Here is a 53,299-nt window from a genome sequence, read left to right as displayed (position 1 = left end):
TCAGCTAAGGCACTTAAGGCATTGGCACGATAATTCTCATCCTGAATTGTCCTGGCAGCAGCAAGGGCTTCTGGCAAAACTTCTGGCAGTTTCTCAGCTAAGGCACTTAAGGCATTGGCACGATAATTCTCATCCTGAATTGTCCTGGCAGCAGCAAGGGCTTCTGGCAAAACTTCTGGCAGTTTCTCTGCTAAGGCACTCAAGGCATTGGCACGATAATTCTCATCCTGAATTGCCCTGGCAGCAGCAAGGGCTTCTGGCAAAACTTCTGGCAGTTTCTCTGCTAAGGCACTCAAGGCATTGGCACGATAATTCTCATCCTGAATTGCCCTGGCAGCAGCAAGGGCTTCTGGCAATAACTCTGGTGGCAGTTTCTCAGCTAAGGCACTCAAGGCATTGGCACGATAATACTTATCCTGAATTGCCGTGGCAGCAGCAAGGGCTTCTGGCAAAACTTCTGGCAGTTTCTCAGCTAAGGCACTCAAGGCATCGGCACGAGAATACTCAGACTGAATCGTCCTGGCAGCAGCAAGAGCTTTTTGCAGTGCTAATTCTTGAAGATTTGGTGGCAAATAGTTAACTAGTTGTGTCAGCGAGTTGACTTTCTCCTGTGGCTTTGGATTTTGCAGGGCGTAAGCTAGTCCTTGTTCGGGAGTCCACTTCTTGCTTTTGACCAAGGCAAGCAATAAATTTACTGGTACATTAGCTGCCAAACTATTCAGAGATGCACTAATCAAAGCATAGCGACACTGCAAACCTACAACTTGGGGCAAAGTTGATTCAGTCCAATTCGCCTCAGCTAATTCCCAAGCACGAGAAATATCTGTTATGTAACCCCCAGCTTGTCTTAATTTTTCTCGCGCTTCAAACCAGCCATTGCTTCCTGTCTGCGACTCTTCCCGCAATAACTGGTGAATTTCTTCTACTTGTTCAGCTTTCTCTAAATGCCAAACTAAATTTTGATGAATGTAACCATCATTAGGCAGGGTATGCCAAAAGTTTTTTTGAGTCTTTTGCCGATATTTTTCTAACAAAGCGACGTGAGCCTTGACAAGGGAAATACTTAGTCCTGGTAAATCACCCCGGCGCGGCTGTGGGGGAGCAGTTAACAAGTTTCGTGCTAAGTCGTGGAATAAGTCATGTAAGCGATAGGTACGCGTACCATCAGCAAGAGGAACACCAGGTAATAATAGGGCTTTACTTTGTAAATCTTTCAATGAATCAGAGGCATCGCGCTCATCTGCAATATCCCAAAGTGTTGCCGTCATTTTGGGATTAATAGTTACATCTTCAGGTAAGACCCCTAACCAAGTAAAGTATTTTTTGTCCTCTTGTGCCAATCGCTTGATGCTCAAATTCAAAGATGCAGTTAAGCTGAGGCGTTTTAAACTTGCTTCATCAGTAATATCATTTGCTCCTGGTCTATCCAAGGTTTTTAACCGAGCAATTTCTTGTTTAATATCTCCTAACAACACTGTCCAAGTTGTACCATCTGCAATTGTTGCTGCTGCAAGTTCCAATGCTAGGGGGAGATAACCAACGCCTTTAGCTAAATTTTCTGCTGACTCATGTTCTTTACCTGTAATCTCCCGTCCTAACTTGTTTGTCAGCAATTCCATTGCTTGAGATGCTGTCATTATATCCAGACTGTAGGTGCTGGCTCCTAATGCGTCAGCGATCGCTCCTTCACGAGTAGTTACTAAAACCTGACACCGCACCCCGCCAATATTAAACGCTTGTGCATGTTTTGTATCCCACGCGTCATCCACCACCAGCAACACAGCTTTGTCATAAAGCATAGTCCGCAGATGGCAAGAAGTTGCTTCTACACTCGTAGGTTTAAAGCTATAGTCTCCTAGTGCTTGCACCCAGCCACTAATTAAAGAAAGCACATTGGGGTCTTGACCTAATGTTGCCCAAAGAATGCCATTACAAAAACGAGATTGTACTTCTGCATCATGGGCTAAAGCCGTCGCTAAAGTCGATTTGCCCACAGAACCCAAGCCGTGAATCGCAGTAATTACCAAAGTGCGACTATCAGACGATGAACCGTTGAGGAGACGAGTCTTTAAATCATCGCTGTACTCTGGGCGTTCTACAAAGTGTGTAGGTAAAGGTGGCGCTTGAAATATGTTTGCGTGACCTAACCCCCTAACCCCCTTCCCTACGAGGGAAGGGGGAAAATTCAAAGCCTCTCTCCCTGTGGGGAAGAGGTTTGGAGAGGGGTTTTCTGCTTTCGATTTTTTTGGTCTGTTATTTTCCCATCCCTCATCAAACCGTTTGAGGTTTTTTTCTCTATCCCTTGACCATAGCTTGAGTGTAAAGTGCCAGTCTTCAGAACCTTGAGTGTGGATACGGCAATCTTCCAGAATCTTCAAGAAATCCTTCAGCAAATTCAGCGCTTCTCGAATTTGCTCTTTAGTTAACTTGCCAGAATGTTTGTCTTTTTGCGTCAGCAACTCCAACGTGACTAACGTAGTCTGCACAGTCAGCTTAGGGTTAGCGCTTTCTTCTTCTTTCCAGTCGTACTCAATTTTAAAGTTACCGTCCTCAAATTCCCCATCAGCAAAACAAAGCAACGCCTCTAGCACACGCTTGACTCGCTTTTTCGGTTCAGGGCCATAAGTTTGTCGTGGCATTGCATTTAAAAAATTGAGTAAGAAGTTTAGGGCTACCCCAAATTGAAACTACCACCCCAAACTCATGTAATCCAGATTCTAAAGCATTTTCAGCAAGATTAGGGTATTTGCATAGGGACACAACCCCAAAGAGAACCTGTATCTATACAAACAACTCTTTGGGAGATAAATAAATGCAAGGCAAGCGTCAAAATATTCTCAGTAAAACCATTGCTTTATTGCTGGCAATGCAACTATTCTTAATTGGTCTACAAGCTAAAAGCCGAATTGACCAAGGTAACTCAACCCTTGAGGCGTTAACCTGGATGATTCAACAATATATTCCAGTGCTGGTTAAAATTCGCAGCTTGCAGGATAAAAGAGAGAAGAACGATTCTTCAAAGCTTAAAAGTAAAAAATGAAATGGTAGGGTGTGTTAGGCGAAACGCTGTAACGCACCGCAATAGATATTCAAATGGTGCGTTGCGCTTTGCGACAATGCACCCTACGTTGGATATTTTTTTAATTAAAATCTCTTATTGTTCAATACAGTTCTGTTAAGAATAATCATAGAGTAGTGTATGCCATCCACACTAAAACTGCTGTATGAGTCGTCCCCCAATTATTCAACCTGGTCAAAGCTATACATTCAGCAAATATTTTGAACTTCCGTTTTCCCCAGAAGATATTCTTGCTGAACTTGGCTGTTCTTATAAACGCGAACGATTGCAATTACCAAAAACAGAATTTCCTCTTGAGATAATTGCAGAATTACATCGAGTCATTGAACGTAATCTCCGACGTGTTAAGCTACTTAGTGAGGATGCACGCAAGCAAGCAATTATTGCACCGATATTACTAGAAGTTTGCGAAATTGCCCAAACCCAATTGAATATTGAATATCCCATTAATGTAAGTGACCAGCTAAAAGGCAGCTTAGATTACTATATTGATAAAGGTAAGGGATTGTTAGTAATTGAAGCTAAACAAGCTGATTTAAGTAGAGGATTTACACAATTAGCAGTTGAGTTGATTGCACTCGATCAGTGGATAAATTCAGAATTGCCAAGTCTTTATGGTGCAGTAACTACTGGTGAAGATTGGCGATTTGCAATATACAACCGTCAGGAAAAACAGATAACGGAAGACCTAAAATTATATCGGGTTCCTGAAGAATTAACTGAATTAACTCATATTTTAGTTGGGATATTGAGCAATTAGACTTCACATCATGTCTGGGTAATTAGTTATGATTTCCATAGTCATTGCACCCCACACGCCAGATGCTCCACTTGGGGAGACCCCAAGACCGCACTGGCTCCCCTTAATCCCCTCCCCGCTCTTCGGGAGGGGAGATAAAGCGTAGCTTTGGCGGGGTGGGGTTCTGCGGGTTTAGTAAGTAATCAAGCGGACACGACATCTTGCACCGGGCGAATTCTATTCGCTCAATACTACACAAACATTTTCTACTACTCCATCTCAGCCAATTCTAACCAGCGTTCAGTCGCCACATCGATCGCGTGCTTGAGCTTTTCCACATGATCGTAGAGTTTTTGCACTTGGCTATAATTCCCCGGTGAGACATTCGCTAGTGTTTTCTCGGTTTCTGCCTTCTCAGCCTCTAACTGGGCAATTTTACCTTCCAACTGCTGAAATTCTTTTTTTTCCCAATTGGATAACCTCCGTCGCTTTGTATTCTCTACATCTTTGGGTGAAGATGCACCATTTTGGGCTTCAGTATTTTTGCCCTTCTCCTTAGTATTAGCAGCTTGTTGCTGTGCCTCTTCAGCCTTCTTAAAGTCCAGATAAATCGAGTAATTACCTGGATATTGCCGGAGATTACCGCCTTCCTCAAAGGAAAATACTGTGTCGATGGTGCGATCGAGAAAGTAGCGATCGTGAGAAACTACGATTACACACCCGACAAAATCCTCTAAATAATCTTCTAGTACCGCCAAGGTTTGTACATCTAAATCATTTGTCGGTTCATCTAAAATCAAGACATTGGGCGCACTCATCAAAACCCGCAACAGAAATAAACGGCGTTTTTCACCACCCGAAAGTTTATTAATTGGGGCATACTGCTGATTACCAGGAAACAAAAACCGCTCCAACATTTGGGAAGCAGTAATTTGAGTCCCATCGGTAATTTTGATAAATTCACCTTCTTCTTTGATGTAGTCAATCACGCGCTGATTTTCGTTTAAGGCTGTGAGCAATTCTTCAGAATGCTGGTCAAAATAACCGATGTGAATTGTAGTACCAATTTCTGCAATCCCAGAATCTGGCTTAATCTGACCAGTAATAATATCCATTAAGGTGGATTTCCCAGCACCGTTAGCGCCGATGATGCCAATGCGGTCTTCTGGACTAAATTCGTAGGTGAAATTATTAATCAGGGTACGTCCATCATAAGCTTTAGAAATGTTATCTAATTCAATAACTTTTTTGCCAATGCGACGACCAACTGTAGAAATATCAACTTTACCCTGAACTTGTTTAAACTCAGTATCCCGCAGAGCATGAGCGCGGTCAATTCTAGCTTTTTGTTTTGTACTTCTGGCTTTCGGCCCTTTTTTGAGCCATTCCAACTCGCGCCGCAACAAGCCTTGATGTTTACGTTGACTACTTACGGCAGATTCTTCAGCTAAGGCTTTCTTTTCCAGGTAATATGAATAGTTACCTGTGTAGGTGTAAATGTCGCCTCGGTCAATTTCAATGATTCTATTAGTAACGCGATCCAAAAAGTAGCGATCGTGGGTGATGAGAAAAAGTGCGCCGCGATAGCGATTTAAATAACTTTGTAACCATTCTACAGAAAGAGCATCAAGATGGTTTGTCGGCTCATCCATGAGCAAAACATCGGGTTCTGCTAGCAATGCTGATGCTAAAGCAATGCGCTTGCGATAGCCTCCAGACAAAGTGCCTATCTTGGCATCAAAGTCAGAAATTCCTAATTTTGTGAGGATGATTTTAGCATTAGTTTCTAGTTCCCAAGCACCATTTGTATCCATCCGTTGCATCACCACAGAAAGGCGAGACATCAGTTGGCTATCATCTGGATAGTGAGCTAATTTATCGGAAAGTTCTTCATACTCCCGCACCAAAGCCATATGTTCGCCACTGTCAGCGAAAACTTGCTCTAAAACTGTGTGATTTTCATCTAAATCTGGCTGCTGGGATAAGTAGATAATTTTAGAACCAGAGTTGACTAAAATCTGACCGCTATCAATCGATTCTAACCCGGCAATCATTTTTAATAGGGTTGATTTCCCTGAACCGTTAGTACCAATTAAGCCAACTTTATCGGTAGCATCGAGGCTAAAGCTAGCATCTTTTAAAACTTCTTTGATGCCAAAGTCTTTTTTAACTGACTGTAGTGTAATAATACTCATAATATCTAGTAATTTTTCATTGCTCATTAGTTAGTAGGTAAGGCACATACCCTACCTACATTGTCCGAATTCTATACAAATAAATCCAAGGGGAGATGTCCATACATTTCGTTGATTCCGTCTTCGTGGTAAGACTGGCAAGACACTAATACACCACGGTGATGTCCAGCATAAGAATCGAGATAACACAAGCCATTTTTACCATTTAATTTGATATAAACTGGCCCTTCAGGTGTAAGTAAATTGTCTGGTGGTTCATAACCCAAAGCCAGAGAATAGGTCATCATGGCCAGTATTCCTTCTTCTGCTGTATCAGCACAAATTCCTAGAATTTGATAATCAGCAAGCTTGGTGAGCAAAATTAAGGCATTACGAATTACTGCTTTTTCTGATGGCTTGAGGATAGGCGCAATGTCTAAACAGTTGAATTTATTCAGTAATTTTTTCGCTTCTTCAGCGGTGAGATTGTGAGAATTGGGGGTTGACATAAACTTTGATGATGATCTTGTTGATTTTTCTGTTGTGTTTGAGTTGGGACTAGCCCAACTTATACTATTTTGGATTTTCAATTTGGGATTTTCGATTTTTTTTATATTGGGGATTGGGTATTTGGAATTGGATTAGTAATTGGTAATTGAAAGTTTACCCAGTCCCCAATCCCTTTTACGGTTGATTTTGAACATTCCCAAGGTTGAATATGAAGGGGACACCGCTTTTTGAGTCACCACCCATAACGAGGACTTTAGGCATCTGAGCGCCGCCACTCTTCCAAGCTTCAATTGCTTCTTTTTGTAGAACCAGCTGTCCTCCTTGGGCTTTGAGTGTCTCTGCTAAGAGTCTTTGAGATTCTGCCTTACCTTTGGCGCGATTCACATCTGCTTGTGCTTCTTGTTCAGCTTCCCGTGCTACATAAACGGCTCTTTGCGCCCGCTGTTCAGCAATTTGTTTTTCTTCCACTGCTTTGGCAAATTCTGGTGAGAACGCTAAATCAACTACGCTAGTATCTAACACAATTATCCCATATTTGTCTAAGCGATCGCCTAGTGCTTGATCAAAGTCTTCTTTTAATTCACTTCTTTTAGTAATTGCCTCTTCTACTGTTCTTCTGGCTGCGGCAATTTTAAATGCTTCTTGTGTCTGAGGTGCAATAATTTTCGATACAATATTTTCTAAGGTTCCTTGTTTCCTTCTAACTTCAACTACCTTCACGGCATCGAGGCGAAAGTTGATTGCAAATCTCGCAGATAAATTTTGCAAATCCTTAGTAGAACTTTCCGCTGGCACTTCAAATTTTTGCACTGTCAAATCATACACATCTATCACTGAGATAAAAGGCGGTTTCACGTGAATCCCTTCCAATAAAGCGCCATCTCTCGCTTTACCCAAGATGCTGATAACTCCTGCTTGTCCTGGGTTAATAATGATAAAGGAATTTAATCCGAAAATCACTAGTATTACTAACACAATTCCTAAAACTGTGGTTTGCCAATTTCCCAATTGCTGATTTTTCAAATTCCTCTCTCCATGTTGAGTGCTGTTAGCGGATTGCTATGGTTTAGCCCGTGCTGTTAGCGGATAGCTATGTTTAGCCCGTGCTGAGTAAAATAATACGGATAAATCTGAAAGTAGTAAATAGTCAAAAGTTTTACTCTGATTTGAGTAAACTCAGTTACTACTTTAAGTTTCTCATTAGTATGTCTGAATCAAATTTTTAATCTAAATAACGCAGCACTAGCGGTTTTGTGTCCATCCTTAGTGATGATATTAACCAATTAGAGCGGTTTCTGGATGGGGGAGCGAATGATATTATCCAAGTTTCCACAACTGTTTTAATTTATTGTTGGAAACATATATGCAAGTTACAGATGTAGTTGTCATTGGTAGCGGTATTGGCGGTTTGAGTTGTGCTGCTCTTTTGGCACGATATGGCTTTGATGTGATAGTCTGCGAAAGCCACTCCATTGCTGGAGGCGCTGCTCATGCTTTTGAGCGCAATGGTTTCAAATTTGACTCGGGCCCGTCTCTCTACTCTGGACTGTCTTATAGCCCCTCTGCTAACCCCCTGCGACAAGTGTTAGATGCAATTGGTTCTGAATTACCATGCGTAACCTACGATACTTGGGGTTGTTGTCTACCAGAAGGCGATTTTGACACGGCGGTTGGTGCCGAGCAATTTTGTGAAGTGCTGATGAAATTCCGTGGTGATGATGCTGTAGCCGAATGGCAAGAACTCCAGCGCGTTATGGAACCATTTGCTAAGGCAGCAACTTCTATACCACCAGCGGCATTACGCTTTGATTTTGGTGCAGCTAGAACTGTGGGCCCGTTTCTCCCATCTCTGACAAAAAATGTGGCGAATATAATCAAGCTAACGGGCCCCTTCAGCCGGATTATGGATGGGGTTGTCAAAGACCCGTTTACCCGAAATTGGCTCAATTTGCTTTGCTTTCTACTTTCTGGATTGCCCGCAGATGGCACTAGCGCCGCAGAGGTAGCATTTATGTTTGCGGATTGGTATCGGCCAGACGCAGTACTTGAATATCCGATTGGTGGTAGTGGTGCTTTAGTTGACACCCTTGTACAAGGATTGGAGCGTCACGGTGGGAAGCTGATACTGGGCGCTCATGTGGAGCAAGTACTTGTAGAAGGTAATCGGGCGGTGGGTGTGCGTCTGCGCGATCGCCAAGAAATTCGGGCCCGGCGGGCAGTGATTTCTAATGCATCGGTTTGGGACACACTGAAGTTGCTACCAGAAAAGGCAATACCTAAACAGTACCGCAGCAAACGACAGGCGACGCCAGAATGTGATAGTTTTATGCATCTCCATCTAGGCATTGATGCTCAAGGATTACAGTCAGATTTGCGGTGTCATTACATCGTAGTTAATGACTGGGAATTGGGTATAACAGCACCTCAGAATGTTGTGGTGATCTCCATCCCTTCAATTCTCGATCCATCCTTAGCACCAGCAGGTAAGCACGTGATTCATGTGTATACACCTGGTAATGAGCCGTATGCTATCTGGCAGGGAATGGATCGAAGGAACCAAGAATACGCCGAACAAAAGCGATCGCGTGCAGAAGTAATGTGGCAAGCGCTACAGCGGATCATTCCAGATATTCGCTCTCGTTGCGAAGTCACACTCGTTGGTACACCTTTAACGCACGAGCGTTTTCTCCGCCGTCACCAAGGTTCCTACGGCCCAGCAATTCCGGCTGGAGATGGTATGTTTCCTGGGCCCAGCACACCTCTACCAGGACTGATGTGCTGTGGCGACTCAACATTTCCCGGCATTGGTTTACCAGCAGTCGCCGCCAGTGGGCTGATTGCCGCGAATACCCTTGCACCTGTTAATAAGCATTTAGCTATGCTTCAGGATATCAAGTGCATTTAATTTTATAAAATCTCGTTGCCAAGAGAGCCGCACCCGCTGCCAAAACTGCTAGTACACTGTCAGGTTCGGGTACGGCAACAACTTGAGCATCAATTCGTGCAGTTCCAGCAAACAAACCTGTCAAGTCAGGTTTTTGCAGTATATTTGCAAACTCTGGAGAAACCAGCAATTTAACATCAGGGATGGTTAAATTTTCACCATCAAAAGCCACAGGTTCTGGAATACTCAAATCAAACAAAATTGTATTTAGAGAATATGTGTCTCTTAAAACAAATCCGCTGGCATCTTTAACGGTACGTCCTGGAACAAAACCAATTGAAAAGTCACCGACAGTAATATTATCATTGAAGGTAACAGTACCAGTATGCTCGATTGTACCTGAGAGTGGAGTAAAACCGCCCTCGTCACTGAATGTAAAGTTGGTGGCTGAGTCGATGTTGAAGCCAACTAAATAATTACTGGGAATTGGTGCGACTGTATTATTACTGCCTGTCAAGTTTAGCCCGATACTTTTAAGAATATCCTCGTGGTCACGATCAATGCTGGTAACTCCAGATGTCACTTTAAAAGTTGCAGCTTCTACTTGTATGGGTGCAATTGATATAAAAGCTGCTGTTGTACAACCAAGAATCCCTGCAAACTGAAAAAAGCGCATAGATACTCCTAATCTTTGTAGTTCATTTTATCTAAAAAAGGCTCTTGATTAATCTAAAAACTTAGGCATTACCGCTAAAAGCCTACTTTCAAAAGATAAAAAAATACTTTTTTAAAGTTTACACAAAGTAACCATCAAGCTAATATCAAAATTTTAGTCATACAGTTACAAATGCAAAGTTAATTAGGTGGGTATAAATAAATATCATTGCTCAAAATGGAGCGTAAAGGATGATGAATAAGGGATTATAGATAGAAAATGAAAAAAATATAGTTACGTTTAATTATGCCTAATGCCAATTATTTAGCCTTAAACCTAACAATTATGTGGTCAAACATAAGCTTGACTTCTAATTATTGATAAGTTTAGATTAAGAGTTGAAGTACTGTCTTATCCCATTTCACTTTCATAATGATACAAATACGTTGCTAGGAGCATAGCAATGCTTATGCGTGTCAATTTAAGCTAAAACACGAGATAAAATTCTCGTTTCCAGCCAGAGGCTGGAAATGCATTAAAAGCTGCTCTGCCGCAAATTCAGGAGGCGGCAGCCCTCACAATAGGCATTCCCAGCCAGAGTCTGGGAACGAGAGAAAGCTGATTTATTCTCACCGACTTACTTCTTAGTTCACAGACTTGTTCTAATCCACCAGCTTATTTTCTCCAAATTAAGATCTATTTCTTGCCAAAAGCTTGCTGAAGAGTCTGCTTCTCTTGTTGCTGCAAATATTTTATCTATACTGTCGAAGTTTTTTTGAATCAACTGCTTATCGAGTTTAGGAATATCTAATTTCAGATATTTCAGACGGTTGGGTAACTCTACTTTCTCTTTAGTCGGCAAGTGGGGAATCTGATCAACTTGTTCTAAAATTTTGTCTACCGATGCAATTACTTCTTTCAGGCTCGGCTTTTTAGTTTGTAATTGTAAATCTTTTTCTTCAAAGTTTGCTTCTTGATTACCTAACTTTACTATCACTATTTTGACGAAGAAAATATTGTAATCAACCTGACTAACTTCACCCACTTGCTTGTGGTAGTTTCCACTTTTATTTATAAGTACTATGTCACCTTTCTCAATTCTGTCGTTCATAATTTATATAGCCTCTGAATGAAATTGCTAAATAATCTCCTCTACGGAAAATACTACTCTAAAGCCACAAATCCTCAGTCCACCGTCTGACTCATTCCAGCTACGACTAGCGCTGCGACAAAGTTCTGCACTGAAACTCCACGAACCACCACGTAGCACCCGGCGGTGTATATCACCGCCAACTTCCCAAGCTGTTCCATCTAAGGGTGCGCCGTTGTAATTGTTGTGCCACGAATCAGCACACCATTCCCAAACTAGCCCGTGCATATCGTACAATCCAAAGGCGTTGGCGACTTCAAAACTACCGACGTTTGTTGTTTCTTTACGGAATTTGCTTTTTGGTTCCACAGTGTAGCTGACTAACTCAGAGGTAATTGTTTCGCCAAAGTGGAAGGAGGTTGTAGTTCCAGCCCGACAAGCATATTCCCATTCAGCTTCACTCGGTAAACGATAGTCGCGTCCAGTTTTTTCTGATAGCCTGAGACAAAATTCTACAGCCTCATACCAAGATACATTTTCCACTGGTCTATCTAGACCTTTGAATTTTGATGGATGGGGATTTAAAGCTTGTTTGACTTTGGGTAAAGCTGCTACTACTCTCCACTGTGCTTGAGTTACGGGAAATTTTCCCATAAAAAATGGTTCGACGGTAACTTGATGTCGAGGACGTTCGTCAGCATCCCCTTCAAACTCTGGTGAACCCATCATGTAAGTTCCACCAGGAATCGATACCATTTCTAATGTGATAGACTTACCTAATTCTTCGGCAAAAAAGGTTGCATTGCAGCTCATGCGGTTTACTTCTCTACCACCTGTGTCTACTGTCACTACGTCAAATTCAAAGGTTTCTAAGGAGAGTAATGGTATTATTACTTTTTGCGGTAGCGGCGGTAATATGGGTTGGGGCATCGAAACAATTTTTAGGGCAACAGGTTCAATGTTCGATGTTGTAAACTTCAAATCGTTGATAACTTCTACTGCTGTTTGATACCTTTCACTCGGTAAGTGTTTTAGTAATTTATCTAAAATTTTCCCTAAGTCATCGCTGAGAGTAATACCTTTTTTCTGTAACCGTTCGCGCCACAACCACTTCGCATTCATGGCATCATAAATAGGATCATTAATCTGTCCAGAAGCATCCTGCAAAGGCAAACATTGAGTTAAAAGACGCACACAAGTTACACCCAAAGCATACAAATCACTGCCGTGACAAGCAAATCCAGCCATTTGTTCAGTTGGGGCATAACCAAGGGTATAAATTACTGTAGCTTGTCTTCCTAAACTGGTTTGTGTTACCTGTTTAGCACCGCCAAAGTCAATTAATACGGGTTTTTCATCACTTGCACGCCGGATAATATTTTCTGGTTTGATATCCCGATGAATGACATTATGAGTATGAATGAATTCTAGAACTGGCAATAAATCAGCTAAAAGTTCCCAGATTTGTGATTCGCCATAGATTTGTTGCTGAACTTCTTGTAAGAGAGTTTTTCCTTGAATAAATTCTTGAACAAGATACAAGCTAGTACCTTGTTCAAAATAAGCTAGTAATCTGGGAATTTGGGTATGATTTTCTCCCAGTTCATACAACCGAAAAGCCTCTTCTTTGAAAAATTCGGCTGCTTTAGTGCGTTGTCCTGTTCCCTGAAATTGTGGGAAAAATTGCTTGATGACGCAAGGGGCGTTTAGTCTGTCTACATCTTCTGTAGCATAGGTTCTGCTAAACCCACCTTCACCTAAAAGTCTCAATACGCGGTAACGGTTTCTTAGAAGTTTGCCAAAGTTGCTTTGTCCGCAACTCACGCAAAATTTATTGCTATCAGAGTTGAATGGATTTGAGCAATTGGGATTTTGGCAGATTTGCATAATCAGGAGGAAATAGCATCTTCTCCAAAGTTAGCCCCAATATTATCTAATTGAAAACAGTTATGTAGAGAAGCGAACACGGAAATTTTTATATGTGCTTAAAAATTATAAAAATATTTTAGGAGAGACGCGATTAATCGCGTCTGTACAATTTGGTTGGGTAACATGGTGCATTAGGATAAGGGGATAACGCACCCTACTTGTGAATTATGAATTATGACTTCTTCAAGATAGCTGTTGTTACTCACCGAAAAAAGTTCACGGAGAACCAAATCACCCATAATTTTTATTGCCAATTACAAGTATTATTTGAAAGTTTTATTCTCTCCAGAAGCGCGAATTAATTCAGCTACAAGAGCAACGATCGCAGATACTGAAATTAACATCACACTGAGAGCATTAATATCAGGTTTAACTCCTGTTCTAATGCGGCTAAAAATTTCCATTGGCAGGGTGTTAGTACCGCTACCAGCAGTAAAACTGGAAATGAGAAAATCATCTAAGCTGAGAACAAAAGCCAAGAGACAACCAGCTAGAATCCCAGGCATTAATTGAGGTAGCAATACTTTGATGAAAGCTTGCGTTGGTGTAGCGCCTAAGTCTAGTGCTGCTTCTTCTAAGTGAGGATCTAAATTAGTCAATCGTGAAGCAACCACAAGTCCGACGTAGGCGAGACAAAACACCACATGGGCTGCAACTATCGTCCACAAACTTAAAGGGATTGCAAACGCCGCTAGACATACTAGGGTAGCTACTGCGATCGCAATATCGGGAATAATTAACGGTAGGTAAGCAATACCGCGATACAATTTCTTACCAGGAAATTCGTAACGCGCCAACCCAACCGCCATCAAGGTTCCTAGCACTGCTGAAATCCCGACAGCAAAACCAGCAACGATCATGCTGTTTTGGAAAGCTGATAAGATGCGATCGTCACTGAACAACTTGCGATACCAATCGAGAGTGAATCCTTGCCAAGTTGCACTGTAGGGCGACTGATTGAAGCTATAAAAGCCAAGTACCAGTATAGGCAGGTACATGAATACAAATATCAACAGTGAGAAAACCGCCTGCCATGAGACACGCGGTTTTTTGAGAGATGAAGAGATATTCACGTTTATATGTGATTTTTATTGATAGAAATACAAAATATCATATTTTGTGTAATAAGTCAATATTTCGAGCAATCAAAAATCTACGCGATGCTGGGGTTTTTTACTCACGTCGAACTCACGTTAATTCAGCCACATTCTTCAAACAGAGAATCGTCCCAATAATCTCCTCCGGGCAACCAAAGTCTTGCTTCAGCACTTCCTGGAGCTACGCTTTTATTCCCTACATAAGATTCGAGATAAAATTCCTGCCTTTCTGTTTCAGACAAACCAATATTGAGAAGTAATTCAGCAAAGCGCGTTGCTCCCGATGGTGTTCCGAAGCCACGTATAACAGAACGATTCTTCCAGTCTTCCTCAGTTATACAACAGTCGTCTTCATCTGTTAACAATAGTTCTGGCAGATCCCAATCAGAGACTTGCAAGTTATGAAGAGGATGAAGACGGTGTTGAACTTCTGGCCAATATTTAAAAGCAAAAGGTTTTGCATAAAATCCTCCTGTAAGTGTGTCAATGTCAAGATTCTGGGACTCCACAATAATCTTCTTTATATCGCTCTTTTCGTGAGTGAGTAGGAGTTCAACCTTACCTACATTTGAAGAAAATATACATCCTAGAATCAAAAGACTCAACTGGCGATAGGTTTCTTTATGAGCAAAAAACAAAAGTTGATCAATCTGGTACCAAGAGCCATACTGACTCACGCCTTTTTTGACGACTAATCTACCAGTAGATATAAGTTGCTGTGGACAAGGTAAAGAGTTCTCCGTGACAATGAACGGTTCACTATCTGACGTGGCAGGCAAGATAGCTTCTAGCTGGCCAAAAAATTTCTGTAGTTTGTCCATTCACCATACTTCCTAACTTATCGAACAGAATTCTGTTCGATAAAAATTGCTACTCTGATTTCAAACTACCCTATTTTACTAAAATCGACCCTTTAGGCGGCTACAGGTTATCCTTTAGAGTAGGGAAAGCCGCCCAAAGAGTGTCTACGCACTTTATTCTTTAATTAACATTTTAAAATCAGATGATTGACAGGCACAAATAGAGCTTTTGCGCTCATTATCGCCATTTAACGGTAGTTTTTGACGATTTTATAAAGTTCCTATTTATAAAAAAATCTCTATTTAAAATTTCCCTAAATCACACAAAAATTAATAAATTAGAATGTATTTACCTCTTTAGGAGTGGGTGATTTCCGTACTAAGATAGACGAAAAATATATAATTAACAGCATAAGATTTAAAGGTAATTGTGAATAAGTTTAGTATCTGAAGTAACTTTCTAATGCAAAGTGAATCAATTACAAACACTAAAACAACAGAAAGAAAAAACTTCTAATTCAAGTTTTATTTTTTAGGAGGTTTGTGATGAAAATTGCTCAAGTAGCTCCATTGTGGGAGAGAGTTCCACCTCCAGCTTATGGTGGTATAGAGTTAGTAGTTGGGTTACTGACCGATGAATTAGTCCGACGCGGACATGAAGTAACTTTATTTGCATCGGGAGATTCTATTAGTCTGGCAAAACTAACGTCAGTTCATCCCCGTGCTCTCAGACTCGATGCTACTATCAAAGATTTCGGCATTTACGAATTGCTAAATCTAGCCTCGGTGTATGAACGCGCAGATGAGTTTGATATTATTCACTCCCATATCGGGCATGGGGCACTAGCTTACGCCAATCTTGTCACAACCCCTACAGTTCATACGTTACACGGTATTTTTACCCCTGATAACGAAAAGATGTTTAGTTTTGCTAAAAAACAACCCTACGTCAATATTTCCAATTCACAACGAGAACCACGGTTAGGGTTGAACTGTATAGCGACGGTCTACAACGGGATTGATGTCAGCAGTTATAATTTTCACTCCCAACCAGAAGATCCGCCCTACCTAGCGTTTTTGGGTCGGATGTCTCCAGAGAAGGGGGCGCACTTAGCCATAGAAATTGCCAAAAAAGCTGGTTGGCATTTGAAAATGGCAGGTAAGGTGGATACCGTTGATGTAGAATACTTTGAAAAGGAAATCAAACCGCAGGTTGACGGGGAGCAAATTGAGTATTTGGGTGAAGCCAACCATGCTCAAAAAAATGTTCTGATGGGAGGTGCAGTAGCAACTCTGTTCCCGATTACTTGGCGGGAACCCTTTGGATTGGTGATGATTGAGTCAATGGCTTCGGGTACGCCAGTGATTGCGATGAAATTGGGGTCTACTGAGGAGGTAATTGCCGACGGTAAGACGGGTTTCCTCTGCAATAATATTCAAGAGTGCATTAGTGCGATTGATCGCGTCATAGAGTTAGACCGCTATGCCTGTCGCCAGTATGTCGAAAACCTTTTCAGCGTTGAGCATATGACTGATGGGTATGAGGCGGTTTATCAACAAATAATCGCAGAAAGATTTTCTCACAATGGGCATTTCCACAGTTTGGTTGATTTAGCTAGCGATCGCGTTTAAATACCGCATTTGTGTAATCTTACATTCTTTTTAACTAAGTAGAATACAAACCATCGTAGGGACGCACAGCTAGCTGTACGCCCCTATTACCAAATCAGGCGATCGCGCCATTTTTCCAATGTCTTCGCCTTAACTCCTGGAACTCGTTCTAAGTCTTGTAAAGATGTAAATTTTTGTTGTTGACGGCTAAGAATTATCCGCTGTGCTAACTTCTTACCCACGCCAGGGAGAGTTGCTAATTCTTCTAGACTTGCGGTGTTGATATTTACTTTTTTAATTGCTTGTAGCTCAGTTGATGAAGAAGTTTTTATCTGGGGACAGCGTGTTTGTTCTAATTTGATTTTTTCTTGAATACCTGGTGGTAAGCCGGGTTTAATTTTGGTATAAAGACGAGCAAATTCTCGCACATAATGGGCAGCAACTATGGGACTTTCAACCACTACAAGCGTCTCGTCGTTACCACTATTAGCAGCATCTGACCAATTATGAGAACCTGTAATTACTGTTTGACTATCAATAACACCAAATTTGTGATGCAATAAATCACCTTTGGGTAAAACAGGTACACCTACAGTAGTAATTGGATTTTGCCAAGGATGGTTATCAACTTCATATTTACATTTGTTACTGAGAGCAACCCCCATCATATCCAATGCTTCGCTATAAGGACGATAGGCGAATTGTGGTTCAATTAAAGCGCGAATTTGCACACTTTGTTCATGGCGGGTTTCTAAAATATTCGCAAGACGCTGTTCGGAAAAAACAAATAACGCCATATCAATAGATTTGGTTGCTGAATCTAAAGTTTTACCAATTAAACCATTACTACTGTTAATCCAAGGTTGAGTGGGAGAAGTAGGCGAAAATTGCACAGTAATTTGGGTGTTACCTAAAGTTATTTGTTTAGGCAAACGCATTCGCTTTTTTAAACCAAATTGACTATCTGGCTGACCTCCCGGCCCATCCCCCCACATGATGTTAAACTCTTCTGTAAATAAAGATGCTAATTCCGGGCTGTCAATCTGCAATAAATTATTGGCATTACCTAAACTGCTGGAATTTGTAAAATCACCAGATGTATCACTTAAAGTAAAATTGGCGGAAGTGATAATTACAATGCGATTATCCACAATCACAAATTTGTGATGCATCAAACTGCTACCGGCTGAACCATCTGCTTGATCATCTATCCAGGGAATTTTGGCATTCTGCAACATTATCAAAGCATCTCTTTGATTAATCTCTGCTGGACTGAGTTGATTATCTTGGTTAATATCGATAAATTGGCGAAATTCGTTGTAGCGTTCCTGTTCTCTTTTATCTAACTTACCTACTTCAGTAGATGTTAAACTACTCCAAGGTCGGCTATAGGTATTTTCTAAAATTATCCTGACTTTTACCCCAGCTTTTTGTCTATTAACCAATGCTTGGGCAACTTTAGGTAAACGTAATTCTTGCACCGCCACATCTACTGTAGATTTAGCGTGCGAAATAGCATTGACAATCTGTTTTTCTAAATCATCCCCAAGGCGAGTTTGCTGACGGTAAGGTTCCTTGTATTCTGAAGATTCAGAATGGTTAAAGTAAACTTGAACTAACGGGTCTTGTGGTAAGGGGGCTGGACGCTGATTGGAGGATTGGACTCGTTGACAACCAGCGAGGGAAAATATCAGTAAAAAGATATATAAAAAATATCTTTGTCTAGAGATAAATTGCACTGTAATCTGTTAAAAGTGGATTGGGAGTGAACATATTTATCATTCCCAAAATCTTGTATTTTGAATTAAGTAGAGAAATAGCTTTCCAAGCCAAGGGAAAAATCTACTGCTTGACGCAGAATTACAGAGATTTTTTTCAGGATTTGTTGACAATATCAGCAGCCTACTATCAACGTGTGTTCTCACCATTATCGGTTATATGCAAATTTATCTAGATTACAGTGCCACTACTCCAACTCGAAAAGAAGCGATCGCAGTTATGCAAACAGTCCTCACTCAACAGTGGGGCAATCCTTCCAGCTTACATGAGTGGGGACAACGGGCTGCAACGGTTGTGGAACAAGCCAGAGTCCAAGTTGCTGGTTTAATTAACGCCGCCAGTCCTGAATCGATCATTTTTACCTCTGGTGGCACTGAGGCTGATAATTTGGCAATTATGGGTGTAGCTCGGTTGTATGCTGTTCCTCAACATCTAATTATCTCCAGCGTTGAGCATTCCGCAATTTCCGAGACAGTGCGATCGCTAGAAATGTGGGGTTGGGAAGTTACGCGCTTGTCTGTAGATGTTAAAGGTAGAGTCAATCCCTTGGATTTAAAGGCGGCGTTGCGAAATAACACAGTCTTAGTTTCTATAATTTATGGTCAAAGTGAAGTAGGGACAGTGCAACCGATCGCAGAATTGGGTAAGATTGTGCGATCGCATGGGGCTTTGTTCCATACAGATGCAGTACAAGCTGCGGGACGCTTACCTATAGATGTGCAACAACTGCCCGTAGACTTACTTAGCCTTTCCAGTCATAAAATATATGGCCCTCAAGGTGCAGGGGCGTTGTACGTGCGTTCTGGTGTGGATTTGATGCCCTTGCTGGGTGGTGGTGGGCAAGAAATGGGACTGCGTTCTGGTACGCAAGCAGTACCGATAATTGCGGGGTTTGGTATAGCAGCAGAGTTAGCAGCACAAGAATTGGCTACAGAAACACCACGGTTAATTGAGTTACGCGATCGCGCTTTTGCCCAATTAGCTGAGATTCCGGGTTTAATTCCTACAGGGGATGGCTGCGATCGTTTACCTCACCACGTCAGTATGTGCCTAGAAAATGCCGATGGAGAAAAATTGAGCGGTAAAGCCTTGGTACGACAGCTAAACCTTGCAGGTATCGGTATCAGTGCTGGTGCTGCCTGTCACAGTGGTAAACTTAGCCCTAGTCCGATATTGTTAGCGATGGGCTATTCCGAAAAAGCTGCCTTGGGCGGAATTCGCATCACATTGGGGCATGATACGACTGAAGCTGATATAGATTGGACAGTGATGGTGTTGAAGCAAGTTTTGCAAAGGCTAACACCTGATTTATCTTTAGTTAAGCGTTAAATCAAGTTATGATAAATCACCTATCTGGGGGGATAGGAAATATTGTGTATTGAGCGTGTTTCTACTTAATTTTAGTGTCTATCACTATGAAAATATCCCAAAACAGGATAAAGTAACAGATACTCAAGTTTGAGAGCTATGTAACCAATAAATGAGTCTATCTAACCCAGAACCGAGTTCCCCCAACATCTTAAAACGCAAGGCTACCAGCACAGTTGGTCGTGGTAAAGTAGTCAATCTCAACACCAACTTAAATTTTTCTGTGTGGAATGATGAAAGCGTTGCTCTATATCTAGGCGATAGTCTCGAACACTATAACAATTGGGAGCAGCCTACGGTCATCGTTTCAGATGGAGCTTACGGTGTTCTTGGTTTTGAAGGAGATACTTCAGATCATATTGATTTACCTAATTGGTATAAACCTCATATTGAAGCATGGTCAAAAGCAGCCATACCATGCACAACACTTTGGTTTTGGAATTCAGAAATTGGCTGGGCTGTTGTACATCCACTTTTAGAAAAGTCCGGTTGGCGTTATGTTAATTGTAATATTTGGAACAAAGGAAAAGGTCATATCGCAGGGAATGTTAATACAGAAAAAATTCGTAGATTCCCTGTAGTTACAGAAGTGTGTGTTCAATATGTAAGAGAAGTTAAAGTCAACGAACTGACGTTGAAAGTATGGTTGCTAGAAGAGTGGAAACGTTCTGGATTACAACTACGACGAGCAAACGATGCTTGTGGTGTAGCTAATGCTGCAACTAGGAAGTATTTCGATCAAGGACACTTATGGTATTTCCCTCCTCCAGAGATGTTTGAGAGGTTAGTGAACTATGCAAATGAGCATGGTAGTCCAGAAGGAAGACCTTATTTTTGTTTGGATGGGAAGCAATCTTTAACAGGGCAAGAATGGAGTAAGATGCGCTCCAAATTCAGATGCCCTCATGGTTTTACAAATGTTTGGGATCGGCAAGCTCTACGGGGCGATGAGAGAGTTAAGATTCCTTCGGGAAAAGCACTACATCTTAATCAGAAGCCTCTGGATTTAATGAGCGTTATTATTGAAGCATCAAGTGATAAAAACGATGTTATATGGGAACCTTTCGGTGGACTGTTCAGTGCATCTCTAGCAGCGCGTAAACTAAGACGAAAAGCTTACTCTTGCGAAATTGATCCAGATTATTTTTATTATGGAGTGCAGAGATTTAATCAAGAAGTTCATCAATACTCTCTTCTCTAATCTCTAGATAATCTTGTAGACATTTCTTGATGCTGTCTTCTCGACGGCTTGATAGAAGGCTATTCCATTGACCAACTTTAATACCAGAAACTTCAATGTTATAGACACGCTGCTTAAATTTTTCAATACCTGGATGTCCGATTCTGTCCATCTTTGCAAAATTAGTATCCAGTCTGTATTTGTACCGGATCAACAGTTGACGCAGAAGGCGCTGATATTCTCTAGTTGGTTTATAGATTTTTCCTTCAACACCCCATGAGTCAACTATTTTTTGAGCTTCTAAGAGTTCTTCGGCAGATCCTTGAAATTTATAACCGCTAGTGTTTGTCTGCTGTAAATTTGCTGTTCTTTGAGTTGTATCTTCTGGCTCCAAAACAAGATAATCTGGCGGATTATGATAATGGGTATCTCTAGCTAAAGCTACAGATAAACCAGAGACAACACATACATCAAGAATACGAGGCTTGCCATAGATAATTTTCTCAGGCAACCATGCCAGCATAGCAACATAGGTCTGATCATACTGAAAGTGATTTTGGCTGTCTTTAAAGCGTGCTGTTATTTCCGTTGCTAATGGAAACCATGCTTTAATCTCTAATCCTGGTGTTGGCTGAACTCTTCCCACGAAAATAGTATCTGGAAAGCCTGGATCTTGCCTCTGCCACTTTCCAAACTCAGAAAATTCATTTTGTTTATTCAAAAATTCAACTGTGTTAAATTCGATTAAATTTCCGAGTAAGGGTGAAAGCTTTGAGATAATTTTAGCCAAGTTTAGCGCTGCGTCTACAGTTACAGGCTTAGATATATCTAAAACGTCAAAAATATGACCCGATAAATTATCTAGATACTGAGATGCCAGCCCGATTACATCCTGTGTATTCATACCTCCTCCTCACAAGATGCTTCAGATATTCCTTGCTCAACTCTTCTGAGAAGATCGCAAGGATCTACGCCGATTACGCGAGTAACTAACAGAAACTCAATTACATCTAACCGCCGTTCACCGTTTTCATATTTGGCTACAAAAGATTGTGGCTTTTTCAAGGATTTAGCAAGCGTCTCTTGAGTTAGTTTTGCCTCCTTACGAGCTGCAATCATACAGCGACGGAATATTTCATAGTCGTGGCTGAAAACAAATTTCATTGTGCCTTGGCTTTAGCACTATGTATACGTTAAACACAATAAACCCATTTTCGGATAATCCCAAAATAGGATACTTATATCTTAGCTGTAATGGTGTTGAAACAAGTTTTGCAGAGGCTGACACCGGATTTATCTTTAGTTAAGCGTTGATCGCTCATACTAAAATTTAGATACAGCATTTGTCGGAGTGTTTTCTATGTCCCTGCAAGAGCTTAAAGAGCAAGCCTTTACCATATTGATCCTTTCGTCACCATCATATTCATCGGCAGGACTGCTAGGATTTCCATAGATTCGGTTTAACAATGAGCTACTCAAGCAAATTTCAGAGTTGCATTTATCAAATTTCGTGCTTACCAGACCAGAAATATTAGCTAATTTCAGGACAATAACACCATGAATACTGCCAAACTCACCACTGATGGCACTCACCAAATCGTTATTTTGCCCGAAGACTTTCAACTCACTGGTACTGAAGTTTATATCAAAAAAATTGGTAACGCCATTGTCCTCATTGCCAAAGATAACCCCTGGCAATCCCTGATCGATAGTCTAAACAATTTCTCCGATGACTTCATGAATTCTAGAGATCAGCCACTCCTTGACACGAGAGAGAACTTCTAAATGCGATACCTGCTTGATACCAATATTTGCATTTAGCTCATCAAGCAAAAACCCCAAAAAGTACTGGATAAATTCCAAACCCTTAATATTTCTGATGTCGGTATCTCCTCCATCACCATTGCCGAACTTGAATATGGAGTCGCCAAAAGCCAACAGCAACAGAAAAACCGCACCGCCCTGCTGCAATTTCTGCTACCTTTAGAAATTATCGAATTCAATCAAGCATCTGCGACAATTTACGGCAGTATCAGAAGCAATTTAGAAAGTAGAGGACTGATCATTGGTGCAATGGATATGCTCATTGCTTCTCAGGCGCTGAGTTTAGGAGTTACCCTCGTCACCAATAATGTGCGAGAGTTTTCTCGTATTCCTACGCTTCCATTAGAAAACTGGATTGAGTAGTTGTGAATAGGCTATGTATGAGCATTTACGTTTTCACCACAATGATTTTGCGTCTCTACAACAAGATTCATACATCTAATCAGCGACGCTGCCGAAAGGGTTAAACAAGTCTTTTCCCAAAAGGTAATATTTTGAGTCATAAAGGAGTTCAACCATGACTTATTTTCATTACTTTTGATTAAGGCTTTTCTTGAATGAGTAAAACCATCATTGGAATTGGGATGTTTATTGGCTCTACGATTGGCAGCTACCTTCCTGCATTGTGGGGTGGAAGTTTGCTATCGTTCACCTCGATCATCTTGGGCGTCATTGGTGGCCTTGTGGGGATTTGGCTTGGGTATCGCGTATCAAAATATCTCGGTTTTATCTGATTCGCGCTCTATGTCACTGTCGCTGAAAGCCTTAAACGAGCTTTTTACCTATTGGTAAAATTTTGAGAGTGTCTTCTATGCGATCGCACTTCTAAAATTGGGATGTGAAGCACCTTTGTGTTTACTCCTATAAACTTTCTTCCTCAACTTCAACAGCAGATCGAAAAATGGGCAAGCAGTCAGGGAATCTTGACTGAGCAGTTTGTTTTGCCAAGGTTCTCTGCTACCCTCTAGAAACACTGCCCAGAAATAAACCCACCAATCTTTTCCCAAAGAAAAGCCAATCGAACCAAAATATAATATGAATAGCTACTATTACCCAAAATTCAACTTGGTATGAAACCTTGCTACTTTTGTGGCGTAATCTTCGTTGGGCGATGAATCCCCCCAACCATCCACCCATGAATTCACACAAATGTAATGTCTTTTCTTGTACTCTCCAACGCCCCTGCTTTGCACGAGATTTATCATCCGCGTACAGTGCAAAGGTAAGAAAACTCATTACAGGATAGAGAATCAGAGGAATTGGGTTGAAAGTCGTCAATGCAAAATGCATTGCTCCTAAACCTGGTAATAAAGATAAGAGCAATACCTCGAACATTAAAGAAGATTTTGCTTTAGGCTGGAATGTTTCTTTCTCGATTGCAGAACAAGAGGTTATCGGCATAGGTTGGGATACAACTCCCTCAATGAAGGGGTTGCAAGCATGAATTCTTCCGTCTTTACCAACCGTTAGCTGATAGCAAATCACATCACCAACTTGTGGACGATGATTTGTTTCTTTGAGTGCAGTGATATGAAGAAAAACGTCTTGACTGCCATCACTGGAACGAATGAAGCCAAAACCCTTGTCATCCTTCCATGTTGTTAATTTTCCTTTACGCAAAACAGGTTTCATCAAAGACCTTGATCTCAATACTTTATTTTTAAGGTTCCCATATCAAGACCAAATTATTCATATTAAAATTTCGCAACGCCAAAATCAGAGCTAATACTGAAACAATGGAAGTAATGCTAGAGTGACATATAAACTATGAGTGAACTTCCAAATACTCTTGAAGATGCGATCGCCCAATCTCGTGTAGCCGTCCAAGCCGCCCTTGCAGATGGTTGTACTCGCTTACAAGTTGAGTTCCTGTTCCCAGAACTCAAGTTTATGCCCGTGGCGGAACAATTTCTGCCCGTGTTTACAGAATATGATTCCCGTTTGAAGATTTTCTTTGCTGACGCTGGTGCTGCGGCCCTCGCCCGTCGCAATTGGGCTGATGCACCATTTCAAATTTTGGATATCGGGACGGGTAGGGCTGCTTCCTTGCAGACAAAAATTCAGCCAGAGGATGAAATTTTCTTATTCATTGCCCCCACTTCCGTAGAAGTACCGCAGTTGGAAAAGTTATGTGAAGAAATAGGCGATCGCCCTGTAGTCTTCTTAAATCCCCGCTTAGAAGATTCCGGGGTTGTGGGCATTGGTTATGCAGCAAGGAAAACTCGCGAGCGTTTCACCAATACCATTGAATCCGCCTATTACCTGCGCCCCATAGACGATGAAAGCGCCCTATGTCGCTGCTACCCAGGACAGTGGGAAGTTTGGCTAGAAACCGGCGGTGAATATCAAAGAATTGCCGAATTACCCACAAAACCATCGGGTGATGAGTTGGATCTCATCCTTTTAAAAGGACAACCGCAAACAACAACAGATGCAGCACCACAGAAAAAGCCCAGTGTGTTTAAGAGTTTGCAACGGTTCTTAAAGGCGTTGAGTAGTTAGGAGAAAGCAGAGGTAGCAGCAGGAAACTTGATCAGCTGCTACCTCATTTTGAGTTTTTTATTTCTAAAACAGAAATTTGATGCTGAAAACCCTATACATTGTGCGACATTGCCAAGCAGTTGGACAAGAACCTAATGCACCTCTTACATCAGAGGGACATTTCCAAGCGATCGCTCTGACTGATTTGTTATTCGGTTTTGGGATCGAGCGGGTTATCTCCAGTCCATTTATGAGAGCATATCAGTCAATTACTCCCCTTGCTGAACGTCTGGGTCTCTCAATCGAAATTGATATCAAAATGCATCACAGGGCCAAAAACCCTACGTCTATTTTGCCAACCAATATATATCAGTTGATAATGGTCTTGTTCTCCGTCAAAAATTGTTTGAGCTTCAATTTCATTATTAGAGGAGGCACGTTGAGCATATTCTGTAAGTAATTGACGAATACAGTTTCGATATTTATCTAAATCTGCCATCGGACAATTTCCTCCGTTTCCACATCATAAACTATCAGATTGATTTGACTGCGCTGGATAATAGTTTTAATAAATGGTTTATTTAAAAAATCGTTATAAGTGTTTAAGGGCACTGCTAAATACAAAACTCGCTCAGAATTTATCTCTTAAGAAAGCATATCGATAATTAATAAACTGTCCCACCGCAGTATGAAACTCGGAAATAGTTGAAGTGCCGATGAAACTTTTAACTTCAACCGCTATTATTTGTCCCTCTCTTTCTGCCGCAATAATTCTCTCTGCTCCCAAGTCAATGTACATATCGGTAATATTTTCTATGCGAATTAGCAAAGGATCATGAGTAATTCGCCACCCGTCCTTTTGTAATGCCAATTTCACAATGTTGTGAAATTTATCTCTAGCTGACATAAACTGTTTTCTCAGCCTGTATAAGGATTATAAATATATTTTGCCAAAATCATGAAAGAAGAAGAGGAATTAGGAATTTTACAGACGCGATTAATCGCGTCTCTACTCCTAACTCTTGTACAGACGCGATTAATCGCGTCTCTACTCCTAACTTTTTTAATTCCCTTGCAACGGCGCGTTTAAGACTTTCTCAATGCGATCGCGCGTTTCTAGTAAGTGCGCTTTGGTGTATTCATCATCTGAATTAACCCCCTTGAGTTTCTCATCTAGTTGTTTTAGGTTATACCAAGCCAGAGTACGAGCATCTTCTGGAACAGATTGTTTTCGCAACACCATACCACTCAAGATGTCCAGATATTGCCGCTGCAAGCCTCGCCGCAGACTAGAAATCTTCATTAATTTACCTTTTGGTTTGATTACTTCTGTCCAGATCCCTGACTGCAAAGTGTCAAATAGTTCCGGCAGAGTCAGTGCATTTTCGGGCTTTGTTTTGAGTTCAATATCCTTGAGGCGAGAAAGGCGATCGCCTGAGAGTAAATCTCGCAACACAGAACCCTGGATGAGTAGCACTAATTCATGAATTGGAAAATCCAAACGGCCAACTTGCGGAGAACTTCCCCAATGTCGCCAACGGGAAGGTGCTAATTTATTCAGTAGTTCTGGTGAAAAGCTCAAGGCATCTTCTGCAAACACATATTTTTGCAGCGTTTCTAAAGCCTGCCGTTGTTGTTCAACTGGTACTGGTTCAAATGGTAATCGGTGTTGGCTAACTCCAGAGGGGATTTCGCTAGGGTGAATGCGATAGAAAGACTGTCCCCCGATATATTTTGTCGTGTAATATATTTGCTGGAAATAGTTACCCAATACTGTGCTAAAACGTTCACTCACATCGCTGTAACTATCACCAGCCATTGGGTAACGCTGATCGAGACGTTTCCACATCACCCGCGAATTATTCAACTGCCACTGAGAATAAAGCAGTACATTGCTACTGTTATCCCAAGCATCAGCAGTTGGGTCAAGGTCATACACATCTTCATCTGTGGAATAACTTAACTCTGGCTTGTAGGATTGTGCAGCAATTTCCTCCAAAATTGGCTTTTCCGCTATGGGAGTTGATGTCTGAATTGGCATGTAACCGTACTTAATCGCCCATTCATCATAAGGCCCCACCATGCTGGGAAAATAATCTCCCTGTTTTGTACCTTGAGGAGCAATATTTGGGGGAATGTAGTCCATTACGGAACTTGTCAGACCTTTAGTTTTGGTAATTTCCGTATTATTCATCTCCTGTGGTGGTAGCAGTGTACTACCACGGAAGTTATGGCGTAAACCAAGAGTATGTCCAACTTCGTGAGCGATGATTAAACGTAAATATTGATTGATATATTCTTTCACCTGGTCTGGAGTGGCCATGGTATCAGGCAGCAGTGACATTGCCAGTGAACCAAAGGCAAACTGGTTAGCAGCTTCCATCCCGTAGCATAAATCGTACTCGCCGGCCATTTTAGATAAACGACTCAATAATTCTTTTTGCCCTTGCATCTGCTGGGAGACACCATTGTTTTTTGCCTCTAAACCATTGGCGCAAAGTAGGCGATTTTGCATCAAAGCTGATAAAGTAGTCTGGTTTTGTGTTTCGCTAGGTTGGACGATTTTGCGATACTCATTCTTGAGTGCCCGGATAAAGCTGGCATCTACGAGAATGTGTGCATCCAAAATTTCCCCAGTCAATGGGTTAACGCGGGATGGCCCCATTGCAAAATAACCATCGACTGTGTTAATCCAGCGAATCGTGTTGTAACGAATATCTGCTGGGTCCCATGTGGCATCATCTGGCATTTGGCGGACTTCAATTGCATCTTTAAATCCTGCTTTGAGAAAGGCTTTGTTCCACATCAGCACGCCTTCTTTCATCGCATAGCGGTACTCTAAGGGCACAGCGTTATCAATCCAGAAGACAATCGGTTTTTTGGGAGGAGAAATTACTGCTTTTGGGTCTTGTTTTTCCAAATGCCAGCGATTGATGTAGCGAACAAAAGAATCGCCGCCATCGTCTTTGGATAAATCTTGGTAGGCGGTGATAAAATAGCCGACGCGATCGTCAGCAAGGCGCGGGCGATAATCTTGATCAGGTAGTTGGGAAAGACTGTAGTGAACACGCAGAGTAAAGCCACGGTTGTCAGGTAGCGACGCAAAGCTTGGTATTTCACTCTCGTGGCCAGCGCCACCAGAAAAATTCAAAACTGACTCAATTTCTAAGTTTTGGGGAAAAGCTTTAGCAGTACCAAAATAGGACTGGTCAGTGGTTCCTGGGACTCCTAAACTTACAGATAATCCAGCTAAGTCTGTCAGTAACAAATCGCCCAAGTCGATGAGAATAGTTTTGCGTTGTGGATGAATGCTTTTAATCGAAATGGTGTAGAGAACAGAGTCACTAAACGATCGCACCAGCGATCGCACTTGAGGATCTCCCTCACGAGTGCGAAAATTCACATTGCGGATGACAAACTTTAGTTTATTATCCACCCGTTGGAAATAAAACAAAAAATCTTGCAGAGGCATACCACTATAAATACCCCGTTCGCCAATACCCGATTCCAGGGTTGCCGTAGCTAGGTAATTTTTATTGAGTTGCTCTGGCTTAATTTCTAGATAAATTTTATTCTTTTCTTTATTGCGATAAAAGGTGAACAATCCCCCTGACTTTTGGGTGTCTTTGGTTACTTCGTCAAACGGCTCTAAATCATCCTTTGCTGTTGGTGTTTTGCTAGGTTTAGGTTTTTCTGGGGGTTTTGCAACTTGCAAAAATGGTTGCTGTGCTGCTTTTTTAAGGTCTTTTACTACCCAAATAAATGGTTGAGGCTGTGCGTGTTTATTTTGATTAAGCACCCAAACTTGCCCTGACGGTAGCCTCTGTTTCTGGGTAATATTGATATTCTCTGGTGATAAAGCTGATATTTTAGTTGAAGAAGTTTCTGCCATTAACTGACTATTGGCTGTAACTACGGCTTTTACAACCCTCACAGCCTTATGCTTCGTTGACAACTCTGGATCAACTCCATTCACAGGCGGTGACTTGGCGCTAGCCGTTGCTATTCCTAAAAATAAACCATGTAACAAAATCATATAAAAGGTTAATCTGTTGTTCATCGCATCAATTCCCCAATAACTATTCCGTAATTTTTAACTTTTTCCAAGCTATTTAGCCTGCTTTTTGCCGATTGTCTCAACTGCTATATATCAAGCAGCAAACTTTAGACTTCAATTTTAGTTGCCATTTTTCAGCTTTGTTACGCTGTTGTACAGGAGGATTTTTCCTAACAATTGCGTCTCTGACAAACAGGAAGTATTATTTTTACATCAGACTAGTAAATATCTGGGAAAAAAAGTATAACAAATTAGCCCAAACCGGAAAATTACTTGATTTTTGAAACAATTTTTCCGATGATACTTTATTTGCATCAAGAGAAGAAGCTTAAGCTTCCTACGGGTTAGCCAGAAGCCGCCCTCTAGGAACGCCGTCGGTATGGCCCATCGGAGATATCGCCAACGCATGATATTTTTCGTGTAGTATTTATTGATACTATTTATTTTTGGCAATGAGAAGCAAACTAGCACAGAAAAATTTTTAGTTCAAGATTATCAAAATAGTAATTTAAATGTAACAACGGACACAGAAATGTCAACATATTTATCTCAAGTCTGGCAACTGCTGAGAAATTATGTGAGGGATATAAGGTTACAAGAGATGCCAAAGACCACATCTGTGGAAACTGAAGCAGTTTTACCTCTAGGAAAAAGTATTAAAGAACTAGACAAAAACGTTAAATTTGCTCAAGATAATTTGCAGGAAGATTTATGGTCTCAAAGGCTGCAAGAAAGCTTAGAAAAATGGACAATATCAAGAAGTGATTTGACTTCTAAGATAGGAGATCAGACATTGGGCCCGCTACCATCAGAGTTCTGCTTGAGAGTGGGCGATCGCCAGATGCATGAAGAGATTTATGATTTACTGGGCAATGGAGCGCTGAAATCAGAAATAGTCAACCAACTAATGGAATTGGTTGTGACTGGTAAAAAAATTCGTCCAGAACTGCTTTTCTGGCGGCTAGAAGATTTTTATCGTCGCTGGTGTCAGGGAGAATTTATCGATGGGACACCAGATGATAACCTACTTCAGAAAACAAGATTAAAGCTAGCAGCACAAAATATTGCTCTTGGGTTGAGACAGGTAGACATATATACAGGGCTAAACGTACTGATTTTACTATTAGAGTTACACCGCTACGCCCAAGAGCGAGATGAACTCAAACAAAAAATCACCTTCTATCCATCTGCTCAACCAGACACAGACAATTTTTTCACATCCCAACTGCTGCGAATCATCAACTATAGCGATGCCCTGCAAATTGGCAATTTTAGCAGTATAGTCGGGCAATTCCTCAAAGGCGGCAACTTTAGGGGTGCTTACCTGGGCGATGCCAACCTCACCGGGGCAGACTTTAGCGGTGCCGATCTTAGCCAAGCTTATCTCGGCGATGCCAACTTAACTGGCGTAAACTTCAGCAGTGCCAACCTTAGCGGTGCCAACCTTGGTGATGCCAACCTTAGCGGTGCCAACCTCAGCGGTGCTAACCTCAGTGGTGCCGACCTCAGCAGCACTAACCTCAGCGGTGCTAACCTTAGCTGTGCCAACCTTAGCCGTGCCGACCTCAACCGCGCCGACCTTAGCAGTACCAATCTCAGCCGCGCCAACCTCAGCCGCGCCGACCTCAACCGCGCCGACCTCAGCAGCACCAACCTGAGCCATGCTGACCTCAGCAACGCCATCCTTTTCGGTGCGAATCTAAGTGAAGCCAACCTCAGCAGCGTCAGCCTTAACCATGCCGACCTCTGCCGCGCCGACCTGAGTGGTGCTGATTTGAGTCACGCCATCCTCAACGGTACTAATCTCAGTGACACAATTCTTTTCAGTACCAACCTTAGTGATGCCATCCTCATCGCCGCCGACCTCAGCTATGCCAAACTTAACGGTGCCAAACTTAACAATGCCAGACTTAACGGTGCAATGTTCTTAGGTGCCGACCTCAGCGGTGTAGACCTGAGTCGGGTGATTCTCAACGAAGCCGACCTCAGTGGAGTGATTCTCAGCGAAGCCGATCTCAGTGGTGCCGACCTCAGCGACGCTATCCTTTTCGGTACAGACTTCAGCTATGCCAACCTTAACAGTGCTAACCTCAGTGGCAGTAATCTCAGTGGTGCTATCCTCAACGGCGCGGATCTCAGCCACAGCAACCTAAGTTATGCCATTCTGGGTGGTGCAGACCTCAGCGACGCCAATATGGAAAAAATGACCTGGGGTAAAAAGCAGCAGTGGGAAGATGTGCGGGGATTAGAGACAGCAGTTAATGTGCCAGAGGCGTTGAAGGAAGAACTGGGATTGAATTGAGATGAGGGGAAGGGGAAAAGCCAAGTTCTGAACAGCATCTTCCGAGTTTGGAACACTACCTTCCGAGTTCCAAACACCACCTTCCGAGTTCTGAACACCAACTTTCGAGTTCTGAACACCAACTTTCGAGTTCCAATCTCAAAAGATGGGGATCTGAGCTTCAGTAATAAGCAATACTACCTCAAAGCCAGTTGTGAACGTGCTAACTGTACATCAGAAGCCTATTCCCGCTTGCTAGAGTGTGAGTAGTTCACGTAAAATATAATGCCATTGTTGCGGCAGTTCTCATGACCTCATCTGCGTCGTTTGACACATTAGAGTCTTTACAGGCGGATATCGCTGAATTGATCGCTCGTTTACCGACATTAAAAAATCGGCAATTTATTCAGCAAGCACTTGCTACTATTGTTCGACTGGCTGATACCGAAATTGAGCGTCTCGATTGGAAAATCTTGTCAGCTGCTATAGCAGATATGGAGCGAGGTTTCCAGCTTTTTTATGATTACCGACACGTTCGCAAAATCACCATCTTCGGTTCTGCTCGTCTAGCGCCAGAGACACCAGAGTACCAAATGGCCCTTGAGTTTGCTCGCATTGTTTCTCAATTAGGATTTATGGTGATGACCGGCGGTGGTGGCGGGATCATGCAGGCGGGTCACGAAGGTGCTGGGCGAGAAAATTCCTTTGGATTAAACATTCAGTTACCCTTTGAACAGGAAGCAAACCCGTTTATAGAAGGTGATCCTAAGCTAATTCACTTCAAATATTTCTTTACCCGCAAGCTGTTTCTCCTCAAAGAAAGTGATGCTATAGCCTTATTTCCGGGAGGTTTTGGCACTCAAGATGAAGCTTTTGAATGCATGACATTAAGCCAGACTGGTAAATTTGGCCCAGTACCTCTAGTTTTAATTGATCGCCCTGGTGGTGATTACTGGCGGTCTTGGAGCGAATACATTGATAAGCAACTAGTGCAAAATGGTCTTGTCAGTCCTGAAGACCCCAACCTTTACACGGTGACAGACAACTTGGATGTGGCTTGTGATGCCATTACTCGTTTTTACCAGGTTTATCACTCCTGTCGATATGTAGGCGATAAATTAGTCATCCGCCTCAAGACAGATATATCAGACGCTCAGGTAGAGCAACTCAATGCTGATTTTAGCGACATTATTATTCAAGGACGGATTGAAAAAAGTCAGGCATTACCTCAAGAAGCACAAGATGAAACTGTTGGACTACCCCGGCTCATTTTGTACTTCAATCAACGCGACTTGGGGCGCTTGTATCAGATGATTGCCACAATTAACCAGATGGGCACTCCTTCACCAGAGGATGCAGCGCATCCAGAAAGAAAGTAGGTATGAACAAAGGGAAGGTTGACATACTCACCGCGATAAATCGACGGTGATTCTTCTTCATGGCTCACAGAAATCCGCTTGCTATATCAGGTTTCCCTTCAATAGTATTGGTGGTCTTCTCCCCATGCTTTTCTTCTCTCGAAGCAGATTCCCAATGCCCTTGGGTACTGTTTTGCCACTCAACTCCTAACACTTTCATGCCTTTCTTGAGGATGTTAACTGCCGCATTCGTATCACGGCATATTTCAATTCCGCAGCTAGAACATGAATGGGTTCGGGTGCTGAGTGACTTTTTCACCCTATGTCCGCAATTACTACAGTCCTGGGATGTATAATTAGGCGACACCGCCACCACTGCTTTATCCCAGATTTTCCCGTAGTACTCCAACCATTGAGTGAATTGATACCAACTAGCGTCAGAAATCGACTTAGCCAAATGGTGATTTTTGACCATGTTCGCAATCTTCAAATCCTCATAGACGACGACATCGTTAGATGCCACTACGCATCGGGCTTGCTTTATAGCCCAATCTTTACGCTGCCTTTGGATTTTTAGATGAACTCTACCTAATCGTTTCCGCGACTTATGATAATTGATTGATTGAGGTTTTTTAGCTTTGACAAATTTTTTGCTTAATCGTCTTTGAGCTTTTTTAAGCCTCTGCTCTGACTTTCTCAAAAATTGGGGATAAATGACAGCATTATTATTTTGGTCTTTGGTGAAATACTTTAACCCCAAATCCAGCCCAACAACATTGCCAGTAAATTCCCCCTGTTCCTTGCGTTCGGCATCAAAGCAGAATTGGACATAATACCCATCCGCCTTTTTTACTACACGAACGCGGTTGATTTTAAGTCGATGAAGGTCTTCTCGTGTGGATGAATTACAGAATACAGATAAAGAACCAACTTTAAAGCCATCGGTGAAAGTAATAATTTTGCAATCATCAGATAGCTTCCAGCCTGACACTTTATACTCTACTGAGCGAGAATGCTTTTTAAATTTGGGATAACCCTTCTTTTTCTCCTGTTTTTTACAACGCTTGTAAAAACTTGAGATAGCAGCCCAAGCTCTTTCGGCACTGGCTTGACGCGCTGCGGAGTTTAACTTCAATGCGAAGTCGAATTCCGACGCTAAGTCTTTACACAGCTTATATAAGTCAGCTTTACCAACCCCTTGATTATCCATCCAATAGTGAACTGCTTTGTTTCTAATAAATTGGGCAGTCCTAATGGCATCATCAAGAGCTTGGTATTGCTCCTTAGTTCCTTTCAGTAGCTTGGCTTCTCTTACTATCATCTCTATACTTTATCACGGAATATTGCAGATAAAATAATATTATAAAATATAAAGCCGTCCTGGAAGGACGGGGCTTTTACCCATTTTTTCGGTAAAGGGAATAATTTTGAATCCCTTCCCCTTTTATTGTTTCAAGGTTATAGAATTGCGATGCCGTTAGCGAGTATTCGTTCGCACAGCGTCTCGTAGAGAGCGTCATAGCGCGTCGTAGAGATCGCCAGTTCCTTTTCCCCATGAGCGACTGCCGTCGCAAAGCAAGAGAAGGAAGAAATGCTTAACTGAACTGTATTGCTGTATAAGTATTTTTACCAAAATAGCAAAAATCGCACTTGGGGATGAGATTATGTCTGCTTTATCCTTGGGATGTTATCAATTTATACTTTGCTATATATTAGACCTCTTGCATAAATCAAAAATTAAGAACCCCACCCCGCATTTGCTGACGCAAACGCTCCCCTCCCCGCTTGCGGGGCTACAGTGTACACACAAGTCGAAAAAAGCTCAATTTCCCATTATTCTCTTGTTTATCTCGTTCCCATGCAAAGCTAGGAATGCCTGATTAGGGGCTGCTGCCTCCAGTCAGATATTGAGTCTCTGACTCAATGAATGCATTCCCAGTCTTCGACTGGGAACGAGGAAACGAAGAAAGTTTTATCAAGCTAGGTTTTTAGGACTTGTGTGTACACCGTAGCCGCTTGCGGGGAGGGGTTGGGGCTGGGGTGTTAGAGACTTTTGTAATAGGTCTATTTTTTTCCAGACTTAATTTCTACCGTTACCTCAGCTAGAGGTTTTTTATCAAAAAGAATTCAGGAGCAGAGTCTCCAGCTTTGCTCCTGAATTCTTCTTCAATCTGATGCGGCTATATTCATGAGTAATGGGCATTTTGGCATTGTCAAAGGAGCCACGAAAACAATCTGATTCACCCCACTTACAGATGAGAAAAACACCAGTTATTATGACTCAATACTGATTATCGTAAAAAAGCTTGTATATTAGCACAGTAAACAACGGATCAGATCCTTACAGAGGAATAAAAAATGCTGGAATTATTGGGTTCAGGTTTGGTGTCACTTTGGCTGGAAATGGCCGGGGTACAAATAAAGCCTCTAGATGCCTTAGATGCTTTGACTTGGCAAAGTAGCCCTGGCTTGGTTCTTGCCCCTGATCCCAATCCAGCTGGGGCGACTACGGTGCAGGAATATCTGAAAAAGCTCATAACATCAAAAGTAGTGGCGCAAAATCTGGCTGAGAGTCAGGGAATTTGGATGCAGTCGGGGCCGATGCTGATGGCAAATCACCAAGGTACGACACCTCTGCCGGCTGCCTCTTTAACCAAAATTGCCACTTCACTAGTTGCTTTGAAAACTTGGGGGCCAGATTACCAATTTGATACTTTGGTAAGTGTCACTGGGCCAGTGGTAAATGGAGTTGTACAAGGCGATTTGGTGATTACAGGCCGTGGCGATCCGATGTTTGTTTGGGAAGAAGCGATCGCTCTTGGCAATACTCTCAATCAAATGGGCATCAAGCAGGTAAAGGGTAATTTGATCATTACTGGCAGTTTTGCCATGAATTTTCAACGTCAGCCGATGCTGGCGGGTCTGATGCTCAAGCAAACACTAAATCGTGCGACTTGGGGCCGCCCCGCTATTTACACGTACTCAATTATGCCCAAGGGAACGCCCAAGCCTCAAGTTGTGATTGCAGGTGGAGTGAAAGTTGAGGCGCAACCAAACCCTCAACAAACTTTGTTACTGCGTCATCGCTCATTGCCCTTGAAGCAACTGCTCAAGGAAATGAACGTTTACAGTAACAACGATATGGCAGAGATGCTGGCAGACTCAGTGGGAGGAGCAAGTGTAGTCCAATCCACTGCTGCTAACCTTGCTAGGGTGCCACAAGTGGAAATTCAGTTAATCAATGGTTCTGGACTGGGCCCAGAAAATCGCATTTCCCCCAGGGCTATCTGTGCCATGCTGATGGCTATTCAAGTTGAGGCATCTACCCATCAACTAAATCTAGCTGACTTGTTCCTCATGTCTGGATTTGATCACCGGGGGACACTACACTCCAGACATATTCCCTTTGCTACTGTGATCAAAACTGGTACCCTCCGAGATGTGAGCGCTTTAGCGGGAGTGATGCCCACACGCGATCGCGGTTTGGTTTGGTTTGCCATTATCAACCGAGGGACAAATGTCTGGGGTTTGCGGACTGGACAAGACCAACTATTGCAAAGTGTTGTAAAAGAATTACAACTACCTTTGGCTGTTCCTGCTGCCCTCACTCCCCACTCAGTTATCAACTCTTTACCCCAGCTAGGTGCAAGCAGTCGGAATGAAATTTTATTCAAAAGTTAGTTTATCGTCCAGAGTCATTAACTGACAAGGTTTTGAACCAAAAGTGAGTATGGATATTCACTATCTTTTTTTTATCGGTGTCACTACCTTGAAAGTTTTAGTCTTATTAGCAATCCAAAAGTTTTATTAATGGGTAAAAACCGAACTTGTAAAGTGTAAATGTCCATAATAGCTTTTGGGTTAAATTTTCCATTAAGTTGATTACAGGTAGTTCGCAAAATGCCCTAACCCCAGTATTGAGGAGAGCAAGCGAAGCCTGAAGTAAAAATAACTGTAAATAGATTTGTCACGACTAAGCAACAATTAAGCTTAATAAATTAGGTTGTGATTATGCGATTTCTCAAATTACCCAGGTCTATACGTCAACTCAGTAGTTATGTGTTAGCGATCGCGCTCGGAGTTGTGCTAATGGTTAGTACATTGCAGGTGTTGCCCTCCCAAGCCGAACCAGCACCCAGAGTAACTGCTGGAGATTCTTCAAAACTAACTGTCCAACGGCAATCACCAGCTACTGCTGCGATCGGTAGCACTAGCTTTGTCACAGCAGCAGTAAATCGTGTGGGCACAGCAGTTGTCCGAATTGATACTGAGCGGACAATTACTCGTCGCGTTGATCCATTTTCGGAAGACCCCTTTTTCCGTCGGTTTTTTGGTGACGGTTTCTCCCAACAGATGCCTTCTGAGCAGCAGTTGCGAGGTCTAGGCTCAGGTTTCATTATTGACAAGAGCGGGTTAGTTCTGACTAATGCTCATGTGGTCGATAAGGCTGATAAAGTAACAGTCAGGCTCAAAGATGGCCGCACCTTTGAAGGGAAAGTTCAAGGGATTGATGAAGTCACAGATTTGGCAGTAGTCAAGATTAACGCTGGTAACGATTTACCAGTCGCACCCTTAGGTTCTTCCAGTAATGTCCAAGTAGGAGACTGGGCGATCGCAGTTGGTAATCCTTTGGGATTTGATAACACCGTTACTTTGGGAATTATCAGTACCCTCAAACGCTCCAGCGCCCAAGTCGGTATTAATGATAAACGCTTAGACTTCATTCAGACAGATGCCGCGATTAACCCTGGTAACTCTGGCGGGCCACTATTGAATGGGCAAGGTGAAGTGATTGGGATTAATACAGCCATTCGTCCTGACGCGATGGGTATTGGGTTTGCGATTCCTATTGATAAAGCTAAAGCGATCGCAGCGCAACTGCAACGTGATGGCAAAGTTGCTCACCCCTATTTGGGCGTGCAAATGCTAACTTTGACACCCGATCTTGCCAAGGAAAATAACACTGATCCCAACTCTCCTATTCAGATACCAGAAATTAATGGTGTTTTTGTAATGCGAGTTGTCCCCAATTCTCCCGCCGCATCTGCGGGTATCCGGCGCGGGGATGTAATTCTGCAAATTGATGGTAAAGCTATTACCAGTGCTGAACAATTGCAGAACTTTGTGGAAGACAGTCGTCTTGGTCAAGTATTACAGGTGAAAGTCCAACGAGGGAATCAGACACAGCAGCTTTCAATCCGCACAGCCGAATTGCAAAATGCTTCCTAGAGCCGCACATCTGTTACTGGTGTCAACTTAAGCTGAAAGCCAGTCTATAATAACCTTTCTCTCGTTCCCAGCCTCTGGCTGGGAATGCCCACCATGAGGCTCCGCCTCGTTTTTTACTTACTTAACCCAAGGTATGGTTATTAAAGGGTGCGATCGCTCCAGAAGTCCTGGTAGCTGGTTAAGCGAGCCTTTGCCGCAGATCATACCAATGCGTCTAAATCACTTACCAACAGCTAATACTAGACCTTCATGGGCTAACATTGCTTCAGGAAAAGCAGATTTAACATCGACTTGAACCTGGTCAAGAAAATCATCATAGTCATCTGGGTGATGATGAGAAATGGCTAGCCGTTGCACACCAGCATTCAGAGCTGCATTCACCGCAGCTTGCCAGAGTAAATCAGCAGAGTCATGATTGTGAGACGTAGGCGGAGTGTAAGTGGCATTGGCAATCAGCAAGTCAACGCCTTTAATGAACTGTAAAATCCGCTCTCGCTCTACTTGATCTTCATTCTGCTGCAAATCCGTGACGTAGGCAACACTATAATCTTGCCAAGAAACTCGGTAGCCAACTGACCGCTGAGTTTGATTAATTAATGCGGTTGTAATAGTGACATCATCTAGCTTCACGTCATTGTCTGGAGTTAGATTGTAAAACTGCAATTCCGACTGCATTACCTGTAAAGGGTAAGGAAAATGTGGCTGGAGCATCTGATCATACAGACATTGTTTGATTGAGGCTCCATTTGAGGCAGCTGTGCCGTAAATATGGAAGCAATTTTCTACAATAAATGCGGGAGCAAAAAAGGGAAACCCTTGAATTCGGTTTGATTGACAGTTGGTAAAAAATAAATGGGCTTCTAGTGGCTGTTGTACTTGTTGCCAAGTTTTACCCAGTATGCGTAAGCCAGTACCGCCATCAAAAATCAAGCGTTTCCCAGCTACATGCATTTCTACACAAGCGGTATTGCCACCATAACGATTGGTGTTGCTACTTGGGGTGGGAATCAAACCTCTTACACCCCAGAATTGCACGAGAAATTCACCTGCTGGGCTACTTGGCAGGGTAGCTGACTTTTTAGGTATGTAGCTCTGGGAACCCGACAACTCAAAATTTGACATTTTCCTTGAAATTAGACCTCACTGAGCAGGTCATCGTAGCGCCGCACTTCCAACAGCCTGTTTTTTTCGTCCACAATGACTACCGTAGGAGAGTAACTTTTTAACTCTTCTGGAGTGAACTGCCCGTAAGTCATTATAATCAAGCGATCGCCAATAATGCCCAGACGTGCCGCACCCCCATTTAGCTCAATTACTCCTGAATGGGCTGGAGCCGGGATCGCATAGGTAATAAAGCGCTGACCGTTGGCACTATTAACTACTTGCACCTGCTCATAGGGTAAGATACCAGCTTTTTCCAAAAGGATTTCATCAATGCTGATACTACCCACGTAGTTGATATTCGCCCCTGTGAGGGTGCAGTTATGAATTTTTGCCAAAAGGAGAGTACGCTGCATTTGGTTTGGGATTAGTGGCAGTTTTTGCGTTCCGTAACAAGCGAAAGCTATCAAAGTGAGGAGTTAGGAATAAAAATTCATAACTCCTGTACAGACGCGATTAATCGCGTCTCTCTTATTATCCTCTATAAGCTTTGACGGATTTTTCTACTAAAGCTGCAACCTTATCCACATCTTGCCAACCGAGAATTTCAGTCACCTTTTTTTCCAAATTTTTATAACTACGGAAAAACTCGGCAATTTCATCTAAGCGGTGTGGCGCTACGTCTTTCAGTGATTTCACCTGAGTGTAGCGCGGATCTTTGTCAGGAACACAAAGGATTTTTTCATCGCGATCGCCTCCATCAATCATCTCCAAAAAGCCAATCGGTCGTGCGGCAATAACACAGCCTGGAAAGGTCGGCTCATCAATTATGACCATACCATCTAGGGGATCGCCATCTTCAGCCAAAGTATTGGGTACAAAGCCGTAGTCATAAGGATATTGTACCGAGGAATAAAGGACTCGGTCTAGAGCAAAAGCTTCTAGTTCCTTGTCGTATTCGTATTTATTTTTACTTCCGCCAGTAATTTCAATCAGAACGTTGATTAAACCCGATTTCGGTTGGGCAGGAATACGAGATAAATCCACAAAAAACTCCTCTGATAACAATCATGGGGGCACTCAGTCAGCTTCGCTCCCCGTGTAGAATTTTAGGGCAATATGGATCTCTTCCCAAGGTATTCATTCCACGGCATCGGCGTTAGGGGACAGGGAAAAGGGAATGAACTGTGCCCTGTAACCTGTACCCTATCCCCTTGAATTAGCCAAAAAATGGAAAAAGCGTTGCGAAGTAACTTCGCAACGCTTTTTCCAAGAGGGTATTATTTTTTCCCACCCTTGATTGCTATTGGAGAGATTTCTGCCCCTATTCTGTCAAGACAACTGAAATCTGGAATCAAATATAGATTCAGGTTATTCTTGATGAACTACATCCACACCTACAGAGATTGTCTCAAAATCAGCTTTATGCTTTTTTGTAGCTCTCCTGCTGGTGAAATGCTACTGGGAATGGGAAGCTTTATCAATCTTTACTTGCTTTAATGTTGTGGATTAGGGGTTGCTGATTATTTTGAACATTAGTTGAAGAATAGTGGGCGATGACAAATACGGGTAGGGTGAGAGTTAACAGAGCGATCGCAGTTCCCACAATGTCTGCCAAACGTTGGGAATATGTGTCGGTATTGGCAGACTGGCTATTTGAATTCATACAAAATTGAAGTTCTTCGTAACACTGTGTAGATCTACTCTCTGAGCGAGAGTCTTAATGCTATGTTAGCTATTTTTAAACTGTAAAATGTGTAGCATCCTACAATCTAAACCAGTTTTAAAACTGTCATAATAGCGTTTTTATACATGAAATTCTTAATACAAAGTTACAAGTAAACAAATCATGTTTTATTTTGTAATTAATATTTTCAGATGTTTCCCTGTATGGTGTAACGGTTTGCATACGCAAAGCCAACTTTGACAGCATCATAAATTACTTTTTTTCGCTGATTAAAGATTAATTAGCAAAATGTATTTGTCCGATACTTCATGATTATAACATCCTAAAATGCCTTTGATAAGGTCATTTTACTGAAATTGCTAATTTGTGATACAGAATACAAATTAGCAATTGCACTGATAGACATTCAGTCTTTTCGATTGTGCTACAGTAGTTATACACAAAAATATTTGACACCAAAGAAGAAACTGCTAGGAATAATTTTTGTAACCACTCATAACTAGCGAATAAATACAGATACATCAACGGTGTTATGCAACATAGATTCAGTGATACCACTAAACAAATATTTCAGAATTTAAATTTTCAAATCTCTGTAATATCACAGTATTTTTGTCAATCTATATATAGGTAGAGTCTAAAATATTTTAGAAGGTGGCGTAGACGTGTAGGGGGTTATTGCCAAACTTCGCTCATATCTGAACAAAATACCCAATCCCAATTTCCGCTAAATCCGTATAACTTTTGGGATGAATCAAAATCTAAGACGAGAAATTGTATAACAAATTAATCAGCTAAAAAAACCGCCACTATATCTATATAGTAGGGCGGTCTGGTTAAGCAATCGGAGGGTAATTACAGATTACTCTCCTAATGAATGAAATTGCTGTAACGAAGTTTGCACTTATAAATTCGGGATTGAGTATTGGCCAAACAGGGCAATTCAATTTTGGATTTTGGATTTTAAATTTTGGATTAAATTTCAATCTAAAATCCCAAATCTAAAATCTAAAATTCTTCCTCCCCCAGTCGCTAGTTCCTTCCGTAAATACTCATTGGTTCCTTAATAAATCGGGTGTAAAGATGCTTAAACGTAGACTTAATTACGCGGGGCATACCAAAATCAATGGGCATCAACTTGTCTGGTAGCCGCCAATCTTCTATTTTTAATAAGTCAGGATTTAAATGCGGAAACTCTATGGCAGCAAGTTCTGGACAAACTCCTAACCTTTGGGAAGCAGCAACTGTGGGCACTTGTTCAGGAGGAACATTGAGGATTTCTACCATTGCCCGATCTAGAGCAAATATATCTGATGCAGCTGCTAAAATGCCCAGTTGGCGAGGTTCACCATTACTGGGGCCATTACCTTCATGACCGATTATGCCATCTAATATGGTTAAGTTAGGGTTAATTGCCCTGGCAGTTTCTACTAACATTTCACCAAATCTATTCGCATCTTTTCCGGCTTCCATGTGCCACCAAGCTTTCATTTTGCCAGGGACGCAACCAAACAAGTTTTTGACGCCCAGTGTTAATGTCAACTGCATATGTGATTTCACTTTCGGTAGGTTAATCACTACGTCTGCTTCCATTGCTTCTTTAGACAGCCGCAAATGGTTAAAATTGTCACTAACGGTTTGGTAACGCTGACCGTGAAAATCGATGATGGGAAGATTGAGTTCTTCTAAAATAGGCAGATAGCCGTTTGCTACTGCTACGCCCTTGGCACTGCCAAAAGCAGGACTATCGCCCAAAAATGGCTTACCGCCAACCTCAATTACCATCTGGGCAACTTCGTAAACTAGTTCGGCACGGGTGATACACTCTTTACCAGGACGCGTCCCTGTAAGTAAATTAGGTTTGAGTAAAACGCGATCGCCTTTTTTCACAAACGCTGCCATTCCTCCAAAAGGTTCCAGGAGAATGATTAAGGATTCTCGTAAAGCCTCTCGTTCGTAAGATGTAGCCCGAATGAGACTGACGGATGGTTTTTGAGTCTGCATGGATAGATTGGGGATAGAGGGAGTGGGGAGTGGGGGCAATACTGTTCGGTTAAGGCAAGAGACGCGATAAATCGCCGTCTTTACAATAATCAGTCCTTCGTCCTGACGGCGATTTATCGCGTCTTTGGGAGTGGAGGAGCAAGAATTTTAGATTTTAGATTTTGGATTTTAGATTGAAATTTAATCCAAAATTTAAAATCCAAAATCCAAAATTGAATTGCCCAATGCCCCATAACCTATTATTCTGTTTTGAGCGGTAAGATAACACTCATTTGTTCTAGATTTAACACTGTGGCTAAGTCTGTTTCACTCATCAATCCTCGTTCTAGAACAATTTGGCGCAGGGATTTACCAGTTTCTAAAGATTCTTTGGCTACAGCTGCGGCATTTAAATAACCGATGTGGGTATTTAGTGCGGTTACTAAAGCTAAACTGCCTTCGGCATAAGCTAAACAACGTTCCCGGTTAGCAGTAATTCCCTCAATGCAGCGTTCGGTGAGTGCGGCGATGGTATTACCCAGAATTTCGATACTGTGAATCAAGTTATAGGCAATCAGTGGCATCATCACATTTAATTCTAATTGTCCGGCTTGTGCGGCTAATGCGATCGCACTATCGTAACCCATCACCTGAAAACACACCATTGATGTCATCTCTGCCATGACTGGGTTATATTTACCTGGCATAATCGAGGAACCAGGTTGCACTGGAGGCAGTTGAATTTCTTTCAAGCCTGTTTTTGGCCCCGAATCCATCAGCCGCAAATCATGAGATATTTTGACTAAATCCTGCGCTAAGTTGCGTAAAGCACCGGAAACATTTACAAATGGTGCCATACTCTGCATGGCTGCCATGAGATGGGGCGCAGGTTCTAGGGGAGTGTCAATCAATTCTGAGAGAACTTCCACTACACGGGCGCGATACAGAGGATGAGTATTTAACCCCGTTCCAGCTGCACTACCTCCCAAACCCAACACCATCAAATCACCAGAGGCGGTGTAAATCCGGTTTTGATGTTCTGTAAGAATTTGCGCCCAAGCCCGAAAATTCTCACCCAAACGCACGGGTACAGCGTCTTGTAAATGGGTTCTGCCAGATTTGACGATATCTTGAAATTCTACAGCTTTGTTTTCTAAAGATGCGATCGCCCCTTCTATTGCTGGGTGTAATGTCTTGGATAATGCCAATAATCCACCAATGCGAATTGCTGTGGGAATCACATCATTGGTAGACTGCCCATAATTAACGTGATCATTGGGACTAACACGTTTGTAATTGCCCTTTTCTTCACCAAGAATTTCTAAGGCGCGATTTGCCAGAACTTCATTGACATTCATGTGGTGGGATGTTCCAGCACCCGCCTGATAAACATCTACAACAAATTGATCCCGGAACTTCCCAGCCAGGATTTCATCAGTTGCTTGCACAATCGCCTGACTAATATCTTCAGGAATGCAATTCAGTTCACCATTCACAATTGCTGTAGCTTTTTTAATTATTAATCCAGCATCTACGTAAGTAGCTAAAGGCTTTATGCCGCTAATCGGGAAGTTTTCAATTGCTCGCAGGGTTTGGATGCCGTAATAAACGCTACTGGCAATTTGGCGATCGCCCATCGAATCGCGTTCGATGCGAAATTGGGAGTCTGTCTGTTCAATCATAGTATTGTTTTAAGAGAGTCTGAGTTTAGTGGACTAATCATAGATTTTGCATATTTGCTTGGCTGCTTGTTGCTTTACACTTGTTAATTTTGAAGTTTGATTTTTGAATTCCCTATGACTATACCCAACTGGATTACCTTCTCTCGCCTATTGGGGATACCATTTCTGCTTTATGGCTTGTACAATCCCACACCTCAAGCTAAGTGGATATGTTTGGCGATTTTTCTCATTGCTGCATTGACTGATTGGTTAGACGGCTATTTGGCGCGGAAACTCAACCAAATTAGTGAATTAGGTAAATTTCTTGATCCCTTAGTGGATAAACTTTTGGTACTTGCGCCGTTGCTGGTTTTTATTGAACTAAGAAAAGTGCCGGCTTGGGGAGTGTTCCTGATTTTAGCGCGAGAATTAGCGATCGCTGGTTGGCGGGTGAATCAAACAACGATTACAGGGGCAAATATTTGGGGTAAACTCAAAACTGTTAGTCAAATAGTAGCGATCGCGCTTTTAATTGCGCCTCTTGCTGAAGTCTGGCAAGTTCCCTCTCTGATTGCTTTTTGGATTTCTGTGGGCTTGACTTTAATATCTGGGGCAATTTACCTCATACCGCAAAATCTAACTAAGGAAAATACACAGTTAGATACAAAGCGAACCTAAAATAAAACCACTGTGGCGATCGCTTTGAAAAATGATTCAACAAAATTTTATAGGAGTTCTGAGGTATAGTTCTTATTCTTAACTCCCAACTCCCAACTCCAAACTCCTAACTCCTAACTCCTAACTCCCAACTCCCAACTCCCAACTCCCAACTCCCAACTCCAAACTCCCAACTCCTAACTCCTAACTCCTAACTCCTAACTTTTTTCATGCCATCCAAAATCTTACCACCGCCCCTGAAACCTGGAGACTTACTACGAGTAATTGCCCCTAGTGGTGCTTTGCGAGAATTTGAGGCATTAGAACAGAGTGTAGAAATTTGGCGATCGCGTGGTTATCGAGTAGAAATCAGTCCTCAGATAGATGACAAATGGGGCTATTTAGGAGGGACAGATGAAACGCGTCGTCACCAACTAGCAGCAGCATGGCAAGATCCTGATTGTCGCGGTATTCTCTGCGCCAGAGGCGGTTTTGGCAGCACCCGGATCTTAGAAGATTGGAATTGGCAACTTAGCAAATCACCCCCAATCCAAAATCCAAAATCCAAAATCCAAAATCCAAAGTGGCTGATTGGCTTTTCTGATATCACAGCTTTATTGTGGAGCCTTTATACAGAAGGAATTTCCGGCGTTCATGCTCCCGTGCTGGTGACTTTGGCAGATGAGCCAGATTGGTCAATTGAGCGATTATTTGATTCGGTAGAAGGTCGTCCTCTCGCCCCTCTCAAAGGTTGCGGGTGGGGTAGCGGCGTAGCAAATGGCACTTTGTTACCAGGTAATCTCACGGTGGCTACTCACCTTTTGGGTACACCAATCCTGCCACATCTGGATGGTGTAATTCTGGCATTGGAGGATGTTACGGAAGCACCTTATCGTATCGACAGAATGCTGACACAGTGGCGTTTGAGCGGTGCTTTGTCTAAAGTCTGCGGTATTGCTTTGGGCAGTTTTACTCGTTGTGAAGCGCCGCCAACTGTGCCTAGCTTTAGTGTAGAAGAAGTACTGCGCGATCGCTTGGGCGATTTAAATATTCCGATTGTCTCTAATCTACCTTTTGGTCATGATAGTCCCAATGCAGCATTACCAGTGGGTGTAGAAGCAACTTTAGATGGGGATGCGGGAATATTAGCGATCGGGCATCCCCATTAAGTTAACGTGATCTCGACGGCTTATGTGGTGTTGCCTAACGAGCTGAATCCAAAGACTTCTCCCTGGTTTTACTACGCAAAACCGTCCCTCTCCAAGTCGGAGAGGGACAGACTTGAACTTTAGTTCGAGTCAGGGAGAGGTTTATCGAACTCAGGTTAAGTTAAAATCAGATCCGCTTCTGGTTAAACAGTCATAATCCACTCACAGAATAATGTTTTAAATGCTCTGGTAAATCCCAATTAATTTTCGGATCTGGCTGATGTTTTACTGGCTCAACATTCCCGCGCCAAGCAGCTCCCATAATTTGCATAGTTTGATAAATGATTGTATTCCAACCCTTTTGCTTTAAGTAGTCTAAGCCTTGTGCTACATCAGGTGAAGTTAAATCATGGAACAAAATTAAAGCATCAGCCTCTGCCAATGGTTCACAAACAATCGTATCATTGAGTGGCGCTGGTGATTCATGATCGCCATCAATGAAAATCAATGACCATTTGCATTGTAATTGTTTAGCTAACTCCTCTACCTTTTGTGGGCTATAACCAGCTACTAAATTCACTGAGTCGAGAACACTAGCAAGTCGTAGAGAATTAGTTACACTTTCATAAACATCTTCTCTGGCTAAAAGAGGATCAATTACATCTAATTCCACTCCGCCTAATGCCAGATGACAGGCAGACCAACCCCGCAAACAACCAATTTCTAAAGCTTTTTTTCCGGCAAATTTTAGTGCTGTATTATATAAAATATGTGCCTCATCTCGATTGAGGAACCCTATAAATTGTTCATCTCTATCTACATACCAATTATGGGGAATCTCTCGACGTAAATAAGACCAATAACAATTATTGATGTCTCCAATAATCATATTGGGGAAAGATGAATCAGGATAAATTATCTCCAATTCGGGTGAAATATAGTCCCAACTAGACAATAAGATATTTGGAACAACTTCATTAGTTTTTGCCATTATATGTTTTTCTCCAAAGATTTCGTTATCTACTAGTTTTGTTAGCTTATAGCAATTAAATTACGTAATTCAGGATTAACAGTAACACACTATATAGCAATCCGATTTGATTTCTGAAATTATTTGCGTAGGGTGGGAATGGGGAGTAGGGAGTGGGGAGTAGGGAAGAAGCCTCTTTGAGTTGTACTGAGTTTTTTCAAAAATCAAATATGAGTTCTATAGCGTTTCCTAATCACATGAGGTACATCAGAGCAAGCTCTTCGCTTGCGGGGAGGGGGTTGGGGGTGGGGTTCTTGTATCTCACAAGGGCCGAGAACCGCTATATCGTTGAATAGTTAATACTGAGATCAACTGGAATCCCCAACGCCTCTAGTGTAGCTCTGCGACAATTACAGACATTTAGAGCATCGATTCAGTAATCAAAAACCGTAAAGATTCAGGTAATACCAAAATCTCTACAATCGTTTACTGATAACGCTTTCCTGGGATTAGCCACAAATTTATATTCTCAATAAGAATTGCGTAACGACTATATTTTAGTGCCTTATTGCGACTAAAGGTATGTTAATAAGCAAAAGTCGAATTTGAAACGGCTCTGTGAGTGGGTTTCAAACACCTGAATCTTTAGCAAAAACCTAACCCTCCAGTCTCCTTCCCTGCCAGGAAAGGCGGAGCAACACTCTTCGGAGAGGGTTGGGGTATTTTAGGCGTGGGTGGAAAGAAATCTTACTTTTGACGTCATCTGCAAAAGCTCACGAAGAACCTAACCCCCTTCAAGATGCGGGAAGGGGGAAAATTCAAAGTCTCTCTTCTTCTAGGAGAGAGAGAGAGAAATAGAAATAAGGTTTTTCAGATACCGTGAAAAGTCAGGAAAGAAATGCGATCGCATTATAGATAAAATCAAAAATAGCTTATAATACCCAAATCATCCTCCTTATTAAAAACTTTTGAGTGATTAATTGTATGCCAAAAAAATATGTACCTAACGCCTTTTTTAAAATTGAAGATTCACAGTTATATGCGATTTTTGCTTGGAGTCACCGAACAGCAGAAATTATTCCAGCAAAATCGTGGCTGACAATACTAGAAATATTTATTCATGAACATTCGTTAGAAAAAGCTTACCAAATATTTCAAAAAATTAAATTAGAAGCTATAGAAGAGAAAGTCATTCAGGAACTAAATAAATATGAGCAGCTTCTTCAAAATGCCCTAGTTTTTTTAGCAGATGGTAGCCTCACAATTTTTGGTAAAGGCTTTCGGAGTTTTATCGAAAAGGAAATGCAATTTGAACTTGGTGCATTAAGTAGAGAAACTTACCAAGTCCTGCCGCAATTATTTTCTCAGTATCAATTAGACGATGATTTAGAATCTATTGAGAATATAGAAGACTTTCGGAAATTAGTAGAACGCCTAGAAAATCTTGGTTTACTATCCCCTGCTACAGGTTCGATAGATTGGGGTGATTTGAAAAAAGCAGTTCCCATTTGTCAGGCTTTTGGATTGACAAGAGGTACACCAGTCGATAGATACTATCTCAGCAAATTTCTGAAAGAAATTCAAACCCAAATCGGTGGCAATATCTTAGAAATAGGAGGAACACCAAAAGATAAAGATTTTTATCAAATTAATCCAGGCACATCATATCAGATTCTTAACTTAGAAACAGGCCCAGGAGTAGATATAGTTGGGGATGTTCATGATCTATCCGTTATTAAACCAGAATCTTTTGATTCAGTGATAATTTTTAACGTCTTAGAACATTGTTATGCCCCCTGGATAGCAGTGGAAAATATCCACACTTGGCTAAAACCTGGTGGGAAATGTTTTGCTATGGTCCCAAGTGCGATTAGAGTTCATGCTACTCCCGTTGATTATTGGCGGCCTTTACCTGATGCTTTCGCCTGGATGTTTAAAAATTTCTCCCAACAGAAGTTATATGTCTATGGCAATCCTACCACTGTAATAGCCTCTTATCATGGGATAGCCGTAGAAGAACTGACATCTGAAGAACTAGACGCTTATCATCCAGATTATCCCGTCGCAACTTGTATTTTGGCTGAAAAGTAAATCTAAATGTGTGAGGAGAAATTCTTTATGAAAATTGCTCTTGTCGCTTGGGGTTATATCCCTGAACCTCCTTTATCACATTCTGTTTTAACTGTGATACATGGATACAAAAACTTTTTAGAGAAAATTGGACATCAAGTCGATATCTTAAATGAAAAAAATGTTAACGAAGTCATAGAATATATTAATAATAATAATTATGATTTTGTGCATTTACACGCCTACAGTTTTGTGAGCGAATTTAATCGAAACCTTAAACAGAAGTATTGTTTCACCTGCCATGATGGTTATTTGTTTAAAACAAATAAATGGAATGAAGAATTTAGAGAAGCATTTCAATATTATTTCAATGCACCTGGGATAATTGCCCTTTCTCATTTAACAAAAGATTTTTTACTGCAAGCAGGGTATTCTGGATACATATCAGTCCAACTGAATGGTATTGATATTCAGAAAGTAAATTTTCAAGCTAAGGGAAATAATAAAGCTATTTGTTTAGGTTGGATTCAACCAAGAAAACAGCAGAAATTACTGGCAAAAATAATAGATGGTAAGATTGCAATAGATTTTGTTGGACCTCTAGATGATCCTGATTTTGTTGAAGGAATAACGACAAAACATTTAGGTATATGGAGTTTAGAACAAGTTTATTCTCGTCTCACAGATTATAGTTGTTTAGTTTTAATTAGTGAAGGAGAAGTTGCACCACTCGTAGTAGTAGAAGCAATGGCAGCAGGTTTATGTATCGTTGTTTCCGAATCTGCTAGCGCCAATTTACATAACAAAGAATTTATTAGAGTTTTGCCAGATAATATTTTAACTAATGCCACGCCAGAATCTCAAAAAATTGTGACAGATACAATTAACGAGATGATTGATAAAAACCAATATTATCGCCCATATATTCGAGAATACGTCCGAGAAAACTTTGATCTTAGTCGCCTGGTTTATAATTATAATAATATTATGCATGAATTTATAAACTTATACAGTTAAGGAGTAATTTCTCAGAGTTTTAACAAATTTGTTATGTAATACTAGTTTACCGTTCTCCTCCTAAATAATCACAAATTTATCCTTAATTATTTGGATTTTTGTGTGAACAATACGATAATGATTTAACAATGGAAACTGTAGTTTTTGATTTCAGTCATGAAATATCAATTATCCTCTGTACCTACAACCGGGCAAAGTATCTAAACAATTGCATTGATAGTGTTATTGCTCAGAGTTTTAAAGATTGGGAACTGATTATAGTTGATGACGGCAGCCAAGATAATACTTTTGAAATTGTCAATCCTTATATTCAACAATTTCATAATATCCGGTATTTGAAACATCAAAACAGGAAGCTATGGTATGCTAAAAATGCTGGTATCCAGGCATCTTTCGGCAAATACATAACATTTTTGGATAGCGATGATGCGTACAAAGTAAATCACTTAGATGCGCGAATAGAATATATGAGGGCTAATCCAGAAATCGACTTGATTGAAGGTGGATTCGCAACAGAGGAAGAGATTTGGGTTGCAGATTATTTTCAACCAGGTGAAAAAATTAATCTTCGAGAATGTGTTTTAGGCCCAACATTTTTTGGGAAGAGACAGGTATTTTTCGAGGTGAAAGGATTTAAGAATATTGCCTATGGGGAGGATACAGACTTTTGGTATCGGGCGGCAAAAATATTCAGAACCGAAAAAGTAACCGAACCCCAAACCTATATTTACACAAGAGCAGAAACTAGTATTACCAAAAGTGTTTTGGAGAATATTTCTTAATTTGATTAACTACCTGGCATGAAGAATATCCTTTTTCCATCCCAAATAAGCCATTATTCTCGACGGGTTATTGGTTCTGTTTGGCAGATGTTACTTCTAGGAATTGTCCTAAGTTCGTACCTAATATTTTTATCTGGTTGTCAGGGACTAGCACAGAAGGATGACGGAGTAATTCATTTGACCCTATGGCAAGCAATCAATCCCCCTGCTAATCGGGATGTGTTTGAAAAATTGGTAGACAAATTTAATCAGACTCATCCTGATATCCAGGTAGAATCTGTGTTCTTAGCTCAACCCGAATTGCCGAAAATATTAACAGCAGTTGTGGGTAATGTGCCTCCAGATATCCTGGCATTCTACCCGCAAATTACAGGCCAGTTAGCAGATTTAGGGGCAATTGTACCTTTAGAAGATTGGTTGGATAAATTGCCCCTAAAGTCAGAAATCAGCCCTAACCTACTTGAAGAATTGCAATTAGACGGTCATCTTTGGTCAGCCCCATTGTATACCAGCAATATAGGTATTTTTTACAGACCAAAGCTTTTCCAAGCTGCGGGAATTACGCAAATGCCCAAAACTTGGGAAGAATTGAGGCAAGTTGCTAAAAAATTAACCATAGACCGCAATGGCGACAACCGACCAGAACAGTATGGAATTGTACTGCCTTTAGGGAAGGGAGAATGGACTGTTTTTAGCTGGTTCCCTTTTTTATTGAGCGGTGGGGGAGAAGTACTAACAAATAACCGACCGAATTTAACGAACCCTGGAGCGCTGAAAGCTTTACAATTCTGGCAAGAGCTATTAAAAGATGGTTCAGCAACCCTTTCTTCTCCAGAGCGGGGTTATGAAGAGGATGCTTTTATAGCGGGTCGCGTTGCTATGCAAATTACGGGCCCTTGGACTTATATCACTAAATCTAAAGTTGATTACGACGCATTTCCTATACCTGCAAATGTTAGTCAAGCTACGGTGACAGGTGGTGGAAATCTTTATTTGATGAAGACCATACCAGCCAGAGAGCAAGCCGCACTCAAGTTTTTAGAGTATGTTTTGAGTGAAGAATTCCAAAAAGAATGGAGTATCGGCACCGGTTTTTTACCAGTTAACCTCAAAGCCGCTCAAAGTGAAGCTTATCAGCAATTCATGAACCAAAAACCTTGGTTAAAAGTGTTTATGGAACAAATTCCTCTGGCTGGCGCTCGACCGATTATTCCTGGATATAGTCGTCTTTCTGACAGTCTTGGTCGAGCTATAGAGGCTACATTGCTGGGTGAGCCTCCCGAAAAAGCTCTCAAAATAGCACAAGAGCGTTTAGAACTTATTTGGGATGATAAATAAATGGGACTGGGTACTAGGGATTGGGGAACTCGCGATGTCCTCTGAGGTGCAGTGGCTTTAGCACATAATTAACTATTAGCATTTGTGTTTGAGAATCTGTCCATTGGTCGAGTGCAATCAATTCAATTGCAAGTTGAGTAAACCCCCGGCTTAAATCGGATTGCTTGGCTTCAACGACTAACAGTGAATTGGAAGATGAAATATAGTAATCAAAACTTCCTTTGAGTTGTTCGCTAACATTAATGGGGTACTCAATGTTAAGTTGAGTTTGCGTATCGATAAAAGTCAGGGAGAAACTCCAGTTTTGCGATGTAAATTTCTTTTCAATGTACACAAGCCAATTGCGGGGATAGCTCCCAGAATCACTGCTGTAAGTCCTTGTCCACTCCAATATAATATCGGAGTTCGGTAGGTTTCTGGAATCAAATTTTGCACAATAAAAAGCAACCAAACCAAAATAGTGATCAATAAGAAAGAGATTGAGGGTAAAAAATTCCACCACCAAATGCCTGCTGTATATCGCCTCAATACTAGCCATTGGCAAATACCCAGCCAAATTCCAGAAATTATATATGCGATCGCAGACAGAAATCCCAAAATAAAAGTATCTTCAGGAGATGATGAGGCAATGGTTGAAATGTCGTTAATCCAGGCTGTAGAAACACCATTGGCAATCAGCCAACCTACACTAGTAGCAAATAGCCACTGCCAACCTGGTAAATATCGGTAAAGGACAAGGCTCTGGTCAGCAGCGAAAATT

46 protein-coding genes and 3 pseudogenes (1 of these 49 running past the window's edge) are annotated in these 53,299 nt (G+C 41.6%); 22 read left to right on the top strand and 27 right to left on the bottom strand.

Annotation, left to right across the window (positions count from 1 at the left end):
- The coding region (locus V7K30_RS18915) for an NB-ARC domain-containing protein (protein WP_335001816.1) at window positions 1–2,639 on the bottom strand (2,639 nt) is incomplete at its 3' end.
- Window positions 2,640–2,812: 173 nt separating this feature from the next.
- On the opposite strand from V7K30_RS18915, the gene V7K30_RS18910 reads away from it, so the two are divergent.
- Window positions 2,813–3,040 (top strand): hypothetical protein, encoded by a 228-nt coding sequence (locus V7K30_RS18910; protein WP_335001814.1) that lies wholly within the window; start codon window positions 2,813–2,815, stop codon window positions 3,038–3,040.
- A gap of 184 nt (window positions 3,041–3,224) precedes the next feature.
- The gene (locus V7K30_RS18905; protein WP_335001812.1) at window positions 3,225–3,839 is read left to right on the top strand and encodes a hypothetical protein; all 615 of its coding nucleotides are present in this window, start codon (window positions 3,225–3,227) and stop codon (window positions 3,837–3,839) included.
- 248 nt (window positions 3,840–4,087) lie between these two features.
- On the opposite strand, the gene V7K30_RS18900 is transcribed toward V7K30_RS18905, so the two are convergent.
- The 3 genes from V7K30_RS18900 to V7K30_RS18890 form a co-directional block, all read right to left on the bottom strand.
- Window positions 4,088–6,013 (bottom strand): ABC-F family ATP-binding cassette domain-containing protein, encoded by a 1,926-nt coding sequence (locus V7K30_RS18900; RefSeq protein WP_335001822.1) that lies wholly within the window; start codon window positions 6,011–6,013, stop codon window positions 4,088–4,090.
- 71 nt (window positions 6,014–6,084) lie between these two features.
- Complete coding sequence (locus V7K30_RS18895) at window positions 6,085–6,501, bottom strand: DUF1824 family protein (protein ID WP_335001810.1); 417 nt, start codon at window positions 6,499–6,501, stop codon at window positions 6,085–6,087.
- A gap of 175 nt (window positions 6,502–6,676) precedes the next feature.
- Window positions 6,677–7,525, bottom strand: a complete 849-nt coding sequence (locus V7K30_RS18890) for a prohibitin family protein (RefSeq protein WP_335001808.1) — start codon at window positions 7,523–7,525, stop codon at window positions 6,677–6,679.
- A 340-nt stretch (window positions 7,526–7,865) separates the two neighbouring features.
- Here V7K30_RS18890 and V7K30_RS18885 point away from each other — a divergent pair, with 340 nt between their 5' ends.
- Window positions 7,866–9,407, top strand: coding sequence for a phytoene desaturase family protein (locus V7K30_RS18885; RefSeq protein ID WP_335001806.1), 1,542 nt, complete (start codon window positions 7,866–7,868; stop codon window positions 9,405–9,407).
- Here V7K30_RS18885 and V7K30_RS18880 read toward each other — a convergent pair.
- The 5 genes from V7K30_RS18880 to V7K30_RS18860 all read right to left on the bottom strand — a co-directional run bounded on the left by V7K30_RS18880 (window position 9,394) and on the right by V7K30_RS18860 (window position 14,978).
- Window positions 9,394–10,062 (bottom strand): hypothetical protein, encoded by a 669-nt coding sequence (locus V7K30_RS18880; protein ID WP_335001804.1) that lies wholly within the window; start codon window positions 10,060–10,062, stop codon window positions 9,394–9,396. The two genes, V7K30_RS18885 and V7K30_RS18880, sit on opposite strands and share 14 nt — an antisense overlap.
- A gap of 628 nt (window positions 10,063–10,690) precedes the next feature.
- Entirely contained in the window at window positions 10,691–11,152 is a 462-nt protein-coding gene (locus tag V7K30_RS18875) for a hypothetical protein (protein ID WP_335001802.1), read from the bottom strand.
- A gap of 27 nt (window positions 11,153–11,179) precedes the next feature.
- A complete protein-coding gene (locus V7K30_RS18870; RefSeq protein ID WP_335001800.1) occupies window positions 11,180–13,018 on the bottom strand; it encodes a bifunctional serine/threonine-protein kinase/formylglycine-generating enzyme family protein in 1,839 nt (612 codons plus the stop codon).
- Window positions 13,019–13,323: 305 nt separating this feature from the next.
- Complete coding sequence (locus V7K30_RS18865; protein ID WP_335001798.1) at window positions 13,324–14,058, bottom strand: ABC transporter permease; 735 nt, start codon at window positions 14,056–14,058, stop codon at window positions 13,324–13,326.
- Window positions 14,059–14,258: 200 nt separating this feature from the next.
- Window positions 14,259–14,978 (bottom strand): hypothetical protein, encoded by a 720-nt coding sequence (locus tag V7K30_RS18860; protein WP_335001796.1) that lies wholly within the window; start codon window positions 14,976–14,978, stop codon window positions 14,259–14,261.
- Between the two features lie 525 nt (window positions 14,979–15,503).
- Here V7K30_RS18860 and V7K30_RS18855 point away from each other — a divergent pair.
- Complete coding sequence (locus tag V7K30_RS18855; RefSeq protein ID WP_335001794.1) at window positions 15,504–16,589, top strand: glycosyltransferase family 4 protein; 1,086 nt, start codon at window positions 15,504–15,506, stop codon at window positions 16,587–16,589.
- A gap of 86 nt (window positions 16,590–16,675) precedes the next feature.
- On the opposite strand, the gene V7K30_RS18850 is transcribed toward V7K30_RS18855, so the two are convergent.
- On the bottom strand, window positions 16,676–18,307 hold the full coding sequence (locus V7K30_RS18850) for a DUF655 domain-containing protein (protein WP_335001792.1): 1,632 nt from the start codon (window positions 18,305–18,307) through the stop codon (window positions 16,676–16,678).
- Window positions 18,308–18,506: 199 nt separating this feature from the next.
- Between V7K30_RS18850 and V7K30_RS18845 the strand changes: the two genes are divergently transcribed.
- Both V7K30_RS18845 and V7K30_RS18840 read left to right on the top strand, forming a co-directional pair.
- The gene (locus tag V7K30_RS18845) at window positions 18,507–19,676 is read left to right on the top strand and encodes a cysteine desulfurase family protein (protein WP_335001790.1); all 1,170 of its coding nucleotides are present in this window, start codon (window positions 18,507–18,509) and stop codon (window positions 19,674–19,676) included.
- Window positions 19,677–19,827: 151 nt separating this feature from the next.
- On the top strand, window positions 19,828–20,916 hold the full coding sequence (locus V7K30_RS18840) for a DNA methyltransferase (protein WP_335001788.1): 1,089 nt from the start codon (window positions 19,828–19,830) through the stop codon (window positions 20,914–20,916).
- Here V7K30_RS18840 and V7K30_RS18835 read toward each other — a convergent pair.
- Window positions 20,882–21,799, bottom strand: coding sequence for a hypothetical protein (locus V7K30_RS18835; protein WP_335001786.1), 918 nt, complete (start codon window positions 21,797–21,799; stop codon window positions 20,882–20,884). The two genes, V7K30_RS18840 and V7K30_RS18835, sit on opposite strands and share 35 nt — an antisense overlap.
- Window positions 21,796–22,059: a helix-turn-helix domain-containing protein gene (locus tag V7K30_RS18830; RefSeq protein WP_335001784.1), complete on the bottom strand. Its 264-nt coding sequence runs from the start codon at window positions 22,057–22,059 to the stop codon at window positions 21,796–21,798. The genes V7K30_RS18835 and V7K30_RS18830 overlap by 4 nt, the downstream gene beginning before the upstream one ends.
- 393 nt (window positions 22,060–22,452) lie before the next feature.
- On the opposite strand from V7K30_RS18830, the gene V7K30_RS18825 reads away from it, so the two are divergent.
- Window positions 22,453–22,680 carry an antitoxin gene (locus V7K30_RS18825; protein ID WP_335001782.1) on the top strand — a complete coding sequence of 76 codons (228 nt, stop codon included), beginning with the start codon at window positions 22,453–22,455 and terminating at the stop codon, window positions 22,678–22,680.
- On the opposite strand, the gene V7K30_RS18820 is transcribed toward V7K30_RS18825, so the two are convergent.
- The gene (locus tag V7K30_RS18820; RefSeq protein WP_335001825.1) at window positions 22,609–22,866 is read right to left on the bottom strand and encodes a hypothetical protein; all 258 of its coding nucleotides are present in this window, start codon (window positions 22,864–22,866) and stop codon (window positions 22,609–22,611) included. The two genes, V7K30_RS18825 and V7K30_RS18820, sit on opposite strands and share 72 nt — an antisense overlap.
- Here V7K30_RS18820 and vapC point away from each other — a divergent pair.
- Both vapC and V7K30_RS18810 read left to right on the top strand, forming a co-directional pair.
- Window positions 22,768–23,082 carry a type II toxin-antitoxin system tRNA(fMet)-specific endonuclease VapC gene (gene vapC, locus V7K30_RS18815; RefSeq protein WP_335001820.1) on the top strand — a complete coding sequence of 105 codons (315 nt, stop codon included), beginning with the start codon at window positions 22,768–22,770 and terminating at the stop codon, window positions 23,080–23,082. The two genes, V7K30_RS18820 and vapC, sit on opposite strands and share 99 nt — an antisense overlap.
- Window positions 23,083–23,276: 194 nt before the next feature.
- Window positions 23,277–23,453 (top strand): hypothetical protein, encoded by a 177-nt coding sequence (locus V7K30_RS18810; RefSeq protein WP_335001780.1) that lies wholly within the window; start codon window positions 23,277–23,279, stop codon window positions 23,451–23,453.
- A gap of 223 nt (window positions 23,454–23,676) precedes the next feature.
- Here the strand turns inward: V7K30_RS18810 and V7K30_RS18805 are convergent, their stop codons facing one another.
- A complete protein-coding gene (locus V7K30_RS18805; protein WP_335001778.1) occupies window positions 23,677–24,351 on the bottom strand; it encodes a cold shock and DUF1294 domain-containing protein in 675 nt (224 codons plus the stop codon).
- Between the two features lie 135 nt (window positions 24,352–24,486).
- On the opposite strand from V7K30_RS18805, the gene V7K30_RS18800 reads away from it, so the two are divergent.
- Window positions 24,487–25,221 carry a DUF1995 family protein gene (locus V7K30_RS18800; protein ID WP_335001776.1) on the top strand — a complete coding sequence of 245 codons (735 nt, stop codon included), beginning with the start codon at window positions 24,487–24,489 and terminating at the stop codon, window positions 25,219–25,221.
- Window positions 25,222–25,300: 79 nt separating this feature from the next.
- A pseudogene (locus tag V7K30_RS34310) lies at window positions 25,301–25,456 on the top strand (histidine phosphatase family protein); the annotation flags it as partial.
- A 42-nt stretch (window positions 25,457–25,498) separates the two neighbouring features.
- On the opposite strand, the gene V7K30_RS18795 reads toward V7K30_RS34310, so the two are convergent.
- Together V7K30_RS18795 and V7K30_RS18790 are read right to left on the bottom strand one after the other, a co-directional pair.
- Window positions 25,499–25,699 carry an element excision factor XisI family protein gene (locus V7K30_RS18795; RefSeq protein ID WP_335001774.1) on the bottom strand — a complete coding sequence of 67 codons (201 nt, stop codon included), beginning with the start codon at window positions 25,697–25,699 and terminating at the stop codon, window positions 25,499–25,501.
- Window positions 25,687–26,107, bottom strand: a pseudogene (locus V7K30_RS18790) (XisH family protein). Before V7K30_RS18790 ends, V7K30_RS18795 begins: the two are co-directional and overlap by 13 nt.
- Window positions 26,108–26,158: 51 nt before the next feature.
- Between V7K30_RS18790 and V7K30_RS18785 the strand changes: the two are divergent.
- Window positions 26,159–26,290 (top strand): hypothetical protein, encoded by a 132-nt coding sequence (locus V7K30_RS18785; protein WP_335001772.1) that lies wholly within the window; start codon window positions 26,159–26,161, stop codon window positions 26,288–26,290.
- On the opposite strand, the gene V7K30_RS18780 is transcribed toward V7K30_RS18785, so the two are convergent.
- The gene (locus V7K30_RS18780) at window positions 26,264–29,260 is read right to left on the bottom strand and encodes a zinc-dependent metalloprotease (RefSeq protein WP_335001770.1); all 2,997 of its coding nucleotides are present in this window, start codon (window positions 29,258–29,260) and stop codon (window positions 26,264–26,266) included. The genes V7K30_RS18785 and V7K30_RS18780 overlap by 27 nt on opposite strands.
- Before the next feature lie 529 nt (window positions 29,261–29,789).
- Here V7K30_RS18780 and V7K30_RS18775 point away from each other — a divergent pair.
- Window positions 29,790–31,559 (top strand): pentapeptide repeat-containing protein, encoded by a 1,770-nt coding sequence (locus V7K30_RS18775; protein WP_335001768.1) that lies wholly within the window; start codon window positions 29,790–29,792, stop codon window positions 31,557–31,559.
- A gap of 287 nt (window positions 31,560–31,846) precedes the next feature.
- Window positions 31,847–32,917, top strand: coding sequence for an LOG family protein (locus V7K30_RS18770; protein WP_335001766.1), 1,071 nt, complete (start codon window positions 31,847–31,849; stop codon window positions 32,915–32,917).
- 64 nt (window positions 32,918–32,981) lie between these two features.
- On the opposite strand, the gene V7K30_RS18765 is transcribed toward V7K30_RS18770, so the two are convergent.
- On the bottom strand, window positions 32,982–34,217 hold the full coding sequence (locus V7K30_RS18765; protein WP_335001764.1) for an RNA-guided endonuclease InsQ/TnpB family protein: 1,236 nt from the start codon (window positions 34,215–34,217) through the stop codon (window positions 32,982–32,984).
- Between the two features lie 1,037 nt (window positions 34,218–35,254).
- Between V7K30_RS18765 and V7K30_RS18760 the strand changes: the two genes are divergently transcribed.
- Window positions 35,255–36,577 (top strand): D-alanyl-D-alanine carboxypeptidase, encoded by a 1,323-nt coding sequence (locus V7K30_RS18760; protein ID WP_335001762.1) that lies wholly within the window; start codon window positions 35,255–35,257, stop codon window positions 36,575–36,577.
- 330 nt (window positions 36,578–36,907) lie between these two features.
- Window positions 36,908–38,125 (top strand): HhoA/HhoB/HtrA family serine endopeptidase, encoded by a 1,218-nt coding sequence (locus V7K30_RS18755; RefSeq protein WP_335001760.1) that lies wholly within the window; start codon window positions 36,908–36,910, stop codon window positions 38,123–38,125.
- Between the two features lie 219 nt (window positions 38,126–38,344).
- Here V7K30_RS18755 and V7K30_RS18750 read toward each other — a convergent pair whose 3' ends face one another.
- The 6 genes from V7K30_RS18750 to V7K30_RS18725 form a co-directional block, all read right to left on the bottom strand.
- On the bottom strand, window positions 38,345–39,247 hold the full coding sequence (locus tag V7K30_RS18750) for an MBL fold metallo-hydrolase (RefSeq protein WP_335001758.1): 903 nt from the start codon (window positions 39,245–39,247) through the stop codon (window positions 38,345–38,347).
- A gap of 11 nt (window positions 39,248–39,258) precedes the next feature.
- A complete protein-coding gene (panD, locus tag V7K30_RS18745) occupies window positions 39,259–39,642 on the bottom strand; it encodes an aspartate 1-decarboxylase (RefSeq protein ID WP_335001757.1) in 384 nt (127 codons plus the stop codon).
- Between the two features lie 118 nt (window positions 39,643–39,760).
- Window positions 39,761–40,273 carry an inorganic diphosphatase gene (locus tag V7K30_RS18740; protein ID WP_335001755.1) on the bottom strand — a complete coding sequence of 171 codons (513 nt, stop codon included), beginning with the start codon at window positions 40,271–40,273 and terminating at the stop codon, window positions 39,761–39,763.
- A 433-nt stretch (window positions 40,274–40,706) separates the two neighbouring features.
- Window positions 40,707–40,892: a hypothetical protein gene (locus V7K30_RS18735; protein WP_335001753.1), complete on the bottom strand. Its 186-nt coding sequence runs from the start codon at window positions 40,890–40,892 to the stop codon at window positions 40,707–40,709.
- Between the two features lie 1,053 nt (window positions 40,893–41,945).
- Window positions 41,946–42,917 carry a DUF362 domain-containing protein gene (locus V7K30_RS18730; protein WP_335001751.1) on the bottom strand — a complete coding sequence of 324 codons (972 nt, stop codon included), beginning with the start codon at window positions 42,915–42,917 and terminating at the stop codon, window positions 41,946–41,948.
- A 239-nt stretch (window positions 42,918–43,156) separates the two neighbouring features.
- Window positions 43,157–44,578: an aspartate ammonia-lyase gene (locus V7K30_RS18725; RefSeq protein WP_335001749.1), complete on the bottom strand. Its 1,422-nt coding sequence runs from the start codon at window positions 44,576–44,578 to the stop codon at window positions 43,157–43,159.
- 114 nt (window positions 44,579–44,692) lie between these two features.
- On the opposite strand from V7K30_RS18725, the gene pgsA reads away from it, so the two are divergent.
- Together pgsA and V7K30_RS18715 are read left to right on the top strand one after the other, a co-directional pair.
- Window positions 44,693–45,235 (top strand): CDP-diacylglycerol--glycerol-3-phosphate 3-phosphatidyltransferase, encoded by a 543-nt coding sequence (pgsA, locus tag V7K30_RS18720; RefSeq protein ID WP_335001747.1) that lies wholly within the window; start codon window positions 44,693–44,695, stop codon window positions 45,233–45,235.
- A gap of 209 nt (window positions 45,236–45,444) precedes the next feature.
- The gene (locus tag V7K30_RS18715; RefSeq protein ID WP_335001745.1) at window positions 45,445–46,383 is read left to right on the top strand and encodes a S66 peptidase family protein; all 939 of its coding nucleotides are present in this window, start codon (window positions 45,445–45,447) and stop codon (window positions 46,381–46,383) included.
- Window positions 46,384–46,573: 190 nt separating this feature from the next.
- Here V7K30_RS18715 and V7K30_RS18710 read toward each other — a convergent pair whose 3' ends face one another.
- Window positions 46,574–47,353 carry a class I SAM-dependent methyltransferase gene (locus V7K30_RS18710; RefSeq protein WP_335001743.1) on the bottom strand — a complete coding sequence of 260 codons (780 nt, stop codon included), beginning with the start codon at window positions 47,351–47,353 and terminating at the stop codon, window positions 46,574–46,576.
- A gap of 963 nt (window positions 47,354–48,316) precedes the next feature.
- Here V7K30_RS18710 and V7K30_RS18705 point away from each other — a divergent pair.
- From V7K30_RS18705 to V7K30_RS18690, 4 genes are all read left to right on the top strand, one after another.
- The gene (locus V7K30_RS18705; protein WP_335001741.1) at window positions 48,317–49,423 is read left to right on the top strand and encodes a methyltransferase domain-containing protein; all 1,107 of its coding nucleotides are present in this window, start codon (window positions 48,317–48,319) and stop codon (window positions 49,421–49,423) included.
- Window positions 49,424–49,450: 27 nt separating this feature from the next.
- Entirely contained in the window at window positions 49,451–50,419 is a 969-nt protein-coding gene (locus V7K30_RS18700) for a glycosyltransferase (protein ID WP_335001740.1), read from the top strand.
- A 128-nt stretch (window positions 50,420–50,547) separates the two neighbouring features.
- Window positions 50,548–51,201: a glycosyltransferase family 2 protein gene (locus V7K30_RS18695; protein ID WP_335001738.1), complete on the top strand. Its 654-nt coding sequence runs from the start codon at window positions 50,548–50,550 to the stop codon at window positions 51,199–51,201.
- A gap of 18 nt (window positions 51,202–51,219) precedes the next feature.
- Window positions 51,220–52,539: an ABC transporter substrate-binding protein gene (locus V7K30_RS18690; protein ID WP_335001736.1), complete on the top strand. Its 1,320-nt coding sequence runs from the start codon at window positions 51,220–51,222 to the stop codon at window positions 52,537–52,539.
- Between the two features lie 13 nt (window positions 52,540–52,552).
- Here the strand turns inward: V7K30_RS18690 and V7K30_RS18685 are convergent.
- Both V7K30_RS18685 and V7K30_RS18680 read right to left on the bottom strand, forming a co-directional pair.
- Window positions 52,553–52,813: pseudogene (locus V7K30_RS18685) on the bottom strand (hypothetical protein); the annotation flags it as partial.
- A gap of 11 nt (window positions 52,814–52,824) precedes the next feature.
- On the bottom strand, window positions 52,825–53,299 hold the 3' portion of the coding sequence (locus V7K30_RS18680) for a hypothetical protein (protein WP_335001734.1). The gene runs 263 nt beyond the window's last position; only the last 475 of its 738 coding nucleotides appear in the window; its start codon lies beyond the right edge, outside the window — the gene reads right to left on this strand; the stop codon is at window positions 52,825–52,827.

Source organism: Nostoc sp., from assembly GCF_036917655.1.
Lineage (GTDB): Bacteria > Cyanobacteriota > Cyanobacteriia > Cyanobacteriales > Nostocaceae > Nostoc.
This window is presented reverse-complemented; position numbering and strand designations above follow the sequence as displayed.

Bases quoted from the DNA above. Each gene is read 5' to 3' on its own strand.
- V7K30_RS18885 (WP_335001806.1), top strand. From the start codon at position 7,866: ATGCAAGTTACAGATGTAGTTGTCATTGGTAGCGGTATTGGCGGTTTG.
- V7K30_RS18795 (WP_335001774.1), bottom strand. From the start codon at position 25,699: ATGGCAGATTTAGATAAATATCGAAACTGTATTCGTCAATTACTTACA.
- V7K30_RS18775 (WP_335001768.1), top strand. From the start codon at position 29,790: ATGTCAACATATTTATCTCAAGTCTGGCAACTGCTGAGAAATTATGTG.
- V7K30_RS18700 (WP_335001740.1), top strand. From the start codon at position 49,451: ATGAAAATTGCTCTTGTCGCTTGGGGTTATATCCCTGAACCTCCTTTA.
- V7K30_RS18860 (WP_335001796.1), bottom strand. From the start codon at position 14,978: ATGGACAAACTACAGAAATTTTTTGGCCAGCTAGAAGCTATCTTGCCT.
- V7K30_RS18780 (WP_335001770.1), bottom strand. From the start codon at position 29,260: ATGAACAACAGATTAACCTTTTATATGATTTTGTTACATGGTTTATTT.
- V7K30_RS18905 (WP_335001812.1), top strand. From the start codon at position 3,225: ATGAGTCGTCCCCCAATTATTCAACCTGGTCAAAGCTATACATTCAGC.
- V7K30_RS18765 (WP_335001764.1), bottom strand. From the start codon at position 34,217: ATGATAGTAAGAGAAGCCAAGCTACTGAAAGGAACTAAGGAGCAATAC.
- V7K30_RS18725 (WP_335001749.1), bottom strand. From the start codon at position 44,578: ATGATTGAACAGACAGACTCCCAATTTCGCATCGAACGCGATTCGATG.
- V7K30_RS18710 (WP_335001743.1), bottom strand. From the start codon at position 47,353: ATGGCAAAAACTAATGAAGTTGTTCCAAATATCTTATTGTCTAGTTGG.
- V7K30_RS18730 (WP_335001751.1), bottom strand. From the start codon at position 42,917: ATGCAGACTCAAAAACCATCCGTCAGTCTCATTCGGGCTACATCTTAC.
- V7K30_RS18855 (WP_335001794.1), top strand. From the start codon at position 15,504: ATGAAAATTGCTCAAGTAGCTCCATTGTGGGAGAGAGTTCCACCTCCA.
- V7K30_RS18835 (WP_335001786.1), bottom strand. From the start codon at position 21,799: ATGAATACACAGGATGTAATCGGGCTGGCATCTCAGTATCTAGATAAT.
- V7K30_RS18690 (WP_335001736.1), top strand. From the start codon at position 51,220: ATGAAGAATATCCTTTTTCCATCCCAAATAAGCCATTATTCTCGACGG.
- V7K30_RS18910 (WP_335001814.1), top strand. From the start codon at position 2,813: ATGCAAGGCAAGCGTCAAAATATTCTCAGTAAAACCATTGCTTTATTG.
- V7K30_RS18800 (WP_335001776.1), top strand. From the start codon at position 24,487: ATGAGTGAACTTCCAAATACTCTTGAAGATGCGATCGCCCAATCTCGT.
- V7K30_RS18705 (WP_335001741.1), top strand. From the start codon at position 48,317: ATGCCAAAAAAATATGTACCTAACGCCTTTTTTAAAATTGAAGATTCA.
- V7K30_RS18830 (WP_335001784.1), bottom strand. From the start codon at position 22,059: ATGAAATTTGTTTTCAGCCACGACTATGAAATATTCCGTCGCTGTATG.
- V7K30_RS18825 (WP_335001782.1), top strand. From the start codon at position 22,453: ATGAATACTGCCAAACTCACCACTGATGGCACTCACCAAATCGTTATT.
- V7K30_RS18900 (WP_335001822.1), bottom strand. From the start codon at position 6,013: ATGAGTATTATTACACTACAGTCAGTTAAAAAAGACTTTGGCATCAAA.
- V7K30_RS18840 (WP_335001788.1), top strand. From the start codon at position 19,828: ATGAGTCTATCTAACCCAGAACCGAGTTCCCCCAACATCTTAAAACGC.
- pgsA (WP_335001747.1), top strand. From the start codon at position 44,693: ATGACTATACCCAACTGGATTACCTTCTCTCGCCTATTGGGGATACCA.
- V7K30_RS18695 (WP_335001738.1), top strand. From the start codon at position 50,548: ATGGAAACTGTAGTTTTTGATTTCAGTCATGAAATATCAATTATCCTC.
- V7K30_RS18715 (WP_335001745.1), top strand. From the start codon at position 45,445: ATGCCATCCAAAATCTTACCACCGCCCCTGAAACCTGGAGACTTACTA.
- V7K30_RS18760 (WP_335001762.1), top strand. From the start codon at position 35,255: ATGCTGGAATTATTGGGTTCAGGTTTGGTGTCACTTTGGCTGGAAATG.
- V7K30_RS18865 (WP_335001798.1), bottom strand. From the start codon at position 14,058: ATGTACCTGCCTATACTGGTACTTGGCTTTTATAGCTTCAATCAGTCG.
- V7K30_RS18750 (WP_335001758.1), bottom strand. From the start codon at position 39,247: ATGTCAAATTTTGAGTTGTCGGGTTCCCAGAGCTACATACCTAAAAAG.
- V7K30_RS18880 (WP_335001804.1), bottom strand. From the start codon at position 10,062: ATGCGCTTTTTTCAGTTTGCAGGGATTCTTGGTTGTACAACAGCAGCT.
- V7K30_RS18805 (WP_335001778.1), bottom strand. From the start codon at position 24,351: ATGAAACCTGTTTTGCGTAAAGGAAAATTAACAACATGGAAGGATGAC.
- V7K30_RS18810 (WP_335001780.1), top strand. From the start codon at position 23,277: ATGAGTAAAACCATCATTGGAATTGGGATGTTTATTGGCTCTACGATT.
- V7K30_RS18875 (WP_335001802.1), bottom strand. From the start codon at position 11,152: ATGAACGACAGAATTGAGAAAGGTGACATAGTACTTATAAATAAAAGT.
- V7K30_RS18755 (WP_335001760.1), top strand. From the start codon at position 36,908: ATGCGATTTCTCAAATTACCCAGGTCTATACGTCAACTCAGTAGTTAT.
- V7K30_RS18895 (WP_335001810.1), bottom strand. From the start codon at position 6,501: ATGTCAACCCCCAATTCTCACAATCTCACCGCTGAAGAAGCGAAAAAA.
- panD (WP_335001757.1), bottom strand. From the start codon at position 39,642: ATGCAGCGTACTCTCCTTTTGGCAAAAATTCATAACTGCACCCTCACA.
- V7K30_RS18845 (WP_335001790.1), top strand. From the start codon at position 18,507: ATGCAAATTTATCTAGATTACAGTGCCACTACTCCAACTCGAAAAGAA.
- V7K30_RS18870 (WP_335001800.1), bottom strand. From the start codon at position 13,018: ATGCAAATCTGCCAAAATCCCAATTGCTCAAATCCATTCAACTCTGAT.
- V7K30_RS18785 (WP_335001772.1), top strand. From the start codon at position 26,159: ATGAAAGAAGAAGAGGAATTAGGAATTTTACAGACGCGATTAATCGCG.
- V7K30_RS18735 (WP_335001753.1), bottom strand. From the start codon at position 40,892: ATGAATTCAAATAGCCAGTCTGCCAATACCGACACATATTCCCAACGT.
- V7K30_RS18770 (WP_335001766.1), top strand. From the start codon at position 31,847: ATGACCTCATCTGCGTCGTTTGACACATTAGAGTCTTTACAGGCGGAT.